Here is a 52,502-nt window from a genome sequence, read left to right on the forward strand (position 1 = left end):
GCCGGCGCAGCGGGCGGGGGCGGGCCGTCCCCCGCACCGGCGTACCGCTCTGCGTGCCTGCGTCCTGCGTCCTACCGGCCGTCCTGTTCGTCATCCGGACCGATCGCTCTCCTCGCGAACCTCGTCGTCTCCCGCCGTACCGGCGGACGAGGGCTGCGACGCGGGGCCGGGGTCCGGGGTTCCGCCCGCCGCGTCAGGGCGAGGGCCACCCGGCGTCGGTGACCTGGACCTCGCCGTCCGCCCCGACGACGATCTCGCCGTCCGCGTCGAGGAGGATCTCCGGGCCGCCGTCGGGCGGCACGAGCCGCTCGGGCGGCAGCGGCGGTGCACCCGGCACCCGGCCCTCGGCCGCGGCGGGGGCCGCGAGGTGCAGGCGGGCGAACGCGAGGGACTCGGCGAGGTCGGACTCGCGCTCGGCCCGGGTCCGGCAGCGGCGGGTGTTCACCTCGACGACGACGCAGCCGTCCCAACCGTGCTCGGCGAGCAGCCCGAGGACGGCGCCGCACGGCTGGCTGCCGCGGCCGGGCACGAGGTGCTCGTCCTTGGCGGAGCCGAGGCCGTCCGCGAGGTGCACGTGCGCGAGCCGGTCGCCGAGGTCGCGGGCCATCCCGAGGCCGTCGGAGCCCGCCGTCGCGGTGTGCGAGAGGTCGAGGGTCACGTGCGAGTACGGCAGCGGCACCGGGTCCCAGCCGGGCAGGTACGCGAGGACCTCCCGGCCGCGGGCGCGCCAGGGGTACATGTTCTCGACGGCGATCTTCACGCCGGTCCGCGCGGAGATCTCGGCGACGCCCTCGACGAACCCGATCGCGTACTCGCGCTGCCAGCGGAACGGCGGGTGGACGACGACCGTCGGCGCGCCGAGCCGCTGCGCGAGCTCGCACGAGCGCTCGACCTTCGTCCACGGGTCGCGGCCCCAGACCCGCTGGGTGACGAGCAGGGTCGGGGCGTGGACGGCGAGGACGGGCATCGAGTAGTGGTCCGAGAGCCGCTGGAGGGCGGCGGCGTCCTGGGTCACCGGGTCGGGCCAGACCATGACCTCGACGCCGTCGTAGCCGAGGTCGGCGGCCATCGCGAAGGCGTCGACGCAGGTCTCCGGGTAGGCCGAGGCGGTCGACAGGGCGACGGTCGCCGCGGGCACCCGGACCGGGGCGCCGGCCGCCGGCCCGGGGCCGTCCGGGGAGTCAGGGCTCACGCGGCGCCTCTCGCGGTCGACGGGCTCTGACCAGGGACCTGCATGACACCAGGTTACGGGCCGTCACTCTGCGGCCGTGATCGAGTCCAGCCGGCGCAGGATGACGCCCTCCCGCAGGGCCCACGGCGAGATGACGAGCTCGGGGACGCCGAGCAGGTCCATCGCGGCGTCCGCGACGAGCGCGCCGGCGAGCAGCTGCGCGGCGCGCCGGGCCGACACGCCGGGCAGCCCGGAGCGCTCCCCGGCGGACATCCGCGCCAGCTTCGGCAGCCGCTCGGCGAGCGCGGCGCGGCCGAGCGTGCGCGGCACGTACGGCCCCTCGGCGCTCGGGGCGGCGCCGCAGACCCGGGCCAGGCTGCGGAACGTCTTGCTCGACCCGACGACGACATCGGGGGCACCGGCCTTCGTCACGTCGCGGACCACCTTCGCGACCTCCGCCCGGACGTACTTGCGGGTCGCCTTGACGTCGTCGGCGGACGGCGGGTCGCCGGCCAGTCGCTCCCGGGTCAGCCGGCCGGCGCCCAGCGGCAGCGACACCGCGACGTCCGGCAGCTCGTCGATCCCCGCGGCGACCTCGAGCGACCCGCCGCCGATGTCGAGCACGAGCAGCCGGCCGGCGGACCAGCCGTACCAGCGCCGCACCGCGAGGAACGTCAGCGCGGCCTCGTCGTCCCCGGTGAGCACCTGGAGGTCGACACCGGTCGTGGCGCGGACGTTCGCGAGCACCTCGTCGCCGTTCGGCGCCTCGCGCAGGGCGGACGTCGCGAACGCGAGCATCTGCTCGACACCCTGGTCGTCGGCGACCTCGAGGCACGAGCCGACGAACTCGACGAGGGCCTTCTCGCCCGCCCGGCCGATCCGGCCGTCGGCGAGCAGGTGCTGGGCGAGCTGCAGCTCGAGCTTGTGGGACGTCGCCGGCATCGGCCGGGCCCCCGGGTGCGCGTCGACGACGAGCAGGTGGACGGTGTTCGATCCCACGTCGAGAACACCCAGTCGCATGCGGCCACGGTATCCGCCGCCCCGGAAACGGGTTGACGCCCCTCCCGGGGAGGCTGCTTGGGTGACCTCGTGCTGGAGCCCGTGCGCGTCCTGTCCGCCGACCACCTCGACGCCGTCGCCGCCCTCGAGCGGGAGGTGGTCGCCGCCGACGGCGGCCGGCTCAAGCTCGAGTGGGGCACGCTGCGCAGCCGTTCCGGGGAGGACGTCGAGGACCTGCTCTGGTGGGACGGCGACCGGCTCGTGGGGTTCCTCGGCATCTACGCCTTCGGCGGGGCGTTCGGCGAGCTCGGCGGCATGGTCGCCCCGGCCGCGCGCCGGCGCGGGATCGGCACCGCCCTCGTCGACGCGGCGCTGCCGCTGTGCGCCGCGCGAGGGATCGGCAAGGTCCTCCTCGTCACGCCGCGGACGACGCCGGCCGGCGCCGCGTTCGCGCAGGCGCGCGGCGCCGTCCTCGACCACAGCGAGCACGCCCTGCAGCTCACCGGCCCGCCCGCCGACGGCCCGCAGGACGCGCGGATCTCGTTGCGCCCCATGCGCTCCGACGCGGCGGACGGCAGCGCGGTCGACGAGCTGCTGCGGGGCGCGTTCGGCGCGCACGGCCCGGACTTCAGCGTCGCCGACGACAGCGAGCGGTCCCGCCGGCTGCGCGCCGAGACCGTCGTCGCCGAGCGCGACGGCACCGTCGTCGGCTGCCTGCGGCTGACCCGCACCGACGACGTCGCGGGCGTCTACGGGTTCGCCGTCCGCCCCGACCTGCAGGGGCAGGGCATCGGGCGGGACGTCCTGCGCCGCACCTGCCGGCAGGCCCTCGCCGACGGCGCGGCCCTGGTGCACCTCGAGGTCGAGGTCGCCAACGAGCGGGCGCTCGGGCTCTACACCTCGCTCGGTTTCGCCCCCGTCTCGACCGAGGACTACTTCCTCCTGCCGTGACGCCGCCCTGCCGCCGCCGGGGCCGGGGCACGTCCCCTACGCTGTGCGGATGCCGTTGACCCCGCACGAGATCCCGCTCGACAGCGCCCGTCAGTGGGTCGAGTTCCCGGACCCGGAGGGCCCGGCGGGGCAGTCCGAGGAGAAGCCCGCCAAGACGGTCTACCGGGCCGACCTCACGTGGCTCACCTCCTCGTGGACGTGCATCTTCGGCCAGGGCTGCCACGGCATCTACAGCGAGCGCCCCGAGGACGGCTGCTGCACGCTCGGCGCGCACTTCGCCGACCGGGACGACGAGAAGCGGGTGGAGGAGCACGCGCGCCGGCTCACCCCGGAGCAGTGGCAGCTCATGCCGAAGGGCTGGGACGCAGCCGCCCCCAAGCGCTCGCAGTGGACCGAGAAGGACCCGGACGGCGCCCGCAAGACGAAGGTCGTCGACGGTGCCTGCGTCTTCCTCAACCGGCGCGGGTTCAACCCCGGCGGCTACGCGGACGGCGGCGGCTGCGCGCTGCACCTGCTCGCCCTCACCGAGGGCCGCGACCCGCTCGAGACCAAGCCGGACGTCTGCTGGCAGCTGCCGATCCGGCGCTCGTACCGCACCGTCGAGCGCCCGGACGGCTCGGAGTACAACGAGGTGAGCATCGCCGAGTACGACCGGCGCGGCTGGGGCCCCGGCGGCCACGACCTCGACTGGTACTGCACGGGCAACGCCGAGGCCCACGTCGGGCGCGAGCCCGTCTACAAGAGCCTGCGCAACGAGCTCGTCGAGCTCATCGGGCTGCCCGCCTACGAGGTGCTCGCCCGGCACTGCGAGCAGCTCCTCGGCTCCCGCAGGCTGCTCCCGCTCAGCGTCCACCCGGCCACCGAGGCGGCCCGCGCGGCGTCCGCGAAGCGGCGCGCCGGCTCCAAGGACGTCCGCACGGACTGACCGCCGGACGGACAGGCAGAACGACATGACCGACGCCGTGAAGAGCCCGAACATCTGGGACCACCCCGAGGTCTACGAGATCGAGAACCGCGGCGTCGACCCGGACGGCGTCATCGAGGCCGCGATGCGCGAGGTGCACGACTGGGCCGGGGGTGTCGTGCTCGACCTCGGCTGCGGCAGCGGGTTCCACCTGCCCCGGTTCGCGGCGACCGCGCGGCAGGTCGTCGGCGTCGAGCCGCACCCGCCGCTCGTCGCGCTGGCCCGCCGGCGCACCCGCGCGCTGCGCCACGTGGAGGTCAGGGCCGGGTCGGCGCAGCGCGTGCCGCTGCCCGACCGCAGCGTGGACGTCGTCCACGCCCGCTGGGCGTACTTCTTCGGGCCCGGCTGCGAGCCGGGGCTGCGCGAGCTCGGGCGGGTCGTGCGCCGCGGCGGCACCGCGTTCGTCATCGACAACGACGCGACCCGCTCGACGTTCGGCGGCTGGTTCCGGCGGGCGCTTCCGACGTACGACCCCGTTGCGGTGGAACGGTTCTGGGCGTTCCAGGGCTGGACGCGCCGCAGCCTCGACATCCGCTGGGAGCACGCGAGCCGGGCAGACTTCGAGGCCGTCGTCCGGATCGAGTTCGCCCCCGAGCACGCCGACCGGATCCTCGCCGAGCACCCCGGCACGGGGGTCGACTACGCGGTCAACCTGCTGCACCGGACGTACTGAGCCGCGGCCCGAGCGGCTGTTCGGCGACCGGCCGCGCGGCAGGGTCGCGCACAGGGCCGACGTGGAGGATCGTGGAGGGCATGTCCACCACATCCACGTCCAAGGGCACCGGGCCCGCCACGCAGCGCGACCCGGAGAACAGGGCCCAGGCCCCCATCCGCTGGCCGAAGGCCGACGCGACGACCATCGGTGCCGTCACCGTCTGGGCGCTCGGCCTCGTCGTCGCCCTCGCCGTCCCGGCGCTCATCGTCTCCCCGGGCAGCCGGGGCGCCGACCCGAGCGACATCTGGACGGCGTTCGCGATCAGCGTCGTCGGCTCCGCGATCGTGCTGTTCTCGATGGCCTTCCTCTGGCGCCGCAAGGGCGAGGCGGGGCTGCTCATCCTCGGCCTCGTCCCGGCTTTCGCGACCGTCTCGGGCGGGATCATCTTCGCCACGACGATGCTCTCGCGGGGCTGACCACCGGCTCCACGGCCGACCCGGTCGGCCCGACGACCCCGGCGGCGGGCTCACGCTCGGTGAGCCCGCCCCGGGACCGGTACGCCCGGACCGCCCCTGGCCGGTCACCGGACGTCGGTGGCACAGTGACGCCCGTGACGCTCCCCCGGGCCGCCCGCGCCGCCGCCGGCGCCGTCCTCGCCTCGGCGGCCTGCCTCGCGCTCGCGGCCTGCGGCACGACCGAGGCGTTCACCGCGCCTGCACCGTCCGGACCCGTGACCGCCAGCGCGGCACCGACGGCCGCCGCGTCGTCCGCCGCACCCACCTCGTCCGCGCCGTCAGCGACGGGCGGGACCGGCACCGTGACCGCGACCGTCGGAGCGGGACGCTCGACCCGGGCCCCCGCCCGCGCCCTCGGCGGGCTCGGCCCCGGCGCGAGCCTGGCGGGCCTGCGCCTGTTCCCGGCGTCGAACGCCTGGAACACCCGGGTCGACGGCGCACCCGTCGACCCGCGCTCGGCGACGCTCATCGCGTCGATCGGGGCCGGCGACCGGCTGCACCCCGACTTCGGCGCGAACTGGGACGGCGGGCCGTTCGGGATCCCCTACGTCGTCGTCGCCGGGACGCAGGCGAAGGTGCCGGTGCGCTTCGAGTACGCCGACGAGAGCGACCGCGGGCCGTACCCGGTGCCGCGCAACGCCCCGGTCGAGGGCGGCGCCGCCGCGGACGGCGACCGGCACGTCATCGTCGTCGACCGCGACCACCAGCGGCTCTACGAGCTGTACGCGGCCTACCCCGTCGACGGCGGGCGGTCCTGGCGGGCCGGCTCGGGCGCCGTCTTCGACCTGCGCACCGGCGCCTCCCGCCCTGCCGGCTGGACGAGCGCGGACGCCGCGGGGCTGCCGATCCTGCCCGGCCTGGTGCGCTACGACGAGGTCCGGGCGGGGCGGATCGACCACGCGCTGCGGTTCACCGTGAGCCGTACCCGCAAGGGCTACGTCGCCCCGGCCCGGCACTGGGCCAGCAGCGACCCGAGCGCGGCGCTGCCGCCGATGGGGATGCGGGTGCGGCTCAAGGCCTCGTTCGACGTCTCGAAGTACCCGCCGCAGGCCCGCGTCGTCCTCGTCGCGCTGCAGCGCTACGGGATGATCGTCGCGGACAACGGCAGCGACTGGTACCTGTCCGGGGCGCCCGACCGGCGCTGGGACGACGAGCAGCTCAATGCCCTGAAGAACGTGCCGGGCAGCGCGTTCGAGGTCGTCCGGATGGGCCCGGTCACGACCCGCTGACCGTCCTTCCCGCGGCTGCGCGGGCAGACCGCGGGCCGGTTGTCGGCCCTCTGGTCTAGGTTCGCGGACGTGACGACAGCAGCGGGCCCGGGGCGCGGGGCGGCGGGGAGCAGGCAGGCGGCCAAGGCCGCCGCGAAGACCGCGCGCGACGCCCGGCCGACGTTCCGCTGCGGCGAGTGCGGCTGGACGTCGACCCGCTGGGTCGGGCGCTGCGGCGAGTGCCAGGCGTGGGGCACCCTCGAGGAGGCCGGTGGCGGCGGCACCGCCGGGGTCACCCAGGCGAGGAACGCCGCCGTCCCGGCGCAGCCGATCGGCGAGGTCGAGGCCTCGCACGCGGCGACCTGGGCCAGCGGCGTCGACGAGCTCGACCGGGTGCTCGGCGGCGGCATCGTCAGCGGCGCCGTCGTCCTGCTCGCGGGCGAGCCCGGCACCGGCAAGTCGACCCTCCTGCTCGACGTCGCGTCGCGTGCCGCCTCGCACGGGCGCACCGTCCTCTACATCACCGGCGAGGAGTCGGCGGCCCAGGTACGGCTGCGGGCCGAGCGGATCGGGGCACTGCGACCTCGGCTGCTGCTGGCCGCCGAGACCGACCTGTCGACCGTGCTCGGCCACGTCGAGCAGTGCTCGCCGGACCTGCTCGTCGTCGACTCGGTGCAGACCATCGCGAGCGACGCCGTCGACGGCACGCCGGGCAACGTCGGCCAGGTCCGCGAGGTCGCGGCCTCCCTGATCCGGGTCGCCAAGGCCCGCGGGATGGCCACCCTGCTCGTCGGCCACGTGACGAAGGACGGCTCGATCGCCGGTCCGCGCGTGCTCGAGCACCTCGTCGACGTCGTCTGCCAGTTCGAGGGCGACCGGCACTCCCGGCTGCGGCTGCTGCGCGCGGTGAAGAACCGCTACGGGCCGACCGACGAGGTCGGCTGCTTCGACCTGTCGGACACCGGCATCGTCGGGCTGCCCGACCCGAGCGGGCTGTTCATCTCCCGGCGCGGGGCGGCGGTCGCCGGGACGGCGGTCACCGTCGCGCTCGAGGGGCGCCGCCCGCTCGTCGCCGAGGTGCAGGCCCTCGTCGCGGCGTCGACGACGCCGAACCCGCGACGCGCGACGTCCGGGCTGGACGCCTCCCGGGTCGCGATGGCGCTCGCCGTCCTCGACAAGCGGGCCGGGCTCGGGGTCTCCGGCAAGGACGTCTACGTCGCGACCGTCGGCGGCGTACGGCTCACCGAGCCGTCGGCCGACCTCGCTGTCTGCCTGGCCGTGGCGAGCAGCAGCTACGACGCGCCGCTCGTGCCGGGGCTCGTCGCCATCGGCGAGGTGGGCCTCGCGGGCGAGGTGCGCCGGGTGGCCGGGGTCGGCCGCCGGCTCGCGGAGGCCGCCCGGCTCGGCTTCGACAAGGCGATCGTGCCGGCCGGCACCGACGACGCCGCGCCCGACGGGATGGTCGTCCTCGAGGTCGAGGACGTCGGGTCGGCGTACCTCAGAGCGACGGCAGGGCGGGGCTGACCGCACCCCGCGGCCGGTTCCCGTGCAGGTGCACATGCAGGGTGGCGAGGCGCCTCGCCCAGCGGTCCCGGCGGGCGTCGTCGCAGGTCGCACGGGGTGAGGGTCTCGTCACGGCACGCCCTCACGTGACCGCATCGGGGCCTTCGCGCCGATACACTTCCCCCTGACCGGAGGTCGCGGAGCTGTCGCGCGGCCTGACGCCGATCGCCGTGGGGGTATCTCGTCGTGGCACCAGATCGCTCCCCCGAGGAGCTGCTGCGCGCCACTCTGGCCGCCGTGGCCCCGGGTACCGAGCTGCGGGACGGGCTCGAGCGCATCCTGCGCGGCCGGACCGGCGCGCTCATCGTCCTCGGGCACGACCGCACCGTCGAGGACGTCTGCACGGGCGGCTTCGTCCTGGACGTCGAGTTCTCCGCGACGCGTCTTCGCGAGCTCGCGAAGATGGACGGCGCGATCGTCACCGACACCGCGCTGACCCGGCTGCTGCGGGCCGCCGTCCAGCTCGTCCCCGACTCGTCCATCGAGACGAGCGAGTCCGGCACCCGGCACCGCACCGCCGAGCGGGTCGCGAAGCAGACCGGCTTCCCGGTGATCTCCGTCAGCCAGTCGATGCGGATCGTCGCGCTCTACGTCGGCGGCCTGCGCTACGTCCTCGAGGGCTCCGACGCGATCCTCGCCAAGGCGAACCAGGCGCTCGCGACGCTCGAGCGCTACAAGGCGCGCCTCGACGAGGTGACAGGCACGCTCTCGGCGCTCGAGATCGAGGACCTCGTGACGGTCCGCGACGTCTCCATCGTCGTCCAGCGCCTCGAGATGGTCCGCCGGATCTCCACCGAGATCGCGCACTACGTCGTCGAGCTCGGCACCGACGGCCGGCTGCTGTCGCTGCAGCTCGACGAGCTCATCGGCGGGGTGAGCCCCGACCGCGAGCTCGTCATCCGGGACTACATCGACGCCGCCCGCAGCGACCGCACCGTCTGGGAGCTCCTCGACGACGTCGCCCAGATCCCGTCGACCGAGCTCGTCGACCTCGCGCTCGTCGCACGGGTCCTCGGCTTCTCGACCGGCGGCGAGGCGCTCGACGCCGCCGTCAGCCCCAAGGGCTACCGGCTGCTCAACAAGGTCCCGCGACTGCCCCCGACGATCATGGAGCGGCTCGTCGACCACTTCGGCGACCTCCAGAAGCTCCTCGCGGCGAACCTCGACGACCTCATGACCGTCGAGGGCGTCGGCGAGCAGCGCGCCCGCGCCGTCCGCGAGGGCCTGTCCCGCCTCGCCGAGTCGAGCATCCTCGAGCGCTACGTCTGACGGCTCGTTCCACCGCCGGACCCCCACTGCACCGTCGCAGATCTTGCCCGGCCTCTGAGTCCTGTCTAGACTGTCCAGACGGAGGTAGGTCATGAGATGGCAGGTCCAGGAGGCCAAGCAGCGGTTCAGCGAACTGCTGCGCCGTGCCCGTGACGAGGGTCCGCAGGCAGTGACGAAGCACGGGGAGGAGGTGGCCTTCGTGGTCGACGCGGTGTACTACCGACAGCTGACGGGGCAGACGTTCGAGTTCCGTGACCATCTGCTCCACGGGCCGGTCATCGACGGGTTGGACGAGGCTCTCGAGCAGGCCAGGTCCGAGATGTTCGTCCGGCCCGACCCGTTCACGACGGCGATGTCCGAGGACCCCGCTCGATGAGCTACCTGCTCGACACCAACATCGTGTCGGAGGTGCGCAAGCCCCGACCTGACCCGTCAGTCGTGGCCTGGATCGGCGCCACGCGGCCTGACAGGCTCAGCATCAGCGCGATGGTCGTGGGCGAGCTGCGCCGCGGGGCGGCGCTCATCCGCCGGCGCGACCCCGTCCAGGCCGAGGCCCTGGACGCGTGGGTCGACCAGACGGTTCGGTCGTTCGCGGACAGGATCCTGCCCGTCACAGCCGAGGTCGCCGACGTCTGGGGACGGCTCCACGCCGTCCGTCCGCTCGCTGTCCCCGACTCACTCATGGCGGCCACCGCGATCGTCCACGGCCTCACCCTCGTGACCCGCAACGTCAAGGACTTCGACGGCCTCGACCTCCCGCTCGTCGACCCCTTCACCTCCTGACCCCGCACCCGGCCGGGCGGGCGGCCGTGCGACGATGCCGCCGATGCCCGCGCACCCGCTCCACGCACCGGTCCTGGCCTGGTACGCCGTCCACCAGCGCGACCTGCCCTGGCGCCGCGACGACCGGACGCCGTGGGGCGTCCTCGTCAGCGAGGTGATGGCCCAGCAGACGCCGATCGCCCGCGTCCTGCCCGCCTGGGAGGCATGGATGCGGCGCTGGCCGACCCCGGCGGCGCTGGCCGCGGACGCCCCGGGCGAGGCGATCCGGATGTGGGACCGGCTCGGCTACCCGCGCCGCGCGCTGCGGCTGCACGAGGCGGCCGCGGCGCTCGTCGAGCGGCACGGCGGCGAGGTCCCGGCCGAGGAGGCCGACCTGCGGGCGCTGCCGGGCGTCGGCAGCTACACCGCCGCGGCGGTCGCGGCGTTCGCGTTCGGCCGGCGCACGTGCGTCGTCGACACGAACGTCCGCCGGGTGCTCGCCCGCACCGTGACGGGCACCGAGTACCCGGCCCCGGCCCTCACCGCCGCCGAGAGCGCGCTCGCCGCGGCCCTCGTCCCGGACGACGCCGCGACCGCCGCGACGTGGGCCGTCGCGAGCATGGAGCTCGGTGCCCTCGTCTGCACGGCCCGGGCGCCACGGTGCGGCGACTGCCCGGTGCTCGACCGGTGCGCCTGGCAGGCGGCCGGGGCGCCCGCCCACGACGGGCCGCCGCGGCGCGGCCAGTCCTACGCCGGGACCGACCGCTTCGTCCGCGGCCTCGTCCTCGCGGTGCTCCGCGCGGCGTCCGGCCCGGTACCGCACGACGACCTCGTGGCGCAGGTCCCGGACGACGCCCTGCGCGACCCGCTCCAGCGCGACCGGTGCCTCGGCAGCCTCGTGGCGGACGGCCTCGTCGACGTCCTCGACGACGGCAGCCTCACGCTCCCGGGGTAACCGATCACTCTACGCGCACAATCGATTACACGTGGCGTCGATCACGTTCGCGGGCACGAACACCTGATTTTCACCTGTTCCGGCGATCCCTCGTTCATCGCCCGTCTACCTTTCTGAGCATCGGGGGCGTTCGACAGGGAAAGGCAGTTCATTGAAGGTCTGTGTCACCGGAGCCGCCGGGTTCGTCGGCTCCCACCTCAGTGAGTCCCTCGTCCGCGACGGGCACGAGGTCGTGGGGCTGGACTCCTTCGTCCCCTACTACGACCGTTCGCTCAAGGAGCGCAACCTCTCGCACTGGCTCGAGGCGGCGCCCCGGTTCACCCTCGCCGAGGTCGACCTGCGCGACGGAAACCTCGACGCCGTCCTCGACGGGGTCGAGGGCATCGTCCACGCGGCCGCCATGCCGGGCCTGGCCAAGAGCTGGAGCCAGTTCCAGCTGTACCAGGACTGCAACCTCCTGGGCACCCAGCGCCTGCTCGACGCCGCGCACCGCGCAGGCGTCGGCCGCTTCGTGCAGATCTCGACGTCCTCGGTCTACGGCCTCGACGCGACCGGCGACGAGTCGGTGCCGGTGCTGCCGGTCTCGCCGTACGGCGTCACCAAGCTCGCCGCCGAGCAGCTCGCGCTGGCCTTCCACCGCACCCACGACCTGCCCGTCACGGTGCTGCGGCTGTTCTCGGTCTACGGGCCGCGGCAGCGGCCGGACATGGCCTACAACATCTTCACGGACGCCGTGACGAGCGGCCGGCCGGTCGTCGTCCACGGCGACGGGCTGCAGAGCCGCTCGAACACGTACATCGACGACGCGGTGTCGGCGATCAGCGCGGCGCTCGCACTGGGCCCGGCCGGCGAGATCTTCAACATCGGCGGCGGCAAGCTCATCACCCTGCTCGAGGCGCTCTCGATCATCGGCGAGCACGCGGGCGTCACCCCCGAGATCACCTGGGCCCCCAAGCGCCCGGGCGACCAGCGCTCCACCAGCGCCGTCGTCGACAAGGCGCGCGAGCTCCTCGGCTACAACCCCTCGGTCGAGCCGTACGACGGCCTCAAGCGCCAGGTCGAGTGGCAGCTCGAGGAGCGCTACTCGATGTCGTCCGCGGGCGTCTGACCGCACCACCCGCACCACCCCACGTCTCGAGCCCCGGCAGCCCTCGGCTGCCGGGGCTCCGGCGTTCCCGGCGTGCCGGCGCCGTCAGAGCGACTTGACGAGCACGAGCGAGTTGCGGCGCTCGTTGTAGCCGGCCCGCTTGGCGGCCGGCAGGTCCTGCGGCCCGCCCCGGACGAACCCGTGCTCGACGAACCAGTGCGGCGTGTGCGTCGTCAGCGCGAACAGCCGGGTCAGGCCGCGCTGCCGCGCCGTCACCTCGGCCCGCTTGAGCAGCGCCTCCGCCCGGTCCCGGCCGCGGTAGCTCGGATGGACGGCGACCGCCGCGAACTCGGCCGCGCCGTCCTCGTCGTACGGCACGAGCGCGCTGCAGGCGATGACCATGCCGTCGCGCACCATGACCGAGAAACCGTCGACGTCGAGCTCGAGCTGCTCCCGCGAGCGCGGGACGACGATCCCGGACTGCTCGAGCGGTCGCAGCAGGGCGAGGATGCCCGCGACGTCGGCGATCGTCGCGTCCCGGGTCGACTCGTAGTCCTCGTCGGCGTAGAACATCAGCCCGGCGCCGTCCCGGGTGTAGAGCTCGCGCAGCAGCGACCCGTCGGAGCCGGCCCCGACGAGGTGCACCCGGCGCACCCCGGACCGGCAGGCGGCCAGCGCCGCGCGCACGCAGTTGCGGTCCTCGGCGGAGAGCTGCCCGAGCACCTCGTCGCTCGCGAGGAAGCGCTCGGCGTCCGACAGGAGCAGGTGCCCGGCGTCCCCGGCGGACCGCGCGAGGTCCCACGTCGCGGGGTCGGACTCCAGGACGAACACGAGCTTGTCGGCGTGCAGCCCGGCGGCGAGCGCCTCGGCGACGTCGGCGTTGCGCAGATTGAAGGCCTCGCCCGTCGGGGAGTAGCCGACCGGCGACAGCAGCGCGATCCGCTCCGCCGACAGGGCCTCCTGGACGGCGTCCAGGTCGATCCGGCGGACGGTGCCGGTGAGCAGGTGGTCGACGCCGTCCCGAACGCCGACCGGCCGCGCGGTGACCCACGTGCCGCCGACGACCTTGACCTGCGCACCGCCCATCGGCGTGCCGGCGAGGTTCGACGAGAGCTTCGCCTCGATGTCCATCCGCAGTGCGCCGACCGCGGCCTTGACCGCCACCATCGCCGCCTCGTCGGTGACCCGCAGGTCCCCCACGTACTGCGGCTCGAGGCCGCGCAGCGCGAGCTCGGCGTCGATCTGAGGGCGGGCCCCGTGGACGATCGCCACCTTGAGGCCGAGGCTCGACAGCAGCGCGATGTCGGAGAGCAGCCGCTCGAAGTCCGGCCGGGCGCAGGTCTCGCCGGGGAACGCGACGACGACGGTGCGGCCGTGGTGGGAGTGCACGTAGGGAGCGGCGCCACGCAGTGCTGCCACGAAGTCGCCGGGTTCCACGGCGCAAGGCTAGCCAGGGCGGACCCGCATCCGCGGGAGCGGGGTCGGCCAGCCGCGGCACGTCCGCCGTCCGGCCTACTCCTCGCCCCGGCGCAGCCGTTTGACCTGGGACCGGCGCTTCTTGCCCTCGAGCCGGCGCAGCTGGGAGCCGCGCGTCGGCCGGGTCCTGCGGCGGGCCGCGGGCGGCGGCGCGACCGCCTCCCGGACGAGGGCGGCGAGCCGGGCGCGGGCCGCGTCCCGGTTGCGCAGCTGCGACCGGAACTGGGACGCCGCGATCGTCACGACGCCGTCGACGGACCGTGCGGCGAGCCGCTCGAGCGCCCGCTCCCGGACCCCGTCGCCGAGACCGTGGAGCGCGACGGACGCCGGGGCGTCCCAGCCGAGCTCGACGCGCGAGTCGGTGGTGTTGACGCCCTGCCCGCCCGGCCCGGACGAGCGCGAGAACCGCCAGCGCAGCTCGTCGACGGGGATCCGGACGGCTGCGGTGACGACGAGGTCGGTGTCCATCACGACTCCGGCGGGACGGCGGGCTTGGGGACCCGGCGGCGGGCCGGGGGCGCCGCCGCCGCTCCGGCGCTCTCCCGGATCCGGGTCGCGACCGCGCCGACGAGGGTGTCGAGCACCTCGTACGCGGCCGCCTCGTCGCCGGTGACGACGAGCTGGAGCACGGCGCCGTCGACGGTCGCAACGACCCAGCGCGCCAACCGGGCCGGCTCGCCGTCCGGCAGCGGCAGGCCGGCACCCGCCGCGACCCCGCGCAGGAAGGTCTCGACGGCCGCCAGGCAGGCCGCGTACTGCTGCCGGGCGCGCGCCCCTCGAGGCGCGGCGTCCGCATCGCGGTGAGGGTCAGCTCGTAGCCGACGGCCTGCTTGCCGCGGTCCGCGCCGACGACCGGCCAGAGGACGTCGAGGCCGCTGCGGAGCATCGCCACGAGGTCGCCGTCCGGCAGGGGTGCTCCGCCACCGGCCCCGAGGAGCTCGTCGGTGAGGTGGTCCATCACCGCCGCGAACAGCTCCTCCTTGTCGGTGAAGCAGTAGTGCACGGTGCCGACCTGGACCCCGGCCTCCTCGGCGATCCGGCGGGTCGTCGCACCGACCACGCCCTCGCGCGAGAGCACGCGCAGGGCGGCCGCGACGAGCTGCTCCCGGCGCTGCTCCACGGGCACGTAGGCCATCGACCCTCCCTGCATGGCAACGTTGTCTGCGGACCAAGTGGACCACATCCCGCTCCCTGCGGGCACGGGCGGACCTCGCGGACGGCGACGACGCGCACGGTCGGGGATCGGCGGTAGCGTCGCCCACGTGTCGAACCCTCTCGCTGTCATCGTCGGCGCCGGCCCGGGCATCGGGGCCGCGACCGCCCGTCGCTTCGGCTCCCTCGGCTACGACATCGCGCTCGTGGCCCGCGACGAGGCCCGGCTCACTGAGCTCGGCACGTCGCTCCAGGCCGCAGGCGTCACCACCGGGTGGACGCCGTGCGACGTCACCGACGAGGCCCGCCTGACGCTCGCGATCGAGCGGTTCTGCGGGCACTCGGGCCGGGCCGACGTCCTCGTCGTCAACCCGTCGCGCTACCGGGCGCAGCGCAGCGACGAGACGAGCGCCGCCGACCTGCTCGCCGACCTCGCCGTCGGGACGGCTCCGCTGCTCACCGCTGCCCGGGCCGTGCTGCCGACGATGCGGGCCCAGCGCACCGGCACGATCCTCGCGACCGGCGGCGGCTCGGCCGACCGGCCCTTCCCGGGGGCGGCGACGCTCGGGGTGCAGAAGGCCGCGCTGCGCAACCTCGCCCTCGCCCTCGCCGAGGACCTCGCCCCCGACGGCATCCACGTCGCCACGGTGACGATCCGCGGCACGGTCGCCGAAGGGACACCCTTCGCCCCCGACGTCGTCGCGCAGGTCTACGCCGACCTCGCCGAGCAGACCGCCTCGGACCCGGCCGGCTGGTACCGCGTCGTCGACCTCACGGCCGACGGCGTCGTCCCGGTCGGGTGACGGCGGCTCACCACCCCGCCTGACCGTCCTCTGGCGGGTGAAGCACGCTTCCCGGCACGTTTGAGGTACTTCAGCCGCCACAGGACGTGGAAGCCCGGGCGAGGTCGGCGACCGGCCCGCTCTGCCGACCGCCCTCTGGAGCGATACGCACTCTTCCCAGTTTGAGGTGCACAGCCCGCCAGAGGACGTTGCCCCGACTCTCGATCGTGCGCTCTCGATCCCTTGACAAACGAACTGCAATTCCTGAAACTAGACGCATAGGTGGAGGGGAGTATCCCGAGACCGGGTCGTCGTCATCACGACTGCCGCAGCACCCCGGCGAGGCCGGGACGGCGCGGCGTCCGGCGGCCCGGGGCCGCGTCCGAGGCGGCCGGGAGAGACCTCCGGTTCCGAGCCCCTCCCGCGGGCCGACCGGCCCGCGGGAGGCAGGCTCCTGTCGCCGGAGGCTGTCATGCGTACCCCCGACGCGCCACCGACCGTCCGCCGCGCCACGGCCCGGCGCAGCACGGCGGTCCCTGGCAGGCAGCCGTACCGCGCGACCGGCCGGCCCGGCCGGCTCCCCGCAGCAGCCCTCATCGGCACGTCTCTGCCGCTCCCCGTGCGGCAGGCCGCGACGCTCCCTCGCGTCGTGCCGTCGGGTCGCGGGGCGCCGGCCGGCCCGGCCACCGCCCGACCGTCCCCCACCATCTCGAAGGAGCCCCGCCGTGCCTGAGCTGACCCTGGACCCACCCGCCGCCGGAGCCGCCTGGTCGCCGTCCCCGCTGACCACCGGCCTCGTCACGCTCGTCCAGGCCGTCCGGGGCTACCCGTGCGTCTCGCTCATGATGACGACGCAGCCCGCGCCGCGGATGGCACCCGGCGACGCGGCCCGTCTGGAGCGGCTGCGGCTGCACGCCCTCGGCCGACTGCGGGCCGAGGGGCTCGAGAGCCGGACGGTGGTCGACGCCCTGGACCGTCTCGTGCAGGAGGCCGTCACCGCCCCCACCGAGCGCGGGCTCGCCCTGTACGCGAGCGAGGCTCTCGCCCGCACCGTGCGGCTGCCCGTCGAGGTCGACGACCGCACGGTCGTCGACCCCTCGTTCGCGACCCGGGACCTCGTCCGGGCGCTCCACCGCACCCCGCGGCACGTCGTCCTCAGCCTGAGCGCCCACCGGGCGGCCCTCTTCGACGGGCAGGCCGGCCGGCTCGCCCCGGTCCCCGGCCGGCACTTCCCGCTCGACCTGCGGACCCTGGAGGCCCCCGACCTCGCGACGTCGATGCGGATCGTCGACCGGGCCCTCGGCACCCACCTCAGGCTGCACCCGGCACCGCTCGTCGTCGCCGGGCCCGAGCGGACCGTCGCCGCGTTCACCGCCGTGTCCCGCCACACCGGGCGGCTCGCCGGTGCCGTCCACGGCGCGGTCGAGCACGCGTCCCTGGAGGACCTCGCCGCGCGCACCCGGCCGGTCCTCGAGCGCTACCTGCTCTCCCGCCAGGACGACGCCCTCGCCCTGCTCGAGCGGCGGGCCGGCGCGCACCGGGTCGCCGCCGGGATCGCGTCCGCCTGGCTCGCCGCCCGCACCGAGCGCCCGGAGATGCTCGCCGTCGAGGAGGGATACCGGTTCCCGGCCCGGCTCTCCGTCGACGGCGACCTCGTCACCCCGGCCGAGGACACCGAGGCGCCCGACGTCATCGACGACCTCGTCGACGAGCTCATCGAGACCGTCCTCGACCGCGGCGGCTGGGTCGCCCTCGTCCGGGACGGCACCCTCGGCGGCCACGAGCGGGTGGCGCTCACCGTCCGGACCTGACCACGCCCGAAGGTCCGGCCGACGCAGCAGGGCCCCCGATCCGGAAGGATCGGGGGCCCTGCTGTCCGTGCTGTCGCCCTGGGGCGGTCGCTCAGCCGGCCTCGGCCGCGCCGAGCGGGCCGTCCTCGGCGGCGGGCGCCGAGGAGGTCGTCTCGACCGGCGGGACGTCGGGCACCGTCGTCCGCATCGCACCCTTGAAGGTGAACACGGCCTTGTCGCCCTCCCCCTCGGTGTCGACGAGAACGATCTGGCCCGGCTTCAGCTCGCCGTAGAGGATCTTCTCGGAGAGCAGGTCCTCGATGTCGTGCTGGATCGTCCGCCGCAGCGGGCGCGCCCCGAGGACCGGGTCGTAGCCCTTCGTCGCCAGGAGCACCTTCGCGGACGGCGTGAGCTCGATGCCCATGTCCTTGTCGCGCAGGCGCTCGTCGAGCTTGGCGAGCATCAGGTCGACGATCTGGATGATCTCGTCCTGCGACAGCTGCGGGAAGACGATCGTGTCGTCGACGCGGTTGAGGAACTCGGGACGGAAGTGCGTCTTGAGCTCGTCCGTCACCTTCGCCTTCATCCGCTCGTACCCGGTCTTCGTGTCCGCGCTGGCCTGGAAGCCCATCTGGACACCCTTGGCGATGTCCCGGGTCCCGAGGTTCGTGGTCATGATGATGACCGTGTTCTTGAAGTCGATCGACCGGCCCTGGCTGTCGGTCAGGCGGCCGTCCTCGAGGATCTGGAGCAGCGAGTTGAAGATGTCCGGGTGGGCCTTCTCGACCTCGTCGAAGAGGACCACCGAGAACGGACGACGCCGCACCTTCTCCGTGAGCTGGCCGCCCTCCTCGTACCCGACGTAGCCGGGAGGCGAGCCGAACAGCCGCGAGACCGTGTGCTTCTCGGAGAACTCGCTCATGTCGAGCTGGATGAGCGAGTCCTCGTCACCGAAGAGGAACTCGGCGAGCGCCTTGGCGAGCTCGGTCTTACCGACACCCGTGGGGCCGGCGAAGATGAACGAGCCACCGGGGCGCTTCGGGTCCTTGAGGCCGGCCCGGGTGCGCCGGATCGCCTGCGACAGGGCCTTGATCGCGTCGTTCTGGCCGATGATGCGCTTGTGGAGCTCGTCCTCCATGCGCAGGAGCCGGGCCGACTCCTCCTCGGTGAGCTTGAAGACCGGGATGCCCGTCGCCGTGGCGAGGACCTCGGCGATGAGCTCCTCGTCGACCTCGGCGACGACGTCCATGTCGCCGGCCTTCCACTGCTTCTCACGCTCGGCCTTCGCCGCGAGGAGCTTCTTCTCGGTGTCGCGCAGGGCGGCAGCCTTCTCGAAGTCCTGCGCGTCGATCGCGCTCTCCTTGTCGCGCCGGGTCTGCGCGATCTTCTCGTCGAACTCGCGCAGGTCCGGCGGGGCCGTCATCCGGCGGATGCGCAGCCGCGCGCCCGCCTCGTCGATGAGGTCGATCGCCTTGTCCGGCAGGAACCGGTCGTTGACGTACCGGTCGGCGAGCGTCGCCGCGGCGACGAGCGCGCTGTCGGTGATCGAGACCCGGTGGTGCGCCTCGTACCGGTCGCGCAGCCCCTTGAGGATCTCGATCGTGTGCGACAGCGAGGGCTCCTGGACCTGGATCGGCTGGAAGCGCCGCTCCAGGGCAGGGTCCTTCTCGACGTGCTTGCGGTACTCGTCGAGGGTCGTCGCACCGATCGTCTGGAGCTCACCGCGCGCCAGCATCGGCTTGAGGATGCTCGCGGCGTCGATCGCGCCCTCGGCGGCACCCGCCCCGACGAGGGTGTGGATCTCGTCGATGAACAGGATGATGTCGCCGCGGGTGCGGATCTCCTTGAGGACCTTCTTCAGGCGCTCCTCGAAGTCACCGCGGTAGCGCGAGCCGGCGACGAGCGCGCCGAGGTCGAGCGTGTAGAGCTGCTTGTCCTTGAGGGTCTCAGGGACCTCGCCACGGACAATCGCCTGCGCGAGGCCCTCGACCACGGCGGTCTTGCCGACGCCGGGCTCACCGATGAGGACAGGGTTGTTCTTGGTGCGGCGGGACAGCACCTGCATGACCCGCTCGATCTCCTTCTCACGCCCGATGACCGGGTCGAGCTTGCCCTCGCGGGCCTGCTGCGTGAGGTTGCGACCGAACTGGTCGAGCACGAGGGAGCCGGACGGCGTGCCCTCCTGGGCGCCGCTCGCGGCGGCGGGCTCCTTGCCCTGGTACCCGGACAGCAGCTGGATGACCTGCTGCCGGACGCGGTTGAGGTCGGCGCCGAGCTTGACGAGGACCTGGGCGGCGACGCCCTCGCCCTCGCGGATCAGGCCGAGGAGGATGTGCTCGGTGCCGATGTAGTTGTGCCCCAGCTGGAGCGCCTCGCGCAGCGAGAGCTCGAGCACCTTCTTCGCGCGCGGCGTGAAGGGGATGTGACCGGACGGCGCCTGCTGGCCCTGCCCGATGATCTCCTGGACCTGCTCGCGCACGGCGTCGAGCGAGATGCCGAGGGACTCCAGAGCCTTGGCGGCGACGCCTTCGCCCTCGTGGATCAGGCCGAGCAGGATGTGCTCTGTCCCGATGTAGTTGTGGTTGAGCATCCTGGCCTCCTCCTGGGCCAGGACGACGACACGGCGGGCGCGGTCGGTGAACCTCTCGAACATCTGCGCTCCTCGCGTGCGTGCGGTCGGGCGCGGGACGGTCGTCCAGCGCTGACCTGTCGATGCTATCTGCGGGTACCGGCAACCTCACCCCCTGTCTTCGAGGCAAGTCGTCACCGCTCCCAGTGCTTCGACCAACTCTGACGAGGACTTTCGTGTTCCGCCCGGGGCGTTGGCCCGTTCCCTGTTCGCTTGAAGCGGAAGCGGACGGCGGCCCCGCGGCGCCGGGTCGCGACCCCCGCCGACGCGCCGGTGGCGCAGGTCACAGTGCCCCGCAGACACCCCACGGGTGTCGATCCTGCCCATTCGGCACATCCGACGCAGAACGCCCCACCCGAAGATCACCTGCGGCGTGAGTCACGAATGCAGTTTCCGCGATCGGGCTCACAGCCGCACGCGACGACCGATGACCGTGCTCCCTGCGCCGACGCCCGATGGTGTCGTTATCTTCTGCGCATGCTTCCGGCCTGGTTCACGGCGGTCACCGCCGGGACGCCGTGCGGCGACGTCGCCCGCGGCGTCGACTGGGCCGCGACCTCGCTCGGGCCGCCCGACGGCTGGCCGCAGCCGCTGCGGGCGGCCGTCGAGCTCTGCTTCAGCACCCGGTTCCCGGTGCTCGTCACCTGGGGCGCGGACCTCGTCATGGTCTACAACGACGGCTACCGCGAGATGCTCGGCACCCAGAAGCACCCCGCGGCCATGGGCGCCCCGTGCGCCGACGTCTGGGCGGAGGTCTGGCCGGACGTCGAAGGACTGTTCCACGACGTCCTCACGACGGCCCGGCCGACGTGGACGACCGACATGCGCCTGGTCGTCAACCGCTCGGGGTTCGCCGAGGAGGCGTACTTCACCTACTCGTACTCCCCGCTGCGCGACGAGGACGGCACGGTGCGCGGTGTCCTCGACATCGCGACGGAGACCACGGAGTCGGTCGTCGAGGGCCGTCGGCTGCGACTGCTCACCGAGCTCTCCCGCCGGCTGCACGGCGCGCGGGACGTCGAGGACGTCGGCCGGGTCGCCGCCGGTCTGCTGCGGCTCGCCCCGGACGACGTCGCGGCCGCCGACGTCCACCTCCTCGACGGCGACGACCTCCTGCTCCTGGCCACGACCCGGGCGCGCGACGGGGTCGACGCCGTCGACCGTGCCCTGCTGCACGACGTCGTCCGCGGCAGCGCCCCGGTCGTCGTCGACCACACGCTCGTCTGCCCGCTGCGCAAGAGCGGCGAGTCGGCCGCCGTCGGGGTCGCCGTCCTCGAGGCCGGCCCGATGCGCCCGCTCGACGAGGGCTTCCAGGCGTTCCTCGAGCTGCTCGCGAACAACCTCGGCGCGGCGCTCGGCGCCGCCGTCCGCCGGGACCGCGAGGTCGGCGCGCTGCGGCACGTCGCGGAGACCCTCCAGCTGTCCATGCTGCCGGGCGTCACCGGCATGACCGACGTCGTCGCCCGGTACCGGCCCAAGATCGGCGGGCTCGCCGTCGGCGGGGACTGGTACGACGCCGTCCGGCTCGGCGGCGGCCGGACGGCGGTCGTCGTCGGCGACTGCGTCGGGCACGGCCTCGGCGCAGCCGCGGTCATGGGCCAGCTGCGCTCGGCCCTGCGGGCCTTCGTCCTCGACGGGCGGACCCCGTCGGACGCGATCACCTCGCTCGACGCGTTCGCCGACGAGCTGACGGGCGCCGAGTGCGCCACGGTCTTCTGCGGCGTCGTCGACCGCTCGGCGGGCACCCTGACGTACAGCTCGGCCGGCCACGTCCCGGGCCTGCTGCTGCACCCGGACGGCGGCACCGGCTGGCTCGAGGGCTCCGGCGACGTCCCGCTCACCGTCCCGGGCCCGGGCGCCCGCTCCGACGTCACGGTGCCGTTCGGCGACGCGGACACCCTCGTGCTCTTCACGGACGGGCTCGTCGAGCACCCGCCGGCCTCGATCAGCACCGGGCTCGACGACCTGGCGGACGCCATCCGCACGATCGGGCCGGGCGGGCCGCTCGACGACCTCGCCGACGGGCTGCTCGCCCGGCTGCTGCCGGCCGGCGGCCGGGACGACGTCGCGCTCGTCGTCCACCGCGCCGTCCGCTGATCGCCCGTCCGGGCGATTCCGTTCCGGCAAATTTGCCAGAACTGCAAACTCTGCCGATAGTCGTCACGTGATCCGCGACGAGGGCCTGCGGGAGCGCAAGAAGCGCGCGGCGCGGGCCGCGATGAGCCAGGCCGCACTGCGCTCCGCGCTCGAGGGGGGCCTGCGGGCCGTCTCGGCCGAGTCCGTCGCCGAGCAGGTCGGGGTCTCGCCGCGGACGTTCCGCAACTACTTCTCGAGCGTCGAGGAGGCGGTCGTCGACGGTCTCGCGCAGCGCGGCCTCGAGGTGGCCGACGCCCTCGCGGACCGCCCGGACGACGAGCCGGTGTGGGAGAGCCTGCTCGTCCTGCTTCCGGAGCACGCGACCGCTCTCGTCGGCTCCCGCGCCGACGCCGCCGGCCTGTTCGCCCTGTTCGAGGAGAGCCCGGCCCTCGTCGCCCACCAGCTCGCCGCGTTCGTCCACGTCGAGGCCCGGATCGCCCAGGTGCTCGCCGCCCGGCTGCGCGTCGACCCGCTCGCCGACCCGACCCCCGACGTGCTCGCCGGGACCGTCATGGTCGCCGTCCGGGTCGCCGTCGGGCTGTGGGTGCGCGGCCACGGAGAGAACCTGCCCGACCTCGTCCGCGACTGCCTCGCCCGGGTCCGGGCCGGTCTGCCCGCGCCCCTGCCCGTCCTGCACTGACCTGCCCGCACCGACTGCCCACGCCGACCCGTCGCCCCGTCCCCCCGCAGCACCGAACGACACGGAGCACTCAGATGGCCCTGTTCCTCTACCGCCTCGGCCGCGGCGCCTTCCGGCACCGCCGTGCGGTCGCCCTGCTGTGGCTCGCGGTGCTCGCGGCCGTCGCGACGTCCGCGCTGACCCTCGGCGGGACGTCGTCCGACGCCTTCCGGATCCCCGGGACGCCCGCCCAGCAGGCGATCGACGTCCTCGGCGAGCGCTTCCCCGAGGCCAACGCGACCGGGGCGACCGCGCGGGTCGTCCTCGTCGCCCCGGAGGGCGCGAAGATCACCGACCCGGGGTACGCGGCCCAGGTCGCGAAGACCGTCGCGAACCTGCGGAAGGCACCGAAGGTCACGTCGGTGACCGACCCGTTCGAGACCCGCTCGGTGAACCCCGCGCAGACGATGGCCTTCGCCCAGGTCTCCTACGCGGTGCAGTCCGCGGACCTCTCCGACGCCGACCGGGACGCCCTCGTCTCGGCCGCGACCCGGGCGAGCGCGGGCAACCTCCAGGTCGAGGTCGGCGGTGACGCGTTCCAGCCCACGCCGGAGACCGGGATCGGCGAGGTCATCGGCGTCTCGGTCGCCGCGATCGTCCTGGTCGTCACGTTCGGCTCGCTCGTCGCCGCCGGGATGCCGCTGCTCACGGCCCTGCTCGGCATCGGCATCGTCTTCGCCGGCATCACCACGGCGACCGGCTTCGCCGACCTGTCCTCGAACACCCCGACCCTGGCCCTCATGATCGGCCTCGCCGTCGGCATCGACTACGCCCTCTTCATCGTCTCCCGCTACCGCCACGAGATCGCCCTCGGGCGTGACCTCGACGAGGCGGCCGGCCGCGCCGTGGGGACGGCCGGCTCGGCGGTCGTCTTCGCCGGCGCCACGGTCGTCATCGCGCTCGGCGCGCTCTTCGTCGTCGGCGTCCCCTTCCTCACGCAGATGGGTGTCGCGGCCGCGGCGACGGTCACGCTCGCCGTCCTCATCGCCCTCACCCTGCTGCCCGCGCTGCTCGGCTTCGCGGGCACCAGGATCGCCGGTGGCCGGATCCCCGGGCTGCGCCCGCGCGACCCGGAGGACGACGCGGAGGCCTCGGCGACGCCGGCCTTCGGCTTCCGCTGGGCCCGCGCGGTCGCCCGGTACCCGTTGCCCGTCCTCGTCGCCGCGCTCGTCGCCCTCGGGGTCGTCGCGATCCCGGCGCAGGACCTGCGCCTCGGGATGCCCGACGACTCCACCGCGGCCCCGGACACGACGCAGCGCAAGGCGTACGACCTCATCGCGTCCGGTTTCGGCCCCGGCCTCAACGGCCCGCTCGTCGTCGTCGTCGAGGCGACCGCCGGCTCCGGGGTCGAGCCGCTCGCCGGCCAGGTGGTCCAGCGGATCCAGGCCCTGCCCGACGTCCTCGCCGTCGCCGGGGTGACCCCGAACGGCGCCGGTGACACCGCGATCGTCACGGTGATCCCGCGCAGCGCGCCGAGCGCGACGGCCACGCAGACGCTCGTGCGCGACATCCGGGCGCTGGACGGCGCCGTGCCCGGTGCGGGCGTCGGCGTCACGGGCATCACGGCGATCAACATCGACATCTCGAAGAAGCTCCAGGACGCGCTGCTGCCCTACATCGGCGTCGTCGTCGGCCTGGCGCTGCTGCTGCTCATGCTCGTGTTCCGCTCCGTGCTGGTGCCGGTCAAGGCCGCCGTCGGCTTCCTCGCGAGCATCGCGGCGACCTTCGGCGCCGTCGTCGCGGTCTTCCAGTGGGGCTGGCTCGGCGCGGTCTTCGGCGTCGAGCAGACCGGGCCGCTCATCAGCTTCCTGCCGATCTTCCTCGTCGGGATCGTCTTCGGGCTCGCGATGGACTACGAGGTCTTCCTCGTGAGCCGGATGCGGGAGGAGTTCGTGCACGGGGCGTCCGCGCGGGACGCGGTCGTCAGCGGCTTCGGCCACGGCGCCCGGGTGGTCACCGCCGCCGCCATCATCATGATCAGCGTCTTCTTCGGCTTCGTCACGTCGCCGCAGTCGTTCATCCAGTCGATCGGCTTCTCCCTCGGGGTCGCCGTCGCGTTCGACGCCTTCGTCGTCCGGATGACGGTCGTCCCGGCGGTCATGACGCTGCTGGGCCGCTCGGCCTGGTGGCTGCCGCGCTGGCTCGACCGGCTGCTCCCCGACCTCGACATCGAGGGCGAGAAGCTGCGTCACGTGCTCGACGGCGGACCGGCCGCCCCGGTCCCGCCGAGCGCCCCGGTCGTTCCGGCCACGGGGGCGGACGCCCGGGCCTGAACGGCACGGCGAGCCGCTGTGCCGGCAGCGCCGCTCAGGGCGCGTAGTGCGCCAGCGGCTGCGACCTGAGCAGCCCGCGCAGGTCGTCGAGGGTGCCGGTGACGGTGCCTGCGGCCCGGGCCTGGACGAGCGCGTTGCCGAGCGCGGTGGCCTCGACCGGGCCGGCGACGACAGGGCGGCCGGTGGCCCGCGCGGTGAGCCGGCACAGCACCGTGTTCAGGCTGCCGCCGCCGACGACGTGGACGACGTCGACGTCGCGGCCGGAGAGCCGCACGGCGTCCTCGACGGCCCGGCCGTAGGCGGCGGCGAGGCTGTCGAGGATGCAGCGCACCAGCGCCGGGCGGCCCTCCGGGAGGGGCCGGCCCGACGCGGTGCAGAGTGCGCCGATCCGTGCCGGCATGTCGCCGGGCGGCAGGAACACGGGGTCGTCGACGTCGACGACGGGGCCGCCGTCCGGCACGTCGGCCGCAGCGGCGAGGATCCGCGCGAGGTCGGTCGGCGAGCCCTGCCGGTCCCACGTGCGCAGGGACTCCGACAGCAGCCACAGGCCCATGACGTTGCGCAGGTAGCGGACCCGGCCGTCGACGCCGCCCTCGTTGGTGAAGTTCGCCGCGCGGCTCTCGTCGGACAGGACCGGCCCGGCCAGCTCGACGCCGACGAGCGACCAGGTGCCCGAGGAGATGTAGGCGAACCGTTCGCCCGCCGCCGGGACGGCGACCACCGCGGAGGCCGTGTCGTGCGACCCGACGGCGACGACGGGGGTCGACGCGGGCAGCCCGGTGGCCTCGGCGACGTGCTGCAGCAGCGTGCCGACCGTCTCGCCGGGCCGGACGAGCGGCGGGAGCGCCGACGACGGCAGGCCGAGCCGGTCGGTGAGCGCGAGGTCCCACTCCCCGGTGCGGACGTCGAGCAGCCCCGTCGTGGACGCGTTCGTCGCCTCGGCCCGGGCGGCCCCGGTGAGCCAGTACGCGAGCAGGTCCGGCACGAGGAGCAGGGACCGCGCCCGGGCGAGCCGGGCCGGGTCCTCGGCGGCGAGCTGGTAGAGGGTGTTGAACGGGAGGAACTGCAACCCGTTGCGGCCGTAGAGCTCGGTGTGCGGCACCCGGACGTGGACGGCGTCCACGCCGCCGCCGGGGCGAGTCGTCCGCTCGTCGCGGTAGCAGTAGGGCGTGCCGAGCAGCGCGCCACCGGCGTCGAGGAGCCCGTAGTCGACGGCCCAGGAGTCGATCCCGATGCTGTCGACCCGCTCGCCGCCGCCGAGCCGGTCGGCGACGGCGCGCAGCCCGGCGAGAATCTCGGCGAAGAGCCGGACGACGTCCCAGTGCAGCGCCGGGCGTCCGCCGCCGGACCCGTTCTCCCACAGCGGGGCCGGCTCGTTGCCGAAGCGGTGGACCTCGTCGAGCGCGACCCCGCCGGGGCTGACCCGGGCGAGCATGACGCGCCCGCTCGAGGCGCCGAGGTCGACGGCGACGTGGACGCTCATGCTCGCCCCTCCTCCGGCCCGCCGGCTCAGCGCAGGAAGGCGGCGGCGACGCCGGCGTCGACGGGCACGTGCAGGCCGGTCGTGTGGGTGAGGTCGCCGCCGGTCAGGGCGAAGACGGCGTTGGCGACGTGCTCGGGCAGCACCTCGCGCTTGAGCAGCGTCCGCTGCGCGTAGAAGGCGCCGAGCTCCTCCTCCGGCACGCCGTACACCGCGGCGCGGTTGGCGCCCCAGCCGCCGGCGAAGATCCCCGAACCGCGCACGACCCCGTCGGGGTTGATCCCGTTGACCCGGATCCCGACCTCGCCGAGCTCGGCCGCGAGGAGGCGCACCTGGTGCGCCTGGTCGGCCTTCGCCGCACCGTAGGCGACGTTGTTCGGCCCGGCGAAGAAGGCGTTCTTGCTCGAGATGTAGACGATGTCGCCCGCAGTCCCGTCCGGGCCGGCCGGGCTCCTGCCCTGCGCCGTCATGACCCGGGCCGCCTCCCGGGAGACGAGGAACGAGCCCTTCGCCATGACGTCGTGCTGCAGGTCCCAGTCCCGCTCGGTCGTGTCGGCGAGCGGCTTGCTGATCGACAGCCCGGCGTTGTTGACGACGAGGTCGACCCCGCCGAACGCGAGGCACCCGGCGGCGAAGGCCGCCGCGACGTCGGCGGCGCTCGTCACGTCGGACCGGACGGCGACCGCGACGTCCGAGGCCTTCAGCGCCTTCGTCCCCGCGGCGATCTCGGCGGCGACGGTCTGCGCGGCGGCCTCGTCGAGGTCGGCGACGACGACGCACGCGCCCTCGGCGGCGAGCCGGTGCGCGATCGCGCGACCGATCCCGGAACCGGCCCCGGTGACGAGCGCGACCCGGGCCGCGAGCGGCTTGGGCCGGGGCATCCGGGCGAGCTTGGCCTCCTCGAGGGCCCAGTACTCGATCCGGAACTTCTCGCTCTCCTCGATCGGCGCGTAGGTGGACACCGACTCAGCGCCGCGCATGACGTTGACCGCGTTGACGTAGAACTCGCCGGCGACCCGGGCGGTCTGCGCGGTGGCCCCGAAGGAGAACATCCCCACGCCGGGCACGAGGACGACCGCCGGGTCGGCGCCGCGCATCGCGGGGCTGTCCGGCGTCGCGTGCCGGGCGTAGTAGGCCGCGTAGTCCTCGCGGTAGGCCGCGTGCAGCTCGCGCAGCCGGGCGACGGCGTCCTCGAGCGGCGCGGTCGCGGGCAGGTCGAGGACCATCGGGCGGACCTTGGTGCGCAGGAAGTGGTCCGGGCAGGAGGTGCCCAGCGCCGCCATCGCGGCGAGCTTCTCCCGCGAGCAGAGGTCGAGGACGACTCCTGAGTCGGTGTAGTGGCCCACGACCCGGGCGTCGGTCGAGGCGAGGCCACGGATCACCGGCGCCAGCGCCGCGGCGCGGGCGTGCCGCTCCGCGGGCGGCAGCGCCTCGAAGCCGGGCACGACGGCGCCGAACGGCTCGACCGTCCCACGCTCGGCGAGGAAGGCCGCCGCGGTGGCGATGATGTCGAGGCTGTTCGCCTCGCACTGCTCGCTCGTCGCGCCCCACGCGGTGATCCCGTGCCCGCCGAGGACGCAGCCGATCGCCTGCGGGTTCGCCTCCTTGACCGCCGCGATGTCGAGCCCTAGCTGGAAGCCCGGCCGCCGCCACGGCACCCAGACGACCCGATCGCCGAAGCACTCCTCGACCAGGGCCTCGCCGTCCGCGGCCGTCGCGAGCGCGATCCCGGAGTCCGGGTGCAGGTGGTCCACGTGCGCGGCGTCCACGAGGCCGTGCATCGCGGTGTCGATGCTCGGCGCCGCACCGCCGCGGCCGTGCAGGCAGAAGTCGAAGGCCGCGACCATCTCGTCCTCGCGGTCGACCCCGGGGTAGACGTCGACGAGCGCCCGCATCCGGTCCAGCCGCAGCACCGCCAGCCCTGGCTCGGTGAGGGTCCCGAGGTCACCCCCGGACCCCTTGACCCACAGCAGCTCGACGGGCGCACCGGTGACCGGGTCGACGTCCGTGCCCTTCGCCGAGGTGTTGCCCCCGGCGTAGTTCGTGTTCGCCGGGTCTGCCCCGAGCCGGTTCGAGCGGGCGACGAGGTCGTCGACGGGACGGGTCGTGCTGGGCATCGCAGGCTCCGGTTCTTTCGCATAAGTCGTTCCCCCGCGGCAGGCGACCGCGGGGGCAGGCGGTCGAGGACGCCGCTACGCCCCCCAGCCGGCCTGGGTGCCGCCGACCCGGTCGGCGGCGATCTTCTCCAGGTAGCCGCTCTCCCCGAACGCCTTCTGCGGGTCGGCCGGGAGGCCGCGCTCCTCGCGCCAGGCGGCCAGCGCGGGGCGGACGTCGGTCCAGAAGGCGTCCATGAAGATCTCGTTCGCGGCGAGGACGTCGTTCGCGTCCTGGGCCGCCTCGAGCGCGGCGCGGTCGAGCAGCAGCGCCTTCGCCGTCGCCTCCAGCACGTTGAGCACCGACCGGATCTGGCCCGGGATCTTCGCCTCGATGTTGTGGCACTGGTCGAGCATGAGCGCGACGCCGCTGCCGGCGTCCAGCCCGCCGCCGCGGACGACCTCGACCATGATTCGGTACAGTTGGTACGGGTCCGCCGCCCCCACGATGAGGTCGTCGTCCGCGTAGAACCGCGAGTTGAAGTCGAACGACCCGAGCTTCCCCAGCCGCAGCAACGTCGTGACGATCTGCTCGATGTTCGTCCCCGGCGCATGATGCCCGGTGTCCAGGCACACCATCGCCCGGTCCCCCAGCGCCAGCACGTGCGCGTACGCCGTCCCCCAGTCCGGGACGTCGGTCGAGTAGAACGCCGGCTCGAAGAACTTGTACTCCAGCACGAGCCGCTGCTCCGGGCCGAGGGCTGCGTAGATCTCCGCCAGCGAGGTCGCGAGGTTGTCCTGCCGGCGCCGCAGGTCGTTCTGCCCCGGGTAGTTCGCCCCGTCGGCGAGCCAGATCTTCAGGTCGCGCGACCCGGTCGCGTGCATGATCTCGATGCACTCCAGGTGGTGCTCCACCGCCGCGCGCCGGGCGCCGGGGTCCGACGACGTGAGCGAACCGAACTTGTACGCCTCGTCCTGGAACGTGTTGCTGTTGATCGTCCCCAGCCGGACGCCGAGATCCTCGGCGAGGGCCCGCAGCGCGGCGTAGTCGTCGACCGTGTCCCACGGGATGTGCAGCGCCACCGACGGCGCGGCACCGGTGTACGCGTGCACCTGTGCGGCGTCCGCGAGCTTCTCCTGCACGGTCCGAGGGGTGCCGGCGGACGGCCAGACCCGGAAACGCGTCCCGGAGTTCCCGAACGCCCACGACGGCAGCTCGATCGCCACCGTGGAGAGGGTGTCCAGGACGGCGGCAGGCAGATCGGCCATGTCAGTGCTCCGAAGGGGTCGTGGGGGCGGGGAGCCGGGACAGCTGGTCGTCGAGGTTGAAGACCTCGCGCAGGAGGAGGAACCCCTCGTCGGGGCCGCGGCCGTCGAGCCCGACGAAGAAGCCGGCCATCTCGGCCTGCCAGCGGGCGTTGACCTCGGTGGCCGCCATCGCGGCCTGCGCGGCCGCGAGGTCCGGGCTCTCGACGTACCCGACGAGCAGGCCGTCGTCGCGCAGGAAGAGCGAGTAGTTGCGCCAGCCGGTGGCGGCGAGGGCCCGGAGCATGTCGGGCCAGACCCGTTCGTGCGCAGCGGCGTACTCCTCGAGCCGGTCCGGGCGGACCTGGAGGAGGAAGCAGTACCGGTTCACGGGCGAGCCCTTTCGGCGGGCCGGTCGCCGGTGCCGCCCCGTGGGCGGCACCGGCGCCGGGTCTGTCCCAGCGGTCAGAAGGTGAACTGGTCGACGTTCTCGGCCGTGAACTCCTGCGGCGGGCCCACGATCGCGACGCCGTCGCCGTCGACCGTGTAGTCCTTGTCACCGGCCTTGAAGCCGGCCTTCGGGTCGCCGCCGCTGGCCTTGACGCCGGCCGCGTAGACGCCGAGGTAGCCGAGCATGCCCGGGTCCCACAGGCCGAACGACTTCACGGTGCCGTCCTTGACGTACGCCTTCATCTCGCTCGGCAGGCCGAGCCCGGTCACCTGGACCGTGCCCTTGTACTTCGACCCGCTGATGTACTTCGCGGCCGCGGCGACACCGACCGTCGTCGGGCTGATGATGCCCTTGAGGTTCGGGTGCGACTGCATGAGGGCCGCCGCCTTCTCCGCGGACTTCGCGGCGTCGTCGTCGCCGTAGACCGTGTCGACGAGCTTGAGCTCGGGGTGATTGGCCGCCAGCTCGTCCTTCATGATCTTGATCCAGGCGTTCTGGTTCTCGGCCGTGGCCGCCGCCGAGAGGATCGCGATCTCGCCGCCGCCGGAGCCGACGGCCTTGGAGATCCAGTCGACCTGGGACTTGCCGATGAGGTCCGGCGTCGTCGGCTTGACCATGACGCTGCGGGCCGAGGTGTCGGCGACGTCCGCGTCGTACGTGACGACGGCGACGCCGGCGTCCTGGGCCTTCTTCAGCGCCGGGACGACGGAGTTCGCGTCGGCCGCGGAGATGACGAGCGCGTCGTACTTCTTCTGGATGACCGTGTTGATGAACTGCAGCTGGGCGGCGCCGGTCGCCTGCGTCGGGCCGATCTGCTCGCACTCCGCCTTGATCTCGGCGCAGGCCTTCTGGGCGCCGGCGTACGCGGCGTCGAAGTAGGGGATGTTGATGGCCTTGGGGAGGATCGCGATCTTCAGGCCCTCCTTGACGGCGCCCGCCGTGGCGGCGGGGGCGGAGGCGGACTCGCTGGGCGCCGCGGCGCTGGACGACGAGCCCGCGCCGGCGCTGGAACCGCCGCCGCAGGCCGCCAGCGAGGCGGCCGCGACAGCGAGGAACGCCACGAGACGGAGACGGGTGGGACGCATCTGCACTCCTTGGGAGACGGTGACTGCGCTGTGCTGGTCGTGCGGTGCTGGTGGTGCAGCGGTGCAGGTCGTGCGGCGGTGCAGGTCGTGCGGCGGTGCGGGCGGTGCGCTTCCCCGGCGGGGAAGGGTCAGGGGGTGGCGGCCGCGAGCACGCGGGACCGCCGCTCGCGGAAGGCGCTCCAGCGCTGGGCGACCACCGGGATGACCACGGAGGCGAGCAGCAGGCCGCCGGTGATGATCGTCAGGGCGTTCCCGGGGACGCCCTGCAGCTGCAGGAGCGAGCGGACGCTGCCGAGGAAGAGCACGGCGCTGACGACGCCCCACATCGTCCCGACGCCGCCGAAGATCGAGACGCCGCCGAAGAGCACCGAGGCGATGACCGCGAGCTCGAAGCCGAGCGCGCCGTCCGGCCGGGCGCTGGCGAACCGCAGGTCGTAGACGATGCCCGCGAGCCCGGCCACCGCGCCGGTGACGACGAAGAGCCGGAACTTCAGCCGTGCCACCGGGATCCCGGCGAACCGGGCCGCCTCGACGCTCTGGCCGACGGCGAAGACCCAGCGCCCGGTGCGGGTCAGGTGCAGGACGACACCGAACGCGACCGCGAGGACGACGAGCAGCGGCGTCACGTACGGCAGCGGGGTGCCGGGGATCGAGGAGAAGCCGAGGTTCGTCCAGCCCGCCGGGAAGTCCGCGACGGTCGTGTCGCCGAGCAGGGCGTAGCACAGGCCCCGGTACAGGCCAAGGGTGCCGATCGTCACCGCGAGCGAGCCGAGCCCGAGCCGCGTCACGAGGAAGCCGTTCACCGCGCCGCAGACGACACCGGTACCGACGGCCGCGAGGACCGCGACCGCCATCGACCCGGAGGCCTGCCACGCCCAGCCGAGGACGCAGCCGGCCAGCGCCGCCGTCGACGCGACCGACAGGTCGATCTCCCCGGTCATGATGAGGAACGTCATCGGCAGCGCGATGAGCATGATCTCGCCGATGTCCTGCAGGACGAACCCGAGGTTCGAGCCGCCGGCGAAGTCCGGGTCGATGACCGCACCGACCGCGACGGTGACGACGAGCAGGACGAAGACCGAGCGGTCCCAGCTGAGCACGCGGCTCATCGGACGACCTCCGTCGTCGTCGCGCCCTCGTGGCCGGCGCGGTCCGCGCCGTCCCTCGGCGGGTCCGGTACGGCTCCCGCGTGCTCGCGCCGGTGCCGGGCGGCCTCGACGCGCGCCGACCGCTCGCGCCGCAGGAGCACGATCCGGTCGGCGGTGATCGCCACGAGCAGGAGCAGACCGTTGATCGCCTGCTGCCAGAACTCGGGCACCGAGAGCGCGCTGAGCGAGACGCCCATCGTCTTGAGGAGCATCGCGCCGAGGAGCGCGCCGAGCACGGTCCCGGAGCCGCCGAAGATGTCCACGCCGCCGACCACGCAGGCCGCGACGACGGGCAGCTCGTACCCGATGCCGGCGTTGGAGTCGACACCGCCGAACCGGGCGAGGAAGAGCACCCCCGCGCCCCCGGCGCAGGCGCCGCTCACCATGTACGCGAGCAGCGTCCGCCGGGCGACCGGGATGCCGACGAGCTCGGCCGCGGGCGGGTTGCTCCCGACGGCGTAGAGGTCGCGCCCCGACCGGCGGGTCCGCAGGAAGACGCCACCGACCGCCGCGGCGAGCAGGCAGACCCACATGAGCCACGGGACGCCGAGGAAGCCGGTGACCCCGAAGCTCACGACCGAGGCGGGGAGCTGGTCGGCGTTGATCCGGGTGCCGCCGGTGAGCAGCGCCTGGACCCCCTGGAAGACGTAGAGCGTGCCGAGGGTGACGACGAGCGCGGGCAGCCGGAGGAACGCGACGAGCGCGCCGTTGACGAGCCCGGCGACGACGCCGACGACGACCCCGACGAGCAGCGCCACGAGGAGCGAGCCGCCGGTGTCGCCCCTCACCGCGGAGCCGGCCATGAAGGCGGACAGCCCGAGCACCGACCCGACGGACAGGTCCACGTGCCGCATGACGAGCACGAAGGTCTGGCCGACGGCCATGAGCCCGGTGATCGCGATCGCGACGAGCAGGTCGAAGCGGCCCTGGTCCGAGAGGAACCGCGGGTTGACGGCCGTCGTCACCGCGAGGACGACGACCAGCGCACCGGCGACCGGCGCCTCCCGGCCGGCGAGCACCCGCCGCAGCCCGCCGTTCACGCGGCGCTCCCCTCGCCCGCGACCGACGCCTGGCCGGTCGCGGCGAGCATGACCCGCTCCTGGGTGGCCTCGCCGCGGTCGAGCGTGGCCATGAGCCGGCCCTCCCGCATGACGAGGACCCGGTCCGCCATGCCGAGCACCTCCGGCAGCTCGCTGGACACCATGAGGACGGCCAGCCCCCGGCCGGCCTGCTCGGACAGCAGCCGGTGCACCTCGGCCTTGGTGCCGACGTCGATCCCGCGGGTCGGCTCGTCGACGACGAGCAGCCGGGGGTCGGTGGCGAGCCACTTGGCGAGCACGACCTTCTGCTGGTTGCCGCCCGACAGCCGCTCGACGGGCTGGTCGAGGCCGCCGTGGCGCAGCTGGAGGCGCTGCGCCCAGTGCGCCGCGAGCTCACGCTCGGCCCGTTCCCGGACGACGCCGCGGCGGGCGAGCCGGGAGAGCACGACGACGGCGGTGTTCCTGGCGACCGAGGCCGGCATGAACAGGCCCTGCTGCCGGCGGTCCTCGGGGACGAGCGCGACGCCGCGGGCCAGGGCGGCCCGCGGGTCGGCGGGCGGCAGCGGGCTGCCGAGCACCTCGACCGAGCCGCTGTCGTAGCGGTCGATGCCGAAGACGGCCCGGACGACCTCGCTGCGCCCGGAGCCGACCAGCCCCGCGAACGCGACGATCTCGCCCGCCCGGACGTCGAAGCTCACGTCGTCGAAGACGCCGTCCGTCGTCAGGCCGCGGACCCGCAGGACGACGTCGCCGGGGGTGGTCCCGGTCTTGGGGAACAGGTCCGTGAGCTCGCGGCCGACCATCCAGCGGACGACCTCACCGGCGTCGGTGCCCGCGACGGGGCAGGTGCGGACGGTCGCGCCGTCCCGCATGACCGTGAGCCGGTCGCACAGCGCGAAGACCTCGTCGAGCCGGTGGCTCACGAAGACGACGGCCGCGCCGCCGTCCCGCAGCCGGCGGGCGACGTCGAGGAGCCGCTCGGACTCCGACGCGGACAGCGCCGCGGTCGGCTCGTCCATGACGATGACCCGGGCGTCGGTGGACAGCGCCTTGGCGATCTCGACGATCTGCTGGTCGGCGATCGACAGCCCGCGGGCCGGCCGGTCCGGGTCGAGGTCGACACCGAGCTGGCCGAACAGCACCGCGGCGTCACGCCGCATCCGGCCCAGTCGACGGCGCCGCGGCCGGTGACCGGCTGCCGCCCGATGAAGACGTTCTCCGCGAGCGAGAGGTCGGGGAACAGGCTCGGCTCCTGGTAGATCACCGCGACGCCCTGCTCCCGGGAGCGCCGGGTGCTGCCCTGCTCGAAGGGCCCGCCGCCGATCGTCACCTCGCCGGAGTCGGTGCGGTGGACGCCTGCGAGCACCTTGAGCAGCGTCGACTTGCCCGCGCCGTTCTCGCCGAGCAGGGCGTGCACCTCGCCGGCGAACAGCTCGAGCGAGGCGTCGCGGAGGGCCTGGACACCTCCGAACGCCTTCGCCGCACCACGCACGCGGACGAGCGGCTCTGCGTCGACCACCCTGTGACCCACCTCTCGTGAAACCTTTCAGAGCGGTGACTCTAAGAGGCGCGTTTCCCGGGCGTCAAGACCGCGTTACCGTGTCGTGACCGAGGTTGCGCGACCGACATCGGCCGCTCCGTCCGAGAGCGCTTCCAGTCCACGGCAGTGCCTGTCGCGCGTCCGGGGACGGCGACGGGCCGCCGAGGTGCATACTGCGCACAGACGGCGGACCGCGCCCCCGCCGTCCGTCTGGGACGTTTCAGACGCATCGATTCGGAGGTTGCCGTGTCCCCGCCCGGGATCAAGGACGTCGCTGCCCGCGCGGGCGTCTCGGTCGGCACGGTCTCCAACGTCCTCAACCGCCCCGACCACGTGGGCGCCGCCACCCGCGCCCGCGTCGAGCAGGCCATCGCCGACCTCGGGTTCATCCGCAACGAGTCGGCGCGCCAGCTGCGTGCCGGGCGCAGCCGGACGATCGCCTACGTCCTCCTCGACGCCGGCAACCCGTTCTTCTCCGACGTCGCCAAGGGCGTCGAGGAGGCGGCCCGCGCGGCCGGTCTCGCGCTGTTCCTCTGCAACAGCGACCAGGACGCCCGCCGGGAGGACGACTACCTCGACCTGCTCCTCGAGCAGCGCGTGCGCGGCGTCCTCGTGACCCCGGTCGATCCGGACGGCGACCGGCTCGCCGCGCTGCCCGGCCGCGGCGTCCCCGTCGTCCTGCTCGACCGCGCGCAGCACGGCGGGTTCGAGGGCTGCAGCGTGTCCGTCGACGACGTCGAGGGCGGCGAGCTCGCGGTCGCCCACCTGCTCGAGCTCGGTCACCGCCGGATCGCGTTCGTCGGCGGCCCGATGGGCATCGTCCAGGTGCGCGAACGGCTCCAGGGCGCCCGGGCCGCCCTCGCCGCGGTGGGGCTGCCCGCGGACGCGCTCACCGAGATCGTCACCGAGGGCCTGACGGTCGGCGAGGGCCGCAGCGCGGGCGAGCGGATCACCGGCATGCCGGCCGGCCGCCGCCCGACGGCGGTCTTCTGCGCGAACGACCTGCTCGCCCTCGGTCTGCTCCAGCAACTGACGCGGTTCGGGGTGGCGGTGCCGGACGACGTCGCGATCGTCGGCTACGACGACATCGAGTTCGCCGCCGCGGCCGCCGTCCCGCTGACCTCGGTGCGCCAGCCCCGGCACCAGCTCGGCCGGACCGCCGCGGAGCTGCTCCTCGAGGAGGACGCCGCGGCCAACGGCGGCCCGCCCCACACCCACCGCCAGGTCCAGTTCAGCCCCGACCTCGTCGTCCGCGAGTCCACCCGCAGCCGCAGCGCCCCCTGCTTCCGGTGGTGGACCGCAGCGCCTCGCTCCTGCNCGCAGGGCGACACTCGTCGCCCTGCGCGTCGACAGACGATGATCAAGCACAGGTGGACGAGGTCCTCCCACGCCTACCCGCCGACCTTCGCCGCAGCGCCGTTCGCCGACGCCGCCGCCGACGCCGCCGCGGTCGTGCTCGTGGCCTCCTCCAGCGCCTTGACCTGGCTGGTCAGCCGCGCGATGAGCGGCAGGAGCGAGGCGCTGCGGTCCACCACCGGAAGCAGGGGGCGCTGCGGCACGCCACGGAGGCCGTCCTTGCGAGCCTTCGCACCCTCGAAGTCCGTGACCACGGCAGCGGCCGCCGACTGGTCGAAGGTCGTCGCCTCGTCGAGGTCGATGAGGTCGCCGTAGCAGTCGCCGAACTTCGCGCCGACCTCACGGGCCTGACCGGCCAGCTCCCCGAAGTTGTAGACCCTCGGCACGAGTGCGCAGACGGCGGCGACCAACGCCCCACCGGCGACGAGCAGGCGGATCCAGACCGCGGAGGTCTCCGTGGCCACCGGCCAGATGGACAGGCCGGTGAGCGCCCCGACGACGCCGGACATGATGGCCCAGCCGTCCGCCTGACGCTGCTTGCGTTCGGCATAGCGTGGGAGCTCGCGCACCCAGTACTCGGCGCTCGCCCGGCACCCGGCGATCCGCGCCTTCGTGATGGGGACTGCAGGTTGCTGCACGGTCGGTGCTGTGTCGCTCATGACGATCTCCCGGTTAGGGGTCGCCCGTGACGCGCGGGTCCGCACGCCCTTGCGGCCCGCCTTCCATGATCGTTCCGTCGCGTCCGGCGGCGCCCGGGCCGTTCGTCGTCGGTGTCAGCGGGTGCGGGACCAGAACTGGTGGATGTGGCGGTCGACGACCGTCGCGGCGGTGTCGCCGTCACCCCTGCGCAGGGCGGTGAGGATGGCGGCGTGCTGGCGACGCAGGCCGGCGGACGTCGTGCGCCAGTCGGGCAGGCGGGGGACGGCGTCGAGGACGTAGCCCTCGATGGCCTCCCGGAGCGAGGCCATGACGACGTGGACGACGACGTTGCCGGCGGCCTCGGCGAGCGCGAGGTGGAACGCGGTGTCCAGGTGGTGGAACTGCTCGGGCGACAGGTCCGTGCTCTTCATCGCGAGCAGGAGGTCCTCGGCCGGGGCGAGGAGCGCGGCACCGTCGGGTCCGGCCGCGACCCGGCGGCCGAGGCGGCGCATCGCCGCGGACTCGAGCAGCGCCCGGGTCTCGACGAGGTCGGCGATCGGCAGACCCTCGGTGGCGACGTGGATCCGCATCGCGGCACCGATCGCGACGCCGGGCCGGGCGACGACGACGGCACCGGAGTCCCGGCCCTGGCCGCCGGTCGTCTCGACGACGCCCAGCGCCTCGAGCACCTTGAGCGCCTCCCGGACCGACGGCCGGCTCACCCCGAGCTGCTCGGCGAGGCCGCGCTCGGGCGGGAGCCGGTCTCCCGGGCGCAGCCGGCCCGAGGTGAGGAGCTCCTCGACCTGGCGCAGGATGACCTCGTACGTGCGCGTCCGTTCCACCGGCCGCAGCAGCGGGTCGTCGGTCATGGACGCAGGCTAACGCTTCCGCTCCTCCGGACAGACCGCTACCTTGGTCTGACCATTGCCCGGGCGTGCCGGTGCCGGCCGCCGCCCGCCCAGGTCGAGGAGGACCATGCGGATCGCGCTCTTCGCCACCTGTCTCGCGGACGCGATGTTCCCCCGCGCCGCGCAGGCGACGGTCGTCCTCCTCGAGCGGCTCGGCCACGAGGTGGTGTTCCCCTCGGGGCAGACCTGCTGCGGCCAGATGCACGTGAACACCGGCTACCAGCGCGAGGCGCTGCCGGTCGTCGAGCACCACGTCGACGTCTTCGAGACGGCGTTGCGGCCGCGCGCGCAGGGCGGGGACGGCGTCGAGGCGGTCGTCGCGCCGTCCGGCTCGTGCGTCGGGTCGGTGCGCCACCAGCACGCGGTCGTGGCCCGGCGGATGGCCGAGCAGGGCCGCGCCGACACCGGGCTCGCCGCCCGGGCCGAGGCCGTGGCTGCGAAGACCTACGAGCTGAGCGAGCTGCTCGTCGACGTCCTCGGCGTCACCGACGTCGGCGCCCGCTACCCGCACCGGGTCACCTACCACCCGACCTGCCACTCGCTGCGGATGCTCCGGGTGGACGACAAGCCGCTGCGGCTGCTGCGCGCCGTCCACGGCCTCGACCTCGTCGAGCTGCCGGACGCCGAGCAGTGCTGCGGCTTCGGCGGCACCTTCTCGGTGAAGAACGCCGACACCTCGACGGCGATGCTCGCGGACAAGATCCGCGCGGTGCAGACGACCCGCTCCGAGGTCGTCACCGCCGGGGACTCCTCGTGCCTCATGCACATCGGCGGCGGGCTGTCCCGGCTGCGGGTCGGCACGAAGACCGTGCACCTCGCGGAGATCCTCGCGGGCGAGGGCTGGGAGGCGGCGCTGTGACGACGTTCCTGGGGATGCCCGGCCTGCCCGTCGCCACCGAGCGCGGCACGCTGCGCGGCCCGGACACCTTCCCCGTCGCCGCCCGCAGGGCCCTCGCGGACACCCAGCTGCGCAAGAACCTCGGGCACGCGACGTCGACGATCCGGGCCAAGCGCGCACGGGTCGTCGGCGAGCTCGACGACTGGGAGGAGCTGCGCGCCGCGGGCGCCGCGATCAAGGCCGACGTCATGGCCCGCCTGCCCGAGCTGCTCGTGCAGCTCGAGGAGAACGTCACCGCCCGGGGCGGCCACGTGCACTGGGCCCGGGACGCCGACGAGGCGAACCGGATCGTCCTCGACCTCGTGCGCGCCGCAGGCACCCCGGACGACCCGGTGACGAGCGTCGTCAAGGTGAAGTCCATGGCGACGCAGGAGATCGGCCTCAACGAAGCGCTCGCCGAGGCCGGCATCGCCGCCGTCGAGACCGACCTCGCCGAGCTCATCGTCCAGCTCTCCGACGACACCCCGTCGCACATCCTCGTGCCCGCGATCCACCGCAACCGCGCGGAGATCCGGCAGATCTTCCTCGACCACATGCCCGACGTCGACCCCGGCCTCACCGACGAGCCGCGGGTGCTCGCGATGGCCGCGCGGGCGTACCTGCGGCGCACGTTCCTCGCGGCGCGGGTCGCGGTGAGCGGGGCGAACTTCGCGATCGCCGAGACCGGCACCCTCGCCGTCGTCGAGTCCGAGGGCAACGGCCGGATGTGCCTGACCCTTCCGCAGACCCTCGTCACGGTCATGGGCATCGAGAAGCTGCTGCCGACCTGGCGCGACCTCGAGGTGTTCCTCCAGCTGCTGCCCCGCTCGTCGACCGGCGAGCGGATGAACCCGTACACGTCGATGTGGACCGGTGCACCGAGGACCTCGGACGGCGCGCCCGACGGGCCGCAGGAGTTCCACCTCGTGCTCCTCGACAACGGCCGGACGGCGACCCTCGCCGACGAGGCCGGCCGGCAGGCGCTGCACTGCATCCGGTGCTCGGCGTGCCTCAACGTGTGCCCGGTCTACGAGCGCACCGGTGGGCACGCCTACGGCTCGGTGTACCCGGGCCCGATCGGCGCCGTCCTCACCCCGCAGCTCGCGGGCATGCACGGCCACGGCGCGGACGCCCCCGCCGGCGGCGACCCGGTCGACAGCCTGCCCTACGCGTCGTCGCTGTGCGGGGCCTGCTTCGACGCCTGCCCGGTGCGCATCGACATCCCCTCGATGCTCGTGCACCTGCGCGCCAAGCACGTGGAGACCGCGCAGGCGCAGCGTCGGGTGCCCGGCCTGCCGGCGAGCGCGGAGAACGCCGCGATGTCCGCGGCCGCCTGGGTCATGCAGGACGCCGGCCGGTTCTCGTTCGCGGAGAGGGGGTTGCAGCTCGGCCGGCTGCTCGCGCGGGACGGCCGGATCCGCAGCCTGCCACCCCCGCTGTCGGCGTGGACGACGTCCCGCGACGTGCCCGCCCCGCCCGCCGAGACGTTCCGCAAGTGGTGGGCCCGCACGAGGGGGGACCGGTCGTGACGACCTCCGCCCGGGACGAGGTCCTGCGCAGGATCCGGACGGCACTGGGCCGCACCGGGGGCGCGGCCCCGCAGCCGTCGCCCGTCCCACGCGACTACCGGACGTCGCTCGGCCAGGAGCCCGGCGCCCCCGGGCTGCTCGACCTGCTCGTCGACCGGCTCGTCGACTACAAGGCGACCGTCCACCGCTGCGCCCCCGACGCCGTCGGCGCCACGGTGGCCGCCGCCCTCGCCGCGCGCGGTGCCCGCCGGCTCGCCGCGCCGTCCGGACTGCCGGCCGGCTGGCTCGCCGCGGCGGACGTCGAGACCGTCACCGACGGCGCGGCGCAGGACGGCGGGGCCCTCCCGGTCGCGACCCTCGACGCCGTCGACGGCGTCGTCACGGGCTGCGCGGTCGCGGTCGCCCAGACCGGCACGATCGTCCTCGACTCCTCCCCCGACTGCGGCCGGCGGGCCCTGACGCTCGTGCCGGACTACCACCTGATCGTCGTCCGGGCCGACCAGGTCGTGGGCTCGGTCCCCGAGGCGCTGCCCCGGCTCGACCCGGACCGGCCGCTCACCTGGGTGAGCGGCCCGTCGGCGACGAGCGACATCGAGCTCGACCGGGTCGAGGGGGTCCACGGCCCGCGCACCCTCGTCGTCGTGCTCGTCGAGGGCTGAGACCGGCCGCGGGGGCGGCCGAACGGGTGGACCAGCACCGACATGCGACCTTTGATTCGCGCATCAAAGATCAGTCCAGTAGTCTGGTGGTCAGCGAGGGGAGTACTCCCACGCGCCGTCCCGGTCATCACGGTCCTGCCATCAGGACCCCGGGCGGCGGCCCGCACGGCGTGCGGGTGGAGGAGACCTCGGTTGGGTGCGTCGTCCCCGCGACGTCCGACCTGAGGAGATCCGCCTCCGTGCAGTCCTTCCTGCCCGCCCTGTCGCCGTGGCTCGGCGCCGAGCAGACCGGCACCGCCGCCGACCCGGCGAACGTGGGCACCCCGATGCTCTGGGCCGTGACGATCGGGGCCGTCGTCCTCCTCGTGGCCCTGGACTTCCTCCTGACCCGCCGCCCGCACGAGGTCTCCACCAAGGAGGCCGCGGGGTGGTCGATCTTCTACGTCGCCCTGCCGCTGGCGTTCGCCGGCTGGGTGTGGTGGCACTGGGGCTCGGCCCGCGGCACGGAGTTCATCACCGGCTACCTCGTCGAGAAGTCCCTGAGCGTCGACAACCTCTTCGTCTTCATGCTCCTGCTCGGCGCCTTCGCGGTGCCCGCCGCGCTCCAGCAGCGCGTGCTGCTGTTCGGCATCGTCGGCGCGCTCGTCCTGCGCGGCGTGTTCATCGCCGCCGGCGCGGCGGCCCTCGAGCGCTTCACGATCACCTTCCTCGTCTTCGGCGGCATCCTCCTCGCGACCGCGGTGAAGGTGTACCGCGACGCCCGCAGCGGGCACGACAAGGAGGTCGACGTCTCGCAGATGAAGTCGGTGCGCTTCATCCGCCGCTTCTTCCCGGTGACCGACGACTACCAGGGCACGAAGATGGTCGTCCGGCAGGCGGGCCGGCGGGCCCTCACCCCGCTCGCGCTCGTCGTCGTCGCCGTCTTCGCCACCGACGTCGTCTTCGCCGTCGACTCCGTGCCCGCGGTGTACGGCGTCACCGACGACCCGTACCTCGTCTTCGCGACGAACGCGTTCGCCCTGCTCGGCCTGCGCGCGCTCTACTTCCTCCTCAACAGCCTGCTCAGCCGGCTCGTCCACCTGGGGTACGGCCTCGCGATCATCCTCGGCTTCATCGGCGTCAAGCTCGTCCTGCACTGGGCGCACAAGGAGTGGGCGTCCGTGCCGGAGGTCCCGACGCTGCTCAGCCTCTTCGTCATCCTCGGCATCCTCGCCACGGTCACCGTGACGAGCCTGCTCGCGACCCGTGGCCGCACGGACGACGGGTCGCACGGGGACGGCCACGCCGAGCACGGCACCGGACCCGCCGCGGACGTCGACACGGTCGTCGAGTCCGCCCCCCGGCAGGGCTGACCGGCGCTCCGACCCACCCGCCACCCCCGCTCGTGACCCCGATCACGCGCGGGGGTGGCGGCGTCGGTTACCGGTGCGTACCGTGACCGACGGGCCGCACCGACCGAACGGCCTGGACACGCCACGAAGGAGTGACGCATGATCCACCGCAGCCCGCTGCCGGACGTCGACATCCCCACGACGACGCTCACCGACTACGTGCTGGCCCGTGCGGCCGAGCTCGGCGACAAGCCGGCGCTCATCGACGGCACGAGCGGTCGGACGCTCACCTACGCGGCGCTCGCAGGCGGTGTCCGTGCGCTCGCCGGCGGCCTCGTGGCCCGGGGGTTCGCCCCCGGCGACGTGCTGGCCCTGCTGTCGCCGAACATCCCCGAGTACGCGGTCGTCTTCCACGGTGTCGCCTACGCCGGCGGGGCGATCACGACGATCAACCCGACGTACACCGAGCGCGAGATCCACCACCAGCTCGTCGACGCCGGGGCGAAGATCCTCGTGACCGTCGCGCCGTTCTTCGAGGCCGCACGCAAGGCGGCCGAGGGTACGGGAATCGGCCCGGACGACATCTACGTGATCGGCGACGCCGAGGGCGCCCAGCCGTTCACCGCACTGCTCGGCGCCCCGCTCGCGGAGCAGGTCCCGGTCGACCCGGAGAGCACTGTCGTCCTGCCCTACTCCTCGGGGACGACGGGCCTGTCCAAGGGCGTCATGCTCAGCCACCGCAACCTCGTCGCGAACATCGCGCAGGTGCTCGGCCCGGCCGAGATGCGCGAGGACGAGACGCTCGTGGCCGTCCTGCCGTTCTTCCACATCTACGGCATGCAGGTCCTCATGAACTGCGGCCTGCGGGCCGGTGCCACCGTCGTCACGCTGCCGCGGTTCGACCTCGAGCAGTTCCTCTCGGTGCACCAGGAGTACGGGGTCACGCGGTCGTTCGTGGCGCCGCCGATCGTCGTCGCGCTCGCCAAGCACCCGCTCGTCGACAAGTACGACATGAGCAAGCTCGAGCAGGTGTTCTCGGGGGCCGCTCCACTGTCGGCCGAGCTCGCCGTCGAGGCGGGCGCCCGGCTCGGCTGCGAGGTCGTCCAGGGCTACGGGATGACGGAGCTGTCGCCGGTCTCGCACCTCACCCCGGTCGGCATGTTCAAGCCCGGCTCCGCGGGGATCACGGCGCCCAACACCGAGATGCGCATCGTGGACCCGGCCGGCGGCGAGGACCTCGGCGTCGGGGCGGACGGCGAGATCTGGGTCCGCGGACCACAGGTCATGAAGGGCTACCTCAACAACCCGCAGGCGACGGCCATCACCCTCGACGAGGACGGCTGGCTGCACACCGGCGACATCGGGCACGTCGACGAGGACCACCACATCTTCGTCGTCGACCGGCTCAAGGAGCTCATCAAGTACAAGGGCTTCCAGGTGCCGCCGGCCGAGCTCGAGGCGCTTCTCCTCACGCACCCGGCGGTCGCCGACGCGGCCGTCGTCGGGCTGGACGACGAGGAGGCGGGCGAGATCCCGGTCGCCTACGTCGTCCTCAAAGCGGGCCAGGAGGTCACCGCCGAGGAGGTCCAGGAGTTCGTCGCCGGGCAGGTCGCGCACTACAAGCAGATCCGTCGGCTGCACTTCATCGACGCCGTCCCGAAGTCCGCCTCCGGGAAGATCCTGCGGCGCATCCTCAAGGAGCAGGCCAAGGGCTGACCCGTCGGCCCGGGTGCGGCACCGGCCGCACCCGGGCACCGGTCACGCCAGGTGCAGGTCGTGCTCCGCGAGCGCGGCCTCGACGACCGCCAACGCCTTGGGCCCCATGCCGTGCAGCTGCGCCAGCCGCTGCCGGGGCTGCCCCGCGAGCTGTTCCAGGCGCGTGAAGCCGGCGGCCGCCAGGGCCCGGGTCGCGGGGCGCACCCACCTTCGGGAGGTCGTTCAGCGACGACGCCATGGCGACACGGTAGCGACGGCCGCGCAGGACGCCTCCGGGACGGCCCCGCCGACGAGAGAGCGCGCGGCAGGTCCGGTGGGGACCTGCCGCGCGCTCGTCGTTCTCACCGCGCCGGGACGCGGACGGTTCAGTGCGCCTCGTCGTACGCCTGGAGGATCTGCGCGGAGACGCGACCGCGGTCGCTCACCTCGTAGCCGCTCTCGCGCGCCCACGACCGGACCTCGGCGAGGTCGGCCTTGGCGGCCGGCGCCGCACCGTTCTTCTTGGGCGCGGCCGCGCGGCGGGCCGTGGACCGGCCGCCGACGCGACGGGCGTGACCGACCCACTGGGCCAGCGCGTCGCGCAGCTCGGTCGCGTTCGACTCGGAAAGGTCGATCTCGTAGCTCACGCCGTCCAGCGAGAAGCTGACGGTCTCGTCGGCCTCGCCGCCGTCGATGTCGTCGACGAGAATGACCTGGACCTTCTGGGCCATGGAAAGTTCTCCAGAGTTTGTGTGAGATGAATCCCCCGCCTAAGGCGAATATTGGACCCTTTCCCGGGCCCGTGTCAAAATTTTGTCAACTCGTACTTCGGTTAGCGGAATGGAAACCCCGCATTCTCGCGGGCGACGTCTTCTTGTGGTCGGCGCGCGGGTGACAATTCCCCGGCCCGACGGCCGGGGAAATGCGCGTGATGAAGTCCCTACTTCGAGTGACGACCAATCCGCGGCCGATCTTCGTCACAGTCGTCGACACGTCGGTCATTGAATTGTCGACCGTCGCCGGGACACTTCACGCAGAGGCCGTCACGGGCCGACGGCCGCGTCGCGGAAAAGGCCTCGAAACCCGCGGGACTCGCCTTCAGCCGGCACTTCAGCCGGCCGCGTCGCGCCGCGCGGCGGCGTCCTGCTCGGCGTCGATCCTGGCCTGGGCCAGGCGTTCCCGGCGGTCGGCCTGGAGCATCGCCCGGATCCCGATCCAGAAGATGAACAGGACCCCGGCGCTCGGGAGGACGGCGAGCAGGAACTTCAGCACGTCACCAGAATACGGACCTGCGGCCGGCCCGGCGCACCGGGAGCGGCGCCGGTCAGAACATTCCTGCGCCGCCCGGCGACGTCAGCACGAGCATCGCCGCGAGCGCGGCCAGCGCCAGCAGCACGGCGAGCGCCGAGAGCAGGACGGACCGGCGGCGGCGCACCGGCCGCCCGGGGCTGCCCGGCGTCGTCGGCGGCACTGCCGGAACGGTTTCGTCCGGGTCGTCGTTCGGCCCCGTCCGTCCGGCGGGGACGTCGGAGCGGGTCGCGACCGGCCGCGGACGGAGCCGGTCCCCCCATTCGCGGCGGCGCGCGTAGACGACGAGGTCCGCGCAGTCGTCGAGGGCGGCACGGAGCAGGTCGGCGTCGGCCGGGCGCTCCGCCGGGTCCCGGGCCAGCGCCCGGCGCAGCAGCGACGTCAGCGGTGCCGGCAGGTCGGCCAGGTCGCCAGGCGGCTGCGCGCGCCGCTGCCGCAGCGTCTCGGCGTCGACGTCCGCCTCACCGGGCAGCATGTGCGGGGGCCGGCCCGCGAGCATCGTCCAGAGCCCGGCGGCGAGCGCGTAGACGTCCGAGGCGGGTGTCGCCGGCCCGCCGGCGAGCAGCTCGGGGGCGCGCAGCACCGGCGGCAGGCCGTCGCCGTGGAGCAGCCCGGCCGCGTGGTCGTCCGCGAGCCGGGCCGCGAGCGTCGAGCAGAGCGCGAGCGACTCCTCGGCCGGCTGCGGCTGCTCGCCGCCCGGCCGGGCCGCGAGCGCAGCGAGCCATCCGGTCGCACGGCCGACGTCCACGTCACTCCCCCGGGTGATGCGGCCCGAGCCGGGCCGAAGATCGAACCGGAGGAACTCTAGAACGCCGCCGGACGCCCCGGCGGCGCTCTGAGGAAGGCTTTACTCGGGCTTGACGAGCGGGAAGAGGATCGTCTCCCGGATGCCCAGGCCGGTGATCGCCATGAGCAGCCGGTCGATCCCCATGCCCATCCCGCCCGACGGCGGCATGCCGTACTCCATGGCCCGCAGGAAGTCCTCGTCGAGCTGCATCGCCTCGAGGTCGCCCTTGGCGGCGAACCGCGCCTGGTCGACGAAGCGCTCGCGCTGGACGACCGGGTCGACGAGCTCGGAGTAGCCGGTGCCGAGCTCGAAGGACCGTACGTAGAGGTCCCACTTCTCGGCCAGGCCCGCGGTCGTGCGGTGCGCGCGGGTCAGCGGCGCGGTCTCCTCGGGGAAGTCCCGGACGAACGTCGGCGCGTAGAGGTCCGGGACGACGAGCGCCTCGAAGAGCTCCTCGGCGAGCTTGCCGGGGCCGTAGTGGGCGAGCACCGGGACGTCGTGCTTGGCGGCGAGCTCGGCGAGCCGCTCGAGCGGGGTCTGCGCGTCGACGTCGACGCCGAGCGCGTCGGAGAGCGCGCCGAAGAGGGTGATCTCGCGCCACTGCCCGCCGAAGTCGTACTCGCTGCCGTCGGCGAGGGTGACGGTCGTCGAGCCGTGGACGGCGAGCGCGGCCTCCTGCACGAGGTCCTTCGTCAGCGCCCCGATCGTGTCGTAGGAGCCGTAGGCCTCGTACGCCTCGAGCATCGCGAACTCCGGCGAGTGCGAGGAGTCCGCGCCCTCGTTGCGGAAGTTGCGGTTGATCTCGAAGACCTTCTCGATGCCGCCGACGACGGCGCGCTTGAGGTACAGCTCCGGCGCGATCCGCAGGTACAGGTCCATGTCGAAGGCGTTCATGTGGGTCTGGAACGGCCGCGCGGCGGCGCCGCCGTGGAGCACCTGGAGCATCGGGGTCTCGACCTCGACGAAGTCCCTGCGGTGGAACGACTCCCGCAGCGAGCGGACGACGCCCGCGCGGAGCCGGACGTTCTCCCGGGCGGCCGGGCGGACGATGAGGTCGACGTACCGCTGCCGGACCCGGGCCTCCTCGCTGAGGTCCTTGTGCAGGACGGGGAGCGGGCGCAGCGACTTCGCGGCGAGCTGCCACGCGTCGGCCATGACGGAGAGCTCGCCGCGCTTGGACGAGACGGCCCGGCCATGGACGAAGACGTGGTCGCCGAGGTCGACGTCCGCCTTCCAGGCGGCGAGCGCCTCCTCGCCCACGTTGGCGAGCGACAGCATCGCCTGCAGCCGGGTCCCGTCACCCTCCTGGAGGGTCGCGAAGCAGAGCTTGCCGGTGTTGCGGACGAAGACGACCCTGCCGGTGACGCCGACGAGGTCGTCGGTCTCCTCGCCCGCCTCGAGGTGCCCGTAGGTGTCCCGGACCTGCTTCAGCGAGTGGGTGCGGGGGACGACGACGGGGTACGCCTCGGTGCCGCCGTCGAGCAGGCGCTGCCGCTTCTCGTAGCGCACGCGCATCTGCTCGGGCAGGTCGTCGTCCCCGTCGCCCTGCGTCGTCCCGGCCGGCGTCGTCTGGTCCTCGGTCACGACGGCCAAGGCTACCGGCGGGTGCGGCCCTGCCCCGACCGGGTTTCGCCGCCGTCCCCGGGAGCGCCCGCGGCCGCGGCGCCCCGGGCTGCCGTCCGGGCCCGGACGTGGACCCGCTCGCCCTGCGGCCCGAAGAGGTTGATCACCTCGGCCACCCCCGGACCGGCGTTGGAGAGGCTGTGCGGCACGCGGGTGTCGAACTCGGCGACCTCGCCCTCGGTGAGCACGAGGTCCTGCTCACCGAGCAGCAGCCGGACCCGGCCGGTGAGGACGTAGACCCAGTCGTACCCGTCGTGGCTGCCCTGCCGGGGCGGCGTCGCGGGCGCCCCCGGCGGGAACACCTGCTTGTACGCGCGCACGCCGCCGGGCCTGCGGGTCAGCGGCACGAACGTCACGCCGTGGCGGACGATCGGCTCCGGGCGCACTCGCGGGTCCTGCGTCGTCCCCGTGCCGACGAGCTCGTCGAGGCCCACGCCGTACGCGGTCGCGAGCGGCAGGAGCAGCTCGAGGGTCGGGCGGCGCTGCCCGGACTCCAGGCGCGACAGCGTGCTCACCGAGATCCCGGTCTCCTCGGCGAGCCGCGCGAGCGTCGTCCCGCGCCGCTCCCGCAACGCCCGCAGCCGGGGTCCGACCCCGGCGAGGACCACACCGTCATCCTTTGCCATATCGGCAAGACTAGTTGCTGCCCGGTGCGGTTGTCGCCGACGGTGTCCCCATGACGCAGCACAGCACGGACGACGGCACGGACGGCAGCACAGCGGCGTACGACGTGGTCGTCGTCGGCGGCGGACCCGCGGGGCTCAGCGGCGCACTCGCCCTGGTCCGCTCGCGACGGTCGGTCCTCGTCGTCGACGCCGGCGAGCCGCGCAACGCCCCCGCCGCGGGCGTGCACAACCTCCTCGGCCGGGACGGCGTCCCGCCGGCGGAGCTGCTCGCCGCCGGGCGGGCCGAGGTGCTCGGGTACGGCGGCGAGGTCGTCGACGGCCGGGTCGAGGCGGCGCAGCGGGACGGCGACGGTTTCGTCGTCTCGCTCGCCGACGGCGGCCGGGTCCGGGCGCGGCGCCTGCTCGTCGCGACCGGGCTCGTCGACGACCTGCCGGCCGTGCCGGGGCTCGCCGCCCGCTGGGGCCGCGACGTCCTGCACTGCCCGTACTGCCACGGCTGGGAGGCCCGCGACCGGCGGGTGGGCGTCCTCGCGACGGGCCCGCTCGCCGTCCACCAGGCGCAGCTGTGGCGCCAGCTCACCCCGCACGTCCTGCTCCTCACGCACACCACCGGCGCACCCGACGAGGCGACGGCCGAGGCACTCGCGGCCCGGCAGGTCCTGCCCGTGGACGGCGAGGTCGTCGAGGTGCTCACGGCGGACGACGCGCTGACCGGGGTCCGGCTCGCCTCCGGGGAGGTCGTCGACCTCGAGGTGCTCGTCGTCGCGCCGACGTTCTCCGCCCGGGCCGACGTCCTCGCGGGCCTCGGCCTGGCCGCCGAACCGCTCGAGGTCCTCGGGCACGTCGTCGCGACCCAGGTCCCCGCCGGCGCGGACGGCGCCCCCGCGGCGCCCGGGGTCTGGGTCGCCGGCAACGTCGCGTCGGCCATGGCGCAGGTGGTGTCGGCCGCGGCGGCCGGTCTCATGGCCGGGGCGGCGATCAACGGGGACCTCGTCACCGAGGACACCCGGCAGGCCGTCGCCGCGTACCGGCACGCCGCCGCGACGATGTTCGAGGCCCCCGCCTGGGAGGAGCGCTACGGCGCGAGCCAGGCGATCTGGAGCGGCCGGCCGAACACCTGGCTCGTCGCCGAGACCGAGCACCTCGCACCCGGCCGCGCCCTCGACGTCGGCTGCGGCGAGGGCGCGGACGCCGTCTGGCTCGCGGGCCGGGGCTGGCAGGTGACCGGCGTCGACATCTCGGCCACGGCCCTGGAGCGCGCCGCCGGCCACGCCGCCGCGGCCGGTCCGGACGTCACCGCCCGCACGACCTGGGTCCGCGCCGACCTGCGCACCGACCCGCAGGCCGCGGGCGGCGGCTACGACCTCGTGTCGGCCCAGTTCATGCACCTGCCCGGGGACGTCCGCCGCGCGCTCTACGCCCGGCTCGCCGACGCGGTCGCCCCCGGCGGCACCCTGCTCGTCGTCGGGCACCACCCGCGCGACCTGCGCACCTCGGCGCACCGGATGCACTTCCCGGCGGCGATGTTCACCGCCGAGGAGGTCGCGGCCGACCTCGACCCGCAGGCGTGGGACGTCGTCGCCGCGCAGACCCGCGAGCGCGACGCGCTCGGCCACGAGGGCGGGGTGAGCACGGTGCACGACGCGGTGCTCGTCGCGCGCCGCCGCCCCGCGCGTCCTCCGGCGGGCTGAGCACCCCACGCTCGCGCGTTCGCGTGCTTCTGACACCAGAGAACGCCTGAGTCAGACGAGCAGGTCCGGGCTGAAGTGCCGGTCCGGCGCCCGGCCGACGTGCAGCCGCTCCGGCTCCCGGGGGGCGCCGTCCCCGACGGTCACCCGCAGCGCCGCGGCCTCGGCCTCACGGCGGGCGGCGATCCGCGAGACGACCGCGTTCCAGGGCTCGTCGCCGCCGACGGCGTCGAGGTGGCGCAGGACGCCGAGGACCGCCTCGTGACCGGCGAGCAGGCCCTCGATGACGCTCTCCGGGCGGGCCGGGTCGCCGCCGCCGACGTCGAGCCCGGCCGGCAGCGAGGCGCCGACCTCGAGCGCCGCGCGGGCGAGGTGGCCGAGGTCGCGGACGTCCCGCTCGACCCAGCCGATCCAGTCGACGGAGGCCGTCGTGCCCTCGCTGCGCTGCGCGGCGACCGCGAGCGCGCCGATCGTCCGCAGCAGGTCCTCGGCCTGGAGCGCGACCGCGGAGTGCAGCAGCGCCCGGACGACGCCGGCACGGGCGGGCCGGACGGCGAGCGCCGGGGCTGCGTCGACCGCCGGGGCGGCGTCGACCACCGGGGCGGCGTCCGCGACGTCGACGACCCGGTCCGCGGGCGGCCCCCCGTCGAACGGGTCGCGCACGGCCCGGCGGCCGCGCGGCTGCGCCGCCCGGGGTGCGACGACCGTCAGGGCAGAAGGCCCCGTCCCGGGGGGCGCGACGTGCCGGCCGCCCCGGGAGGTGAGGGCCGGCCCGACGCCGCCGTCCCGGCGCGCCGTCGACATGGCCACGGTGCGTCCCACCTCCGGATCGGCCCGCCTGGCGCGTCGGACCGTCGCGCGCGCGGCGGTACGGCGTCCCCGGGCCGGGCCACGGGCCGGGGACGCACGGTCCTGATCCGACACCGTCGTCGGATCAGGAACTCCAAGTAATCATGCAACTACACACAGTTCCAGCAGCGGCGCGCGGTGAACCTGTCCGCCGCGACCGGATCGTGACCTTTCACCGTGCCGTCCGGCAGCGGGCATGCGAACGGCCCGCCCGCCGGACCCCTTCGGCGGACGGGCCGTCGGCCCGTCGGTCGGCACCGGTGCGGCCGCGCAGCGGCCTCCCGGTGCCCCGGTCAGGCGAAGATGCTCACCCCGCCCGGCCCGACGAGCAGGCCGACGATGATGAGCACCGCGCCCCAGAGGATCTGGCGGCGCAGGAGAGCAAGGATCCCGGCGATGACGAGCACGACGGCGATGATCCACAGGAGCGTGGCCACGGAGGCCTCCTTCTCGGGGGCGGGGGGAATCCCCGGCGGGTACTGGTCTGACGATCACCCGAGTACCCGGCCGTGGCGATCTCATGCACAGTGATCGACACACGTTGATCGACCTCAGGGCCGCACGTCCGCAGCCGCCCCCGGCTCAGCCGACGTAGGTGTCGTCGACGCCCGGCACGGTCGGCTCGTCGTCCACCCGCTGCGCGCCGGGGCCCTTCGGCCGCGCGGTGAGCGCGAGCCAGACCTGCGCCGCCACCTGGCGGTCGTGGTCGCTCGGGACGACGACCTGCGCGAGGTCGTCCGGGCCCTCCGCGGGCGCGCGGCCCACGTGCTCGACGAGCGCGACGGCGAGGTTGCGCAGCCGGATGTTGAAGTGCTGGCTGGCGCGCGAGAGCGTCGTGAAGGCGGTCGCGGCGTCCCCACCGACGCCGGCCATGACGAGCCCCTTGGCCTGCTCGATGACGCGCCGGTACTGGACCATCTGGAGCATCTGCTCGGCCTTGAGCTCCTCCCCGGCGCAGTACTCCACGACCGCGAGGGCGCTGCCGAGCAGGGTCTCGTACTCGTCGACGACCGCGGCCACCGCCGCGTCGACCGGCCGGTCGAGGTAGAGGGACATCACCATCGGCTCCTCGCCCGACCACTCCCCCGGCGTCACGACGAGACCGCGGACCGCGCCGAGCTCCTGGGCCGTGACGAGCTCGGCGAACCCGGCGTGGCGACGCGGGTCGAACGGCTCCTCGCCGTCGTCCTGGCTCGGGACGACGACCCGGCGGGCCCCACGGACGGCGTCCCAGAGCGGGCCGTCGCCGGCCGTCCACTGCGCCGGGTCGAGGACCGTCGCGACGCCGACCGCGGCGACCGAGCGCGGCGTCCCGTCCGTGAGGCTCAGGCCGGCGCCGAGCGCCGCGGTGGCGGTCGTCGCGTGCTCGAGAAGCCGCCTCAGGAGCTCGTCCCCGTACTCGCGTGCGGTCACCACATCGAAATCCCTTCCGCAAAGAGGGTTGAAGTACGCCCCGTTTGGGGATGTTCAGGGCATACGGCGTCGGTCAACCTAACCCCCGCCCTGACGACCCACGACTCCAGTCGGCC

General features: G+C 74.2%; 48 protein-coding genes and 2 pseudogenes. 24 read left to right on the plus strand and 26 right to left on the minus strand.

Going from position 1 to position 52,502, the window contains the following annotated elements:
* Positions 1-193: 193 nt before the first annotated feature.
* Together EDJALFJO_RS14585 and EDJALFJO_RS14590 are read right to left on the minus strand one after the other, a co-directional pair.
* Positions 194-1,192, minus strand: coding sequence for a sugar phosphate isomerase/epimerase (locus tag EDJALFJO_RS14585; protein WP_233149869.1), 999 nt, complete (start codon positions 1,190-1,192; stop codon positions 194-196).
* A 63-nt stretch (positions 1,193-1,255) separates the two neighbouring features.
* Positions 1,256-2,191: a Ppx/GppA phosphatase family protein gene (locus tag EDJALFJO_RS14590; RefSeq protein ID WP_088286445.1), complete on the minus strand. Its 936-nt coding sequence runs from the start codon at positions 2,189-2,191 to the stop codon at positions 1,256-1,258.
* 57 nt (positions 2,192-2,248) lie between these two features.
* Between EDJALFJO_RS14590 and EDJALFJO_RS14595 the strand changes: the two genes are divergently transcribed.
* The 11 genes from EDJALFJO_RS14595 (at position 2,249) to EDJALFJO_RS14645 (ending at position 12,120) form a co-directional block, all read left to right on the plus strand.
* Entirely contained in the window at positions 2,249-3,121 is an 873-nt protein-coding gene (locus tag EDJALFJO_RS14595; RefSeq protein ID WP_198950303.1) for a GNAT family N-acetyltransferase, read from the plus strand.
* Between the two features lie 49 nt (positions 3,122-3,170).
* Positions 3,171-4,046 carry a hypothetical protein gene (locus EDJALFJO_RS14600; protein WP_088286518.1) on the plus strand — a complete coding sequence of 292 codons (876 nt, stop codon included), beginning with the start codon at positions 3,171-3,173 and terminating at the stop codon, positions 4,044-4,046.
* A gap of 25 nt (positions 4,047-4,071) precedes the next feature.
* On the plus strand, positions 4,072-4,758 hold the full coding sequence (locus EDJALFJO_RS14605) for a class I SAM-dependent methyltransferase (RefSeq protein ID WP_088286449.1): 687 nt from the start codon (positions 4,072-4,074) through the stop codon (positions 4,756-4,758).
* 80 nt (positions 4,759-4,838) lie between these two features.
* Entirely contained in the window at positions 4,839-5,216 is a 378-nt protein-coding gene (locus EDJALFJO_RS14610; RefSeq protein ID WP_143448585.1) for a hypothetical protein, read from the plus strand.
* Between the two features lie 134 nt (positions 5,217-5,350).
* Positions 5,351-6,484 carry a hypothetical protein gene (locus tag EDJALFJO_RS14615; RefSeq protein WP_198950304.1) on the plus strand — a complete coding sequence of 378 codons (1,134 nt, stop codon included), beginning with the start codon at positions 5,351-5,353 and terminating at the stop codon, positions 6,482-6,484.
* 69 nt (positions 6,485-6,553) lie between these two features.
* Complete coding sequence (gene radA, locus EDJALFJO_RS14620) at positions 6,554-7,987, plus strand: DNA repair protein RadA (RefSeq protein WP_088286453.1); 1,434 nt, start codon at positions 6,554-6,556, stop codon at positions 7,985-7,987.
* Between the two features lie 225 nt (positions 7,988-8,212).
* A complete protein-coding gene (gene disA, locus EDJALFJO_RS14625) occupies positions 8,213-9,295 on the plus strand; it encodes a DNA integrity scanning diadenylate cyclase DisA (RefSeq protein WP_088286455.1) in 1,083 nt (360 codons plus the stop codon).
* A gap of 91 nt (positions 9,296-9,386) precedes the next feature.
* Positions 9,387-9,671 carry a type II toxin-antitoxin system Phd/YefM family antitoxin gene (locus EDJALFJO_RS14630; RefSeq protein ID WP_088286457.1) on the plus strand — a complete coding sequence of 95 codons (285 nt, stop codon included), beginning with the start codon at positions 9,387-9,389 and terminating at the stop codon, positions 9,669-9,671.
* Positions 9,668-10,078, plus strand: coding sequence for a type II toxin-antitoxin system VapC family toxin (locus EDJALFJO_RS14635; protein WP_088286459.1), 411 nt, complete (start codon positions 9,668-9,670; stop codon positions 10,076-10,078). The genes EDJALFJO_RS14630 and EDJALFJO_RS14635 overlap by 4 nt, the downstream gene beginning before the upstream one ends.
* 34 nt (positions 10,079-10,112) lie before the next feature.
* Entirely contained in the window at positions 10,113-11,012 is a 900-nt protein-coding gene (locus EDJALFJO_RS14640) for an A/G-specific adenine glycosylase (protein ID WP_369812537.1), read from the plus strand.
* Between the two features lie 151 nt (positions 11,013-11,163).
* Positions 11,164-12,120, plus strand: a complete 957-nt coding sequence (locus tag EDJALFJO_RS14645) for an NAD-dependent epimerase/dehydratase family protein (protein WP_088286463.1) — start codon at positions 11,164-11,166, stop codon at positions 12,118-12,120.
* An 84-nt stretch (positions 12,121-12,204) separates the two neighbouring features.
* Here the strand turns inward: EDJALFJO_RS14645 and argA are convergent, their stop codons facing one another.
* From argA to EDJALFJO_RS36445, 4 genes and pseudogenes are all read right to left on the minus strand, one after another.
* Positions 12,205-13,536 (minus strand): amino-acid N-acetyltransferase, encoded by a 1,332-nt coding sequence (gene argA / locus EDJALFJO_RS14650; RefSeq protein ID WP_088286464.1) that lies wholly within the window; start codon positions 13,534-13,536, stop codon positions 12,205-12,207.
* Between the two features lie 75 nt (positions 13,537-13,611).
* Positions 13,612-14,043, minus strand: coding sequence for an alternative ribosome rescue aminoacyl-tRNA hydrolase ArfB (gene arfB, locus EDJALFJO_RS14655; RefSeq protein ID WP_088286466.1), 432 nt, complete (start codon positions 14,041-14,043; stop codon positions 13,612-13,614).
* Positions 14,043-14,240 carry a hypothetical protein gene (locus tag EDJALFJO_RS14660; RefSeq protein WP_088286468.1) on the minus strand — a complete coding sequence of 66 codons (198 nt, stop codon included), beginning with the start codon at positions 14,238-14,240 and terminating at the stop codon, positions 14,043-14,045. Before EDJALFJO_RS14660 ends, arfB begins: the two co-directional genes overlap by 1 nt.
* A gap of 305 nt (positions 14,241-14,545) precedes the next feature.
* A pseudogene (locus EDJALFJO_RS36445) lies at positions 14,546-14,881 on the minus strand (TetR/AcrR family transcriptional regulator); the annotation flags it as partial.
* On the opposite strand from EDJALFJO_RS36445, the gene EDJALFJO_RS14670 reads away from it, so the two are divergent.
* Positions 14,838-15,530, plus strand: a complete 693-nt coding sequence (locus EDJALFJO_RS14670; RefSeq protein ID WP_158220440.1) for an SDR family oxidoreductase — start codon at positions 14,838-14,840, stop codon at positions 15,528-15,530. The pseudogene EDJALFJO_RS36445 and the gene EDJALFJO_RS14670 overlap by 44 nt on opposite strands.
* Before the next feature lie 704 nt (positions 15,531-16,234).
* On the plus strand, positions 16,235-17,320 hold the full coding sequence (locus tag EDJALFJO_RS14680) for a hypothetical protein (protein WP_088286474.1): 1,086 nt from the start codon (positions 16,235-16,237) through the stop codon (positions 17,318-17,320).
* Positions 17,321-17,411: 91 nt separating this feature from the next.
* Here the strand turns inward: EDJALFJO_RS14680 and EDJALFJO_RS14685 are convergent, their stop codons facing one another.
* Complete coding sequence (locus tag EDJALFJO_RS14685; protein ID WP_088286476.1) at positions 17,412-19,952, minus strand: ATP-dependent Clp protease ATP-binding subunit; 2,541 nt, start codon at positions 19,950-19,952, stop codon at positions 17,412-17,414.
* A gap of 453 nt (positions 19,953-20,405) precedes the next feature.
* On the opposite strand from EDJALFJO_RS14685, the gene EDJALFJO_RS14690 reads away from it, so the two are divergent.
* The 3 genes from EDJALFJO_RS14690 (at position 20,406) to EDJALFJO_RS14700 (ending at position 25,016) form a co-directional block, all read left to right on the plus strand.
* Complete coding sequence (locus tag EDJALFJO_RS14690) at positions 20,406-22,025, plus strand: PP2C family protein-serine/threonine phosphatase (protein WP_158220441.1); 1,620 nt, start codon at positions 20,406-20,408, stop codon at positions 22,023-22,025.
* 67 nt (positions 22,026-22,092) lie between these two features.
* Positions 22,093-22,704 (plus strand): TetR/AcrR family transcriptional regulator, encoded by a 612-nt coding sequence (locus tag EDJALFJO_RS14695; protein ID WP_088286480.1) that lies wholly within the window; start codon positions 22,093-22,095, stop codon positions 22,702-22,704.
* Positions 22,705-22,778: 74 nt separating this feature from the next.
* The gene (locus EDJALFJO_RS14700) at positions 22,779-25,016 is read left to right on the plus strand and encodes an MMPL family transporter (protein WP_088286482.1); all 2,238 of its coding nucleotides are present in this window, start codon (positions 22,779-22,781) and stop codon (positions 25,014-25,016) included.
* Positions 25,017-25,050: 34 nt separating this feature from the next.
* On the opposite strand, the gene EDJALFJO_RS14705 is transcribed toward EDJALFJO_RS14700, so the two are convergent.
* From EDJALFJO_RS14705 to EDJALFJO_RS14740, 8 genes and pseudogenes are all read right to left on the minus strand, one after another.
* Positions 25,051-26,499 (minus strand): rhamnulokinase family protein, encoded by a 1,449-nt coding sequence (locus tag EDJALFJO_RS14705; protein WP_088286484.1) that lies wholly within the window; start codon positions 26,497-26,499, stop codon positions 25,051-25,053.
* 26 nt (positions 26,500-26,525) lie between these two features.
* Positions 26,526-28,613, minus strand: coding sequence for a bifunctional aldolase/short-chain dehydrogenase (locus tag EDJALFJO_RS14710; RefSeq protein ID WP_088286486.1), 2,088 nt, complete (start codon positions 28,611-28,613; stop codon positions 26,526-26,528).
* Positions 28,614-28,688: 75 nt separating this feature from the next.
* Complete coding sequence (rhaI, locus tag EDJALFJO_RS14715) at positions 28,689-29,858, minus strand: L-rhamnose isomerase (protein WP_088286488.1); 1,170 nt, start codon at positions 29,856-29,858, stop codon at positions 28,689-28,691.
* 1 nt (position 29,859) lies between these two features.
* Positions 29,860-30,225, minus strand: a complete 366-nt coding sequence (locus EDJALFJO_RS14720) for an L-rhamnose mutarotase (protein ID WP_088286490.1) — start codon at positions 30,223-30,225, stop codon at positions 29,860-29,862.
* A gap of 74 nt (positions 30,226-30,299) precedes the next feature.
* The gene (locus EDJALFJO_RS14725; RefSeq protein ID WP_088286520.1) at positions 30,300-31,370 is read right to left on the minus strand and encodes a substrate-binding domain-containing protein; all 1,071 of its coding nucleotides are present in this window, start codon (positions 31,368-31,370) and stop codon (positions 30,300-30,302) included.
* A gap of 128 nt (positions 31,371-31,498) precedes the next feature.
* A complete protein-coding gene (locus EDJALFJO_RS14730; RefSeq protein WP_088286492.1) occupies positions 31,499-32,479 on the minus strand; it encodes an ABC transporter permease in 981 nt (326 codons plus the stop codon).
* The gene (locus EDJALFJO_RS14735; RefSeq protein WP_088286494.1) at positions 32,476-33,558 is read right to left on the minus strand and encodes an ABC transporter permease; all 1,083 of its coding nucleotides are present in this window, start codon (positions 33,556-33,558) and stop codon (positions 32,476-32,478) included. Before EDJALFJO_RS14735 ends, EDJALFJO_RS14730 begins: the two co-directional genes overlap by 4 nt.
* A pseudogene (locus tag EDJALFJO_RS14740) lies at positions 33,555-34,990 on the minus strand (sugar ABC transporter ATP-binding protein). Before EDJALFJO_RS14740 ends, EDJALFJO_RS14735 begins: the two are co-directional and overlap by 4 nt.
* Here EDJALFJO_RS14740 and EDJALFJO_RS35005 point away from each other — a divergent pair.
* Together EDJALFJO_RS35005 and EDJALFJO_RS14745 are read left to right on the plus strand one after the other, a co-directional pair.
* The gene (locus EDJALFJO_RS35005; protein ID WP_198950310.1) at positions 34,907-35,098 is read left to right on the plus strand and encodes a hypothetical protein; all 192 of its coding nucleotides are present in this window, start codon (positions 34,907-34,909) and stop codon (positions 35,096-35,098) included. The pseudogene EDJALFJO_RS14740 and the gene EDJALFJO_RS35005 sit on opposite strands and share 84 nt — an antisense overlap.
* A gap of 246 nt (positions 35,099-35,344) precedes the next feature.
* Positions 35,345-36,415 (plus strand): LacI family DNA-binding transcriptional regulator (locus tag EDJALFJO_RS14745; protein WP_233149870.1); only part of this gene is annotated, 1,071 nt, incomplete at its 3' end.
* 74 nt (positions 36,416-36,489) lie between these two features.
* Here EDJALFJO_RS14745 and EDJALFJO_RS35635 read toward each other — a convergent pair.
* Both EDJALFJO_RS35635 and EDJALFJO_RS14750 read right to left on the minus strand, forming a co-directional pair.
* Positions 36,490-37,113 carry a hypothetical protein gene (locus EDJALFJO_RS35635; RefSeq protein ID WP_233149871.1) on the minus strand — a complete coding sequence of 208 codons (624 nt, stop codon included), beginning with the start codon at positions 37,111-37,113 and terminating at the stop codon, positions 36,490-36,492.
* 114 nt (positions 37,114-37,227) lie between these two features.
* Positions 37,228-37,962 (minus strand): FadR/GntR family transcriptional regulator, encoded by a 735-nt coding sequence (locus tag EDJALFJO_RS14750; RefSeq protein WP_088286496.1) that lies wholly within the window; start codon positions 37,960-37,962, stop codon positions 37,228-37,230.
* Between the two features lie 106 nt (positions 37,963-38,068).
* Between EDJALFJO_RS14750 and EDJALFJO_RS14755 the strand changes: the two genes are divergently transcribed.
* From EDJALFJO_RS14755 to EDJALFJO_RS14775, 5 genes are all read left to right on the plus strand, one after another.
* Positions 38,069-38,860, plus strand: a complete 792-nt coding sequence (locus tag EDJALFJO_RS14755) for a (Fe-S)-binding protein (RefSeq protein ID WP_088286498.1) — start codon at positions 38,069-38,071, stop codon at positions 38,858-38,860.
* Positions 38,861-38,874: 14 nt separating this feature from the next.
* Positions 38,875-40,407 (plus strand): lactate utilization protein B, encoded by a 1,533-nt coding sequence (locus EDJALFJO_RS14760; RefSeq protein ID WP_088286525.1) that lies wholly within the window; start codon positions 38,875-38,877, stop codon positions 40,405-40,407.
* A complete protein-coding gene (locus EDJALFJO_RS14765) occupies positions 40,404-41,066 on the plus strand; it encodes an LUD domain-containing protein (protein WP_088286527.1) in 663 nt (220 codons plus the stop codon). The genes EDJALFJO_RS14760 and EDJALFJO_RS14765 overlap by 4 nt, the downstream gene beginning before the upstream one ends.
* Before the next feature lie 326 nt (positions 41,067-41,392).
* Positions 41,393-42,418, plus strand: a complete 1,026-nt coding sequence (locus EDJALFJO_RS14770; protein ID WP_088286529.1) for a TerC family protein — start codon at positions 41,393-41,395, stop codon at positions 42,416-42,418.
* Positions 42,419-42,556: 138 nt separating this feature from the next.
* Positions 42,557-44,113 carry a 4-coumarate--CoA ligase family protein gene (locus EDJALFJO_RS14775; protein ID WP_088286500.1) on the plus strand — a complete coding sequence of 519 codons (1,557 nt, stop codon included), beginning with the start codon at positions 42,557-42,559 and terminating at the stop codon, positions 44,111-44,113.
* Positions 44,114-44,155: 42 nt separating this feature from the next.
* Here the strand turns inward: EDJALFJO_RS14775 and EDJALFJO_RS14780 are convergent, their stop codons facing one another.
* From EDJALFJO_RS14780 to EDJALFJO_RS14800, 6 genes are all read right to left on the minus strand, one after another.
* On the minus strand, positions 44,156-44,317 hold the full coding sequence (locus tag EDJALFJO_RS14780) for a hypothetical protein (protein ID WP_198950307.1): 162 nt from the start codon (positions 44,315-44,317) through the stop codon (positions 44,156-44,158).
* A gap of 161 nt (positions 44,318-44,478) precedes the next feature.
* On the minus strand, positions 44,479-44,823 hold the full coding sequence (locus tag EDJALFJO_RS14785) for an Lsr2 family protein (protein ID WP_088286504.1): 345 nt from the start codon (positions 44,821-44,823) through the stop codon (positions 44,479-44,481).
* Positions 44,824-45,202: 379 nt separating this feature from the next.
* The gene (locus EDJALFJO_RS35010; RefSeq protein ID WP_198950308.1) at positions 45,203-45,364 is read right to left on the minus strand and encodes a hypothetical protein; all 162 of its coding nucleotides are present in this window, start codon (positions 45,362-45,364) and stop codon (positions 45,203-45,205) included.
* 52 nt (positions 45,365-45,416) lie between these two features.
* Positions 45,417-46,148 (minus strand): hypothetical protein, encoded by a 732-nt coding sequence (locus EDJALFJO_RS14790; protein WP_088286506.1) that lies wholly within the window; start codon positions 46,146-46,148, stop codon positions 45,417-45,419.
* Positions 46,149-46,247: 99 nt separating this feature from the next.
* Positions 46,248-47,702 carry a lysine--tRNA ligase gene (gene lysS, locus EDJALFJO_RS14795; RefSeq protein ID WP_088286531.1) on the minus strand — a complete coding sequence of 485 codons (1,455 nt, stop codon included), beginning with the start codon at positions 47,700-47,702 and terminating at the stop codon, positions 46,248-46,250.
* 80 nt (positions 47,703-47,782) lie between these two features.
* Positions 47,783-48,436, minus strand: coding sequence for a helix-turn-helix domain-containing protein (locus tag EDJALFJO_RS14800; protein WP_088286508.1), 654 nt, complete (start codon positions 48,434-48,436; stop codon positions 47,783-47,785).
* Positions 48,437-48,486: 50 nt separating this feature from the next.
* Between EDJALFJO_RS14800 and EDJALFJO_RS14805 the strand changes: the two genes are divergently transcribed.
* The gene (locus EDJALFJO_RS14805) at positions 48,487-50,127 is read left to right on the plus strand and encodes a bifunctional NAD(P)/FAD-dependent oxidoreductase/class I SAM-dependent methyltransferase (protein WP_088286510.1); all 1,641 of its coding nucleotides are present in this window, start codon (positions 48,487-48,489) and stop codon (positions 50,125-50,127) included.
* 51 nt (positions 50,128-50,178) lie between these two features.
* Here EDJALFJO_RS14805 and EDJALFJO_RS14810 read toward each other — a convergent pair whose 3' ends face one another.
* The 3 genes from EDJALFJO_RS14810 to EDJALFJO_RS14815 all read right to left on the minus strand — a co-directional run bounded on the left by EDJALFJO_RS14810 (position 50,179) and on the right by EDJALFJO_RS14815 (position 52,386).
* The gene (locus EDJALFJO_RS14810) at positions 50,179-50,934 is read right to left on the minus strand and encodes a hypothetical protein (protein ID WP_143448586.1); all 756 of its coding nucleotides are present in this window, start codon (positions 50,932-50,934) and stop codon (positions 50,179-50,181) included.
* Between the two features lie 332 nt (positions 50,935-51,266).
* The gene (locus EDJALFJO_RS35015) at positions 51,267-51,410 is read right to left on the minus strand and encodes a GPGG-motif small membrane protein (RefSeq protein ID WP_198950309.1); all 144 of its coding nucleotides are present in this window, start codon (positions 51,408-51,410) and stop codon (positions 51,267-51,269) included.
* 145 nt (positions 51,411-51,555) lie between these two features.
* Positions 51,556-52,386 carry an ANTAR domain-containing protein gene (locus EDJALFJO_RS14815; protein WP_143448587.1) on the minus strand — a complete coding sequence of 277 codons (831 nt, stop codon included), beginning with the start codon at positions 52,384-52,386 and terminating at the stop codon, positions 51,556-51,558.
* Positions 52,387-52,502 lie beyond the last annotated feature (116 nt).

It is taken from the genome of Kineosporia sp. A_224, assembly GCF_002198655.1.
In the GTDB taxonomy this organism is placed as follows: Bacteria; Actinomycetota; Actinomycetes; order Actinomycetales; family Kineosporiaceae; genus R-H-3.

What these genes read in the sequence shown, in the direction of transcription:
- EDJALFJO_RS14590 (WP_088286445.1), bottom strand. Translation starts at nt 2,191, where the DNA reads ATGCGACTGGGTGTTCTCGACGTGGGATCGAACACCGTCCACCTGCTC.
- EDJALFJO_RS14600 (WP_088286518.1), top strand. Translation starts at nt 3,171, where the DNA reads ATGCCGTTGACCCCGCACGAGATCCCGCTCGACAGCGCCCGTCAGTGG.
- EDJALFJO_RS14605 (WP_088286449.1), top strand. Translation starts at nt 4,072, where the DNA reads ATGACCGACGCCGTGAAGAGCCCGAACATCTGGGACCACCCCGAGGTC.
- EDJALFJO_RS14610 (WP_143448585.1), top strand. Translation starts at nt 4,839, where the DNA reads ATGTCCACCACATCCACGTCCAAGGGCACCGGGCCCGCCACGCAGCGC.
- EDJALFJO_RS14630 (WP_088286457.1), top strand. Translation starts at nt 9,387, where the DNA reads ATGAGATGGCAGGTCCAGGAGGCCAAGCAGCGGTTCAGCGAACTGCTG.
- EDJALFJO_RS14635 (WP_088286459.1), top strand. Translation starts at nt 9,668, where the DNA reads ATGAGCTACCTGCTCGACACCAACATCGTGTCGGAGGTGCGCAAGCCC.
- EDJALFJO_RS14640 (WP_369812537.1), top strand. Translation starts at nt 10,113, where the DNA reads ATGCCGCCGATGCCCGCGCACCCGCTCCACGCACCGGTCCTGGCCTGG.
- arfB (WP_088286466.1), bottom strand. Translation starts at nt 14,043, where the DNA reads ATGGACACCGACCTCGTCGTCACCGCAGCCGTCCGGATCCCCGTCGAC.
- EDJALFJO_RS14685 (WP_088286476.1), bottom strand. Translation starts at nt 19,952, where the DNA reads ATGTTCGAGAGGTTCACCGACCGCGCCCGCCGTGTCGTCGTCCTGGCC.
- EDJALFJO_RS14690 (WP_158220441.1), top strand. Translation starts at nt 20,406, where the DNA reads ATGCTTCCGGCCTGGTTCACGGCGGTCACCGCCGGGACGCCGTGCGGC.
- EDJALFJO_RS14700 (WP_088286482.1), top strand. Translation starts at nt 22,779, where the DNA reads ATGGCCCTGTTCCTCTACCGCCTCGGCCGCGGCGCCTTCCGGCACCGC.
- EDJALFJO_RS14705 (WP_088286484.1), bottom strand. Translation starts at nt 26,499, where the DNA reads ATGAGCGTCCACGTCGCCGTCGACCTCGGCGCCTCGAGCGGGCGCGTC.
- EDJALFJO_RS14710 (WP_088286486.1), bottom strand. Translation starts at nt 28,613, where the DNA reads ATGCCCAGCACGACCCGTCCCGTCGACGACCTCGTCGCCCGCTCGAAC.
- rhaI (WP_088286488.1), bottom strand. Translation starts at nt 29,858, where the DNA reads ATGGCCGATCTGCCTGCCGCCGTCCTGGACACCCTCTCCACGGTGGCG.
- EDJALFJO_RS14725 (WP_088286520.1), bottom strand. Translation starts at nt 31,370, where the DNA reads ATGCGTCCCACCCGTCTCCGTCTCGTGGCGTTCCTCGCTGTCGCGGCC.
- EDJALFJO_RS14730 (WP_088286492.1), bottom strand. Translation starts at nt 32,479, where the DNA reads ATGAGCCGCGTGCTCAGCTGGGACCGCTCGGTCTTCGTCCTGCTCGTC.
- EDJALFJO_RS35635 (WP_233149871.1), bottom strand. Translation starts at nt 37,113, where the DNA reads ATGAGCGACACAGCACCGACCGTGCAGCAACCTGCAGTCCCCATCACG.
- EDJALFJO_RS14750 (WP_088286496.1), bottom strand. Translation starts at nt 37,962, where the DNA reads ATGACCGACGACCCGCTGCTGCGGCCGGTGGAACGGACGCGCACGTAC.
- EDJALFJO_RS14755 (WP_088286498.1), top strand. Translation starts at nt 38,069, where the DNA reads ATGCGGATCGCGCTCTTCGCCACCTGTCTCGCGGACGCGATGTTCCCC.
- EDJALFJO_RS14760 (WP_088286525.1), top strand. Translation starts at nt 38,875, where the DNA reads ATGCCCGGCCTGCCCGTCGCCACCGAGCGCGGCACGCTGCGCGGCCCG.
- EDJALFJO_RS14770 (WP_088286529.1), top strand. Translation starts at nt 41,393, where the DNA reads ATGCTCTGGGCCGTGACGATCGGGGCCGTCGTCCTCCTCGTGGCCCTG.
- EDJALFJO_RS14775 (WP_088286500.1), top strand. Translation starts at nt 42,557, where the DNA reads ATGATCCACCGCAGCCCGCTGCCGGACGTCGACATCCCCACGACGACG.
- EDJALFJO_RS14785 (WP_088286504.1), bottom strand. Translation starts at nt 44,823, where the DNA reads ATGGCCCAGAAGGTCCAGGTCATTCTCGTCGACGACATCGACGGCGGC.
- lysS (WP_088286531.1), bottom strand. Translation starts at nt 47,702, where the DNA reads ATGCGCGTGCGCTACGAGAAGCGGCAGCGCCTGCTCGACGGCGGCACC.
- EDJALFJO_RS14800 (WP_088286508.1), bottom strand. Translation starts at nt 48,436, where the DNA reads ATGGCAAAGGATGACGGTGTGGTCCTCGCCGGGGTCGGACCCCGGCTG.
- EDJALFJO_RS14805 (WP_088286510.1), top strand. Translation starts at nt 48,487, where the DNA reads ATGACGCAGCACAGCACGGACGACGGCACGGACGGCAGCACAGCGGCG.